Source organism: Paenibacillus sp. 10L310, assembly GCF_056395745.1.
The window spans coordinates 173,014-230,684 of the sequence record NZ_JBFTKC010000009.1; the positions used below are offsets into that span (position 1 = coordinate 173,014).

45 protein-coding genes (1 of these 45 running past the window's edge) are annotated in these 57,671 nt (G+C 43.2%); 10 read left to right on the plus strand and 35 right to left on the minus strand.

Annotated features, from left to right (window positions below):
- The 10 genes from AC1DE7_RS19660 to AC1DE7_RS19705 all read right to left on the minus strand — a co-directional run.
- On the minus strand, nt 1-143 hold the beginning of the coding sequence (locus AC1DE7_RS19660) for a golvesin C-terminal-like domain-containing protein (protein ID WP_477535012.1). 4,921 nt of this gene lie to the left of the window's left edge; 143 of the gene's 5,064 nt are visible here — the first part of the coding sequence; its start codon is at nt 141-143; the stop codon falls past the left edge of the window.
- Nucleotides 144-412: 269 nt separating this feature from the next.
- Entirely contained in the window at nt 413-1,621 is a 1,209-nt protein-coding gene (locus tag AC1DE7_RS19665; protein WP_477535047.1) for an SGNH/GDSL hydrolase family protein, read from the minus strand.
- A gap of 17 nt (nt 1,622-1,638) precedes the next feature.
- Nucleotides 1,639-3,870 (minus strand): FAD-dependent oxidoreductase, encoded by a 2,232-nt coding sequence (locus tag AC1DE7_RS19670; RefSeq protein ID WP_477535013.1) that lies wholly within the window; start codon nt 3,868-3,870, stop codon nt 1,639-1,641.
- 97 nt (nt 3,871-3,967) lie between these two features.
- On the minus strand, nt 3,968-5,578 hold the full coding sequence (locus AC1DE7_RS19675) for a response regulator (RefSeq protein WP_477535014.1): 1,611 nt from the start codon (nt 5,576-5,578) through the stop codon (nt 3,968-3,970).
- On the minus strand, nt 5,578-7,095 hold the full coding sequence (locus AC1DE7_RS19680; protein ID WP_477535015.1) for a sensor histidine kinase: 1,518 nt from the start codon (nt 7,093-7,095) through the stop codon (nt 5,578-5,580). Before AC1DE7_RS19680 ends, AC1DE7_RS19675 begins: the two co-directional genes overlap by 1 nt.
- Before the next feature lie 313 nt (nt 7,096-7,408).
- Nucleotides 7,409-8,986 carry an extracellular solute-binding protein gene (locus AC1DE7_RS19685; protein WP_477535016.1) on the minus strand — a complete coding sequence of 526 codons (1,578 nt, stop codon included), beginning with the start codon at nt 8,984-8,986 and terminating at the stop codon, nt 7,409-7,411.
- Nucleotides 8,987-9,051: 65 nt separating this feature from the next.
- Entirely contained in the window at nt 9,052-9,921 is an 870-nt protein-coding gene (locus AC1DE7_RS19690; protein ID WP_036615551.1) for a carbohydrate ABC transporter permease, read from the minus strand.
- A 13-nt stretch (nt 9,922-9,934) separates the two neighbouring features.
- Nucleotides 9,935-10,882: an ABC transporter permease gene (locus tag AC1DE7_RS19695; RefSeq protein ID WP_036615554.1), complete on the minus strand. Its 948-nt coding sequence runs from the start codon at nt 10,880-10,882 to the stop codon at nt 9,935-9,937.
- Nucleotides 10,883-11,158: 276 nt separating this feature from the next.
- Nucleotides 11,159-13,444: a preprotein translocase subunit SecA gene (locus AC1DE7_RS19700; RefSeq protein ID WP_477535017.1), complete on the minus strand. Its 2,286-nt coding sequence runs from the start codon at nt 13,442-13,444 to the stop codon at nt 11,159-11,161.
- A gap of 117 nt (nt 13,445-13,561) precedes the next feature.
- Nucleotides 13,562-15,862 carry a copper amine oxidase N-terminal domain-containing protein gene (locus tag AC1DE7_RS19705; protein WP_477535018.1) on the minus strand — a complete coding sequence of 767 codons (2,301 nt, stop codon included), beginning with the start codon at nt 15,860-15,862 and terminating at the stop codon, nt 13,562-13,564.
- 232 nt (nt 15,863-16,094) lie between these two features.
- Between AC1DE7_RS19705 and AC1DE7_RS19710 the strand changes: the two genes are divergently transcribed.
- The 3 genes from AC1DE7_RS19710 to AC1DE7_RS19720 are packed head-to-tail and all read left to right on the plus strand — an operon-like array spanning nt 16,095 to nt 19,757.
- Nucleotides 16,095-17,558, plus strand: coding sequence for a spore germination protein (locus tag AC1DE7_RS19710; RefSeq protein WP_477535019.1), 1,464 nt, complete (start codon nt 16,095-16,097; stop codon nt 17,556-17,558).
- On the plus strand, nt 17,551-18,639 hold the full coding sequence (locus tag AC1DE7_RS19715; RefSeq protein WP_339287025.1) for a GerAB/ArcD/ProY family transporter: 1,089 nt from the start codon (nt 17,551-17,553) through the stop codon (nt 18,637-18,639). Before AC1DE7_RS19710 ends, AC1DE7_RS19715 begins: the two co-directional genes overlap by 8 nt.
- Nucleotides 18,636-19,757: a Ger(x)C family spore germination protein gene (locus AC1DE7_RS19720; protein ID WP_339287023.1), complete on the plus strand. Its 1,122-nt coding sequence runs from the start codon at nt 18,636-18,638 to the stop codon at nt 19,755-19,757. The genes AC1DE7_RS19715 and AC1DE7_RS19720 overlap by 4 nt, the downstream gene beginning before the upstream one ends.
- A gap of 164 nt (nt 19,758-19,921) precedes the next feature.
- Here AC1DE7_RS19720 and cls read toward each other — a convergent pair whose 3' ends face one another.
- Nucleotides 19,922-21,361 carry a cardiolipin synthase gene (cls, locus tag AC1DE7_RS19725; protein ID WP_477535020.1) on the minus strand — a complete coding sequence of 480 codons (1,440 nt, stop codon included), beginning with the start codon at nt 21,359-21,361 and terminating at the stop codon, nt 19,922-19,924.
- A gap of 215 nt (nt 21,362-21,576) precedes the next feature.
- A complete protein-coding gene (locus AC1DE7_RS19730) occupies nt 21,577-22,056 on the minus strand; it encodes a GyrI-like domain-containing protein (protein ID WP_477535021.1) in 480 nt (159 codons plus the stop codon).
- Nucleotides 22,057-22,161: 105 nt separating this feature from the next.
- Here AC1DE7_RS19730 and AC1DE7_RS19735 point away from each other — a divergent pair, with 105 nt between their 5' ends.
- A complete protein-coding gene (locus tag AC1DE7_RS19735; RefSeq protein ID WP_477535022.1) occupies nt 22,162-23,136 on the plus strand; it encodes a helix-turn-helix transcriptional regulator in 975 nt (324 codons plus the stop codon).
- Between the two features lie 165 nt (nt 23,137-23,301).
- On the opposite strand, the gene AC1DE7_RS19740 is transcribed toward AC1DE7_RS19735, so the two are convergent.
- The 7 genes from AC1DE7_RS19740 to AC1DE7_RS19770 all read right to left on the minus strand — a co-directional run bounded on the left by AC1DE7_RS19740 (nt 23,302) and on the right by AC1DE7_RS19770 (nt 29,901).
- Nucleotides 23,302-24,531, minus strand: coding sequence for a multidrug effflux MFS transporter (locus AC1DE7_RS19740; RefSeq protein ID WP_076253136.1), 1,230 nt, complete (start codon nt 24,529-24,531; stop codon nt 23,302-23,304).
- 138 nt (nt 24,532-24,669) lie between these two features.
- Complete coding sequence (locus AC1DE7_RS19745) at nt 24,670-25,893, minus strand: macrolide family glycosyltransferase (RefSeq protein ID WP_477535023.1); 1,224 nt, start codon at nt 25,891-25,893, stop codon at nt 24,670-24,672.
- A 70-nt stretch (nt 25,894-25,963) separates the two neighbouring features.
- A complete protein-coding gene (locus AC1DE7_RS19750) occupies nt 25,964-27,403 on the minus strand; it encodes an MFS transporter (RefSeq protein ID WP_477535024.1) in 1,440 nt (479 codons plus the stop codon).
- A gap of 121 nt (nt 27,404-27,524) precedes the next feature.
- Nucleotides 27,525-27,812 (minus strand): HesB/YadR/YfhF family protein, encoded by a 288-nt coding sequence (locus AC1DE7_RS19755; protein ID WP_477535025.1) that lies wholly within the window; start codon nt 27,810-27,812, stop codon nt 27,525-27,527.
- A gap of 21 nt (nt 27,813-27,833) precedes the next feature.
- Entirely contained in the window at nt 27,834-28,193 is a 360-nt protein-coding gene (locus tag AC1DE7_RS19760; protein WP_017688344.1) for a HesB/IscA family protein, read from the minus strand.
- Nucleotides 28,183-28,530, minus strand: a complete 348-nt coding sequence (locus AC1DE7_RS19765; protein WP_354437414.1) for a winged helix-turn-helix transcriptional regulator — start codon at nt 28,528-28,530, stop codon at nt 28,183-28,185. Before AC1DE7_RS19765 ends, AC1DE7_RS19760 begins: the two co-directional genes overlap by 11 nt.
- Nucleotides 28,531-28,542: 12 nt before the next feature.
- A complete protein-coding gene (locus AC1DE7_RS19770) occupies nt 28,543-29,901 on the minus strand; it encodes an MFS transporter (protein WP_036671330.1) in 1,359 nt (452 codons plus the stop codon).
- A 166-nt stretch (nt 29,902-30,067) separates the two neighbouring features.
- On the opposite strand from AC1DE7_RS19770, the gene AC1DE7_RS19775 reads away from it, so the two are divergent.
- Together AC1DE7_RS19775 and AC1DE7_RS19780 are read left to right on the plus strand one after the other, a co-directional pair.
- Entirely contained in the window at nt 30,068-30,727 is a 660-nt protein-coding gene (locus AC1DE7_RS19775; RefSeq protein WP_036671328.1) for a helix-turn-helix transcriptional regulator, read from the plus strand.
- A gap of 199 nt (nt 30,728-30,926) precedes the next feature.
- Nucleotides 30,927-31,079, plus strand: coding sequence for a hypothetical protein (locus AC1DE7_RS19780; protein ID WP_477535026.1), 153 nt, complete (start codon nt 30,927-30,929; stop codon nt 31,077-31,079).
- Between the two features lie 31 nt (nt 31,080-31,110).
- On the opposite strand, the gene AC1DE7_RS19785 is transcribed toward AC1DE7_RS19780, so the two are convergent.
- The gene (locus tag AC1DE7_RS19785) at nt 31,111-31,791 is read right to left on the minus strand and encodes a TetR/AcrR family transcriptional regulator C-terminal domain-containing protein (protein ID WP_477535027.1); all 681 of its coding nucleotides are present in this window, start codon (nt 31,789-31,791) and stop codon (nt 31,111-31,113) included.
- 136 nt (nt 31,792-31,927) lie between these two features.
- Between AC1DE7_RS19785 and AC1DE7_RS19790 the strand changes: the two genes are divergently transcribed.
- Nucleotides 31,928-33,280, plus strand: coding sequence for an MATE family efflux transporter (locus AC1DE7_RS19790; protein ID WP_036615611.1), 1,353 nt, complete (start codon nt 31,928-31,930; stop codon nt 33,278-33,280).
- 110 nt (nt 33,281-33,390) lie between these two features.
- On the opposite strand, the gene AC1DE7_RS19795 is transcribed toward AC1DE7_RS19790, so the two are convergent.
- From AC1DE7_RS19795 to AC1DE7_RS19820, 6 genes are all read right to left on the minus strand, one after another.
- Complete coding sequence (locus tag AC1DE7_RS19795) at nt 33,391-34,407, minus strand: alpha/beta hydrolase family protein (RefSeq protein ID WP_477535028.1); 1,017 nt, start codon at nt 34,405-34,407, stop codon at nt 33,391-33,393.
- On the minus strand, nt 34,400-35,044 hold the full coding sequence (locus AC1DE7_RS19800; protein WP_339287002.1) for a GNAT family N-acetyltransferase: 645 nt from the start codon (nt 35,042-35,044) through the stop codon (nt 34,400-34,402). The genes AC1DE7_RS19795 and AC1DE7_RS19800 overlap by 8 nt, the downstream gene beginning before the upstream one ends.
- A 13-nt stretch (nt 35,045-35,057) precedes the next feature.
- Complete coding sequence (locus AC1DE7_RS19805; RefSeq protein ID WP_477535029.1) at nt 35,058-35,825, minus strand: MerR family transcriptional regulator; 768 nt, start codon at nt 35,823-35,825, stop codon at nt 35,058-35,060.
- 141 nt (nt 35,826-35,966) lie between these two features.
- Nucleotides 35,967-36,944 carry an alpha/beta hydrolase gene (locus AC1DE7_RS19810; protein WP_477535030.1) on the minus strand — a complete coding sequence of 326 codons (978 nt, stop codon included), beginning with the start codon at nt 36,942-36,944 and terminating at the stop codon, nt 35,967-35,969.
- 164 nt (nt 36,945-37,108) lie between these two features.
- Nucleotides 37,109-38,407: an NCS2 family permease gene (locus AC1DE7_RS19815; RefSeq protein ID WP_221821210.1), complete on the minus strand. Its 1,299-nt coding sequence runs from the start codon at nt 38,405-38,407 to the stop codon at nt 37,109-37,111.
- Nucleotides 38,408-38,770: 363 nt separating this feature from the next.
- A complete protein-coding gene (locus AC1DE7_RS19820) occupies nt 38,771-38,899 on the minus strand; it encodes a DUF6254 family protein (protein WP_219845137.1) in 129 nt (42 codons plus the stop codon).
- Between the two features lie 181 nt (nt 38,900-39,080).
- Between AC1DE7_RS19820 and AC1DE7_RS19825 the strand changes: the two genes are divergently transcribed.
- On the plus strand, nt 39,081-39,932 hold the full coding sequence (locus AC1DE7_RS19825; protein WP_477535031.1) for an aldo/keto reductase: 852 nt from the start codon (nt 39,081-39,083) through the stop codon (nt 39,930-39,932).
- Between the two features lie 122 nt (nt 39,933-40,054).
- Here the strand turns inward: AC1DE7_RS19825 and AC1DE7_RS19830 are convergent, their stop codons facing one another.
- The 3 genes from AC1DE7_RS19830 to AC1DE7_RS19840 are packed head-to-tail and all read right to left on the minus strand — an operon-like array spanning nt 40,055 to nt 46,400.
- Entirely contained in the window at nt 40,055-44,512 is a 4,458-nt protein-coding gene (locus AC1DE7_RS19830; RefSeq protein WP_477535032.1) for a carbohydrate binding domain-containing protein, read from the minus strand.
- Between the two features lie 43 nt (nt 44,513-44,555).
- Entirely contained in the window at nt 44,556-45,434 is an 879-nt protein-coding gene (locus AC1DE7_RS19835; protein ID WP_017688354.1) for a carbohydrate ABC transporter permease, read from the minus strand.
- A gap of 15 nt (nt 45,435-45,449) precedes the next feature.
- Nucleotides 45,450-46,400 (minus strand): ABC transporter permease, encoded by a 951-nt coding sequence (locus AC1DE7_RS19840; protein ID WP_017688355.1) that lies wholly within the window; start codon nt 46,398-46,400, stop codon nt 45,450-45,452.
- 146 nt (nt 46,401-46,546) lie between these two features.
- Here AC1DE7_RS19840 and AC1DE7_RS19845 point away from each other — a divergent pair, with 146 nt between their 5' ends.
- Nucleotides 46,547-48,256 carry a sensor histidine kinase gene (locus tag AC1DE7_RS19845; RefSeq protein ID WP_036671308.1) on the plus strand — a complete coding sequence of 570 codons (1,710 nt, stop codon included), beginning with the start codon at nt 46,547-46,549 and terminating at the stop codon, nt 48,254-48,256.
- A gap of 11 nt (nt 48,257-48,267) precedes the next feature.
- Entirely contained in the window at nt 48,268-49,908 is a 1,641-nt protein-coding gene (locus AC1DE7_RS19850) for a response regulator (protein WP_036615627.1), read from the plus strand.
- 153 nt (nt 49,909-50,061) lie between these two features.
- Here the strand turns inward: AC1DE7_RS19850 and AC1DE7_RS19855 are convergent, their stop codons facing one another.
- From AC1DE7_RS19855 to AC1DE7_RS19880, 6 genes are all read right to left on the minus strand, one after another.
- Nucleotides 50,062-51,708, minus strand: coding sequence for an extracellular solute-binding protein (locus AC1DE7_RS19855; RefSeq protein WP_051447411.1), 1,647 nt, complete (start codon nt 51,706-51,708; stop codon nt 50,062-50,064).
- A gap of 227 nt (nt 51,709-51,935) precedes the next feature.
- On the minus strand, nt 51,936-52,649 hold the full coding sequence (gene bglS, locus AC1DE7_RS19860) for a beta-glucanase (RefSeq protein ID WP_036615630.1): 714 nt from the start codon (nt 52,647-52,649) through the stop codon (nt 51,936-51,938).
- Nucleotides 52,650-52,961: 312 nt separating this feature from the next.
- Entirely contained in the window at nt 52,962-53,666 is a 705-nt protein-coding gene (locus AC1DE7_RS19865; protein ID WP_282321356.1) for an ankyrin repeat domain-containing protein, read from the minus strand.
- A gap of 10 nt (nt 53,667-53,676) precedes the next feature.
- Complete coding sequence (locus tag AC1DE7_RS19870; protein ID WP_282321357.1) at nt 53,677-55,185, minus strand: S-layer homology domain-containing protein; 1,509 nt, start codon at nt 55,183-55,185, stop codon at nt 53,677-53,679.
- 119 nt (nt 55,186-55,304) lie between these two features.
- Nucleotides 55,305-55,997, minus strand: a complete 693-nt coding sequence (locus AC1DE7_RS19875) for a response regulator transcription factor (protein WP_047843050.1) — start codon at nt 55,995-55,997, stop codon at nt 55,305-55,307.
- A gap of 6 nt (nt 55,998-56,003) precedes the next feature.
- Nucleotides 56,004-57,473: a sensor histidine kinase gene (locus AC1DE7_RS19880; RefSeq protein WP_127548674.1), complete on the minus strand. Its 1,470-nt coding sequence runs from the start codon at nt 57,471-57,473 to the stop codon at nt 56,004-56,006.
- Nucleotides 57,474-57,671 lie beyond the last annotated feature (198 nt).

Sequence of the window (57,671 nt, forward strand, 5' to 3'; positions counted from 1 at the left end):
TTGATCTTGATACTCCCGTCATCGATGATAATCGTCTGATAAGGTAAGGTCTCCGCATAAGCGGTCCTTATTCCGATCAGGCTGGAAGGAACTACGACCGTCAACATGAAAACGATGAAGAAAAACAGCTTCCTTTTGACCATACAATTCACAGCCTCTCCTCATAATGATAACGCTTCCAAAAATGAGTTACCTTTTGCTCTAATGATCGTAAAAAAGCACTTAACCTTCCCTTCTGCCTAATCCCGCTCTGTCGTTTTTATCTTAGCATGTTAGATTACGGTGATATTTCTTTCATTTTAAGAATTTCTTATACGATTTTAAGTAAAAAAGAAACCTACATCCTAATTGATTGCTCAGTAGCAGTCAGATAGAATATAGGTCTTCCAAGTGTTGCAAGAGGACTTATCAATTATAAAGGCGGCTGCACCAATAACAACTTTCCAAGCTGAATGACGGTTTGATCATACCAAGCTGGATGTTGCCGAACATGTTCCATACCTCGTTCATTGCCACTTGCCTCAAACACGGCCGCTTTGTCAGTTTTCTCGTGATCGATCTCGAAGAGAACTGTATGTTTCCCATTTGTTAGCTCCGGCAAGAAAATATATTGATTTCTATTATGATCGTTGTAGAGCGTGAATCGATCAATAAGGAAGGGTTCTCCTCCATCCACCGACACCTTCAATCGGCCAGAATCCGGCCCCCCGATATCAAATAAGCCGATGTGGGTTCCCTCAAACTCCACTGTGATCGCCTCTCCGGCATCAACTGCTCGCCATAATCCGGGGAACAACCAATCATACTCACGTACTAAAGGAAAATCATCAGAGGTCATGTAAGACCACCCTGCGGAAAAATGAGTAAGACGATCCAGTGGCAACATGGTTGCATACTCCCAAGGATTGGCCGGGACCAAGGGGTCCTGCGGCAAGTGATGTTCGACTTTTCCCACGTGATCTCGAAGTTCTCTGATTTTCTCAAACGACCGGGTGATTGTATCGGTGTAAATCTGATGTCCTTTGGGGATCGTTGGATGGATCGAATCATGCGTGAAAATAACTGCTCCGGGGATGGATACGTCTGCCCTTGAAGTAAAAATAAGCTTTCCATCCGAAACCAATTGACTGACCGCTACGCCCAGATGAATCGAAGGAATGCCGTAATAGTCGGCGACTTCCTCTTGCATAAGAGCGCCCTTCTGGTATTCGCCGGATTGAAATGAGGTCAAATCCCGCTCCTTGATCGTATATACAAACAGGATATCGATAAACCGGCTGCGCTTGCGAATCTGTCGGACAATGCCTTCGATCCGCGCCTTGGATTCGGGAACTCCGCCATCGTTGCCAACGAATTCAACAAATACGAGATCAGGCTGATGACGAAGCACATCTGTCTCTAAACGGGCGCAGCCGAGGTCCGATCCTGTCCCATCAATGCCTGCGTTCACAGCGTGGATATCGGCATGGGGATATTGCCCTTGCAACCAATCCGCCGTCATGACCCTATATCCTTTCGAACGTGTATTACTACCGCCGAAATAAACGATGGTCACGGTTTCTCCATTTTCCAACTTCTGAATGACATTAGGTAGCCCTCTTCGTGGGAAAAATTCCTTCATCACGACTTCACCCGCCCTCACTTAGCGTTATTAGGAGCATAAAGTTTTACAGCAAACACTTCATAATAAGGCGAACCATACGTTGCACAGAAATCAAACCGGATGTGGGTTACACCTTGTGCAAACACCTGATGTTTGTTCAACGAAAGATAATTCCCACGGACTTTAATTTCACTCTCGGTTCCGTCTTCCAAAGTTAAAGTCACATCATAATCTTGAATCAACGACTCGATTGGATCGTCGAAATGCTCCAAATTCAGCTGCGAATTAAAAACAAGATGGATTTCATCCAGATTCTTGGGGCTTGCAAAACCAAATTCCAACCATTCCTGTCCTTCCGTACGTTCAGAAATCCAGCCGTTAGGCAGACCATAAGGTCTGGAGAAGCCGTTGACGACATTCGCGGGATTATACATATCCTGGGATGGTTTTAGATCCTTGAAGCAAATGCTCTTGTTAAGCTTCTTCAGTCTGGACGGCTCTTCCGGCTTATAAAGGAAGCTCACCGCTCCTGTCATTTTCTCCTCATTGCTCTGTACAGTAAGGCCCGTCGTACCTTCCAATACGATGTAGATTTTGTCGTCTGCTGGCTTCTTGCAGTTGAGGTCCAGTGTAATCCAGTCATCGTGACCCGCTGAAATCACCAAGTTGTAGCCCTTCAGCTCGCTGGTGGGAATATAGTTTTCCTTTCGATCCCCGCCAAACAGCTTCACTTGCAACGTTTCCGAATGCTCGGAACTATTTTTAATTTTGATCTGCACGCTTTCTGCTACGGATGTCTGGATCGGCAAGACCAAACATAACGCTTTTTCCAAGGAGATCTCTTCGGTTGGATGAAGTTGTTCATAGCTTCGCTGAGACGATGCACGTATCGTTAATTCGTCAGCAAAATAAGGATCTAACGGCTCTTGGAAGCCTACAATTGTTTGCCCGTCTCGAAGCAACTGCGCCTGAAGCTCACCCATATGCGCTTTGACGATGGCCGCAGGGTCTGTATCATATTTTACGCTTAACGCAGCAGCCGTTCCTACCGCCTGCCCCATACAACCACAAGTTGCCATCACCCTTGTAGACCCAAAAGCCACATGAGTAGCGCTTATATTACGGCCAGCGAACATGAGATTAGGAATATTGCGTGAAAATAAGCTGCGAAAAGGGATATTATACAATCCCGGAACAAAGTTCCACGCGGTAGCCGGCCCTTCATCGTAGATGCCTTTATTTGCATGCAGATCCATATACCAACCTCCGACGGATACCGCATCTTCGAAATGAGTCTTTGCTGTAAGATCGTTCTGAGACAGCATGTGTTCCCCTATAAAACGTCTCGACTCCCGCTTTCCCGGAATCGGGCATACATAATCCAGGATAAGGTTGTCTACATCATCAAACTCACCGCTATTTTTGATATAATCCCATATCCCGTATACCAATTTCCGCAGTTCCAATGCGATGTCTTCATTATTCTTGATAATATCCATATGTCCGCCGTATTCCAGCCACCACAATCCGCCAAGCCCGTTGATTTTCCTTGGAAAAGATCGATGGTTTAATCCTTTTTTGATACTATCAAAAAACTCCAGCTTCGTAATATCATACGCAAAGCCTGGCCTTTTGTAAGGAACGGAATAGTTTACGTCACGGGCTTGAAACAGAATCGTATCACCCATCGTGTAATGATCTGCCACTTCTGGAGCGAGCTCCTCCTGGTATTCATGCTTCGCCTCTCTTCCCCATCGGAAGTGAGCACCTGCTTGGTATCCAACAATTCCATCACCGGAGCAATCGATATAGGTTGGGCTTTCAAAACGAAATTTTCTTTCGGAAGCCAATTGAAGGCCCTCCACCCATTGAATTCTGCCGTTCTCCATGCCCGTTTCATGCACACATGTATTCAGAAATAGAGAAATGTTGGGCTCATCATACACCATGTCAAGCAAGACCGTATCCGAAAGTGAAAGCATAAGTTTTTTGTTGTATAACGGATTATAATGAAAGATCTTCAGTTTGAGTTCTTCCACCAACCCGCCTTCGCGAGCATAATAGGATGGACTATTTCCGAGATATGCAGACCCGTTAATGTGAACTCTGACCTCGCTGCTCGCATTTCCCCCCAGAACCGGTCGATCATTAATAAGTGAAACGTGCAGACCTTGGCGTGCGGCAGCAATGGCAGCACATATCCCGGCAATTCCTCCACCTATGACGGTTACATCTGATTTCATAAGCTCCATTTTGATAACCTCCATGATTAGATGCTCCTATCATGGTAATGGTTTTGACCCCTTTTTTTTTACAGGATTTCGCGAAAAAATCATACATTTTTTTGTATCCTTATTTGAATTCCTACCGTGTCATTTTTATCCGATATTGCTTAGGTGTATCCCCCGTATATTCTTTAAAAAGTTTGCAAAAGTACCCTTCATTGACGATACCTACCTCCTCGCACAATTCCAATAAAGAATAATCCCGGACATTTAACAACTCTAGAGCGAGGTTGATTTTTTTACGGTTAATGTAGCTAATCACGCCTTCGTTCATTGTTTTTTTGAATAAACTGCTAAAATACGATGGCGCTAAATTCACTTCCTCCGCAATTGCCTCCAGCGTTAAGCGTTGTTTCAGGTTTGTCTCTATATAATGCATAGCACTCATAATTTCTGCACGATGTAACAGTTGGCCCGCATGCACGTATTCGAATGTGAAGTCGCCAATATAGGCGAGTTGCTCCTGAAAAGCCATAAATTCCATGGGGAAGTCTGGAACTTCCGTGGCCATCTTATTCCCTGATTTAAACTTCACGGTAATGTCTCTGTACAAGTCTCTAATCATTGGCGCCATGATAGACTTGTGAATTTTATGGTCCGTAACAAATTGCGACAGATCGGCAAGTGCATTATCCAGCTCTTCCTTGGAAATCTTCCTCTTCAGCCGTATAAGAAAATCAGCCAGCTTCTGTTGAAAATCTGCTTTTTTGTCATTATGGTATTGGAACCGATGCATCGGTGTTTTTACGACTTTTTCGGTATGATAATAGAAATCCTCACTCACATTTTTAGCTTCCGTGTACGCCTGTTTGATCGATTCCCAACCTCGGTGTGGACTTCCAAAAGCGACAGATACCCTTTTATTCAAATATTGATGCAAATGAGAGATGATCTGCCCTCCCAAGGATAAACAAGCATATTCCGTTTCCATATCACTGCGGTTATTTTCCCAAGATAAAAAGCCAATAAAACGATTATCGGAGAGATCCGCAGCTACGCCACTGCTACCATTCATCACCGTTTCTTCGATGATATTTGTTATCGCATACTTCAAGATGTTTTGATCTGCGGCCGCGTATTCATTTCGGAAACTTTCATACGTATTCATCTCAACGATGAAGCAGCAATAGTTGGCTTGAAAGAAATGAAACTGCATGCGATTGGCAAAATCCGATGCCCGATGAGAAGGAATTTCACCTCGGATCAATTCGTTAAAAAATTGCTTGCGGACTCTGTATTTATTTTCAAGCACGGATACGTTTAATGAGTGAAACTCCGCCTCTTTTTTCTCAAACTCATTTAAAATTCCGGCTGCCTTATCCAACGCTCGATTCAAATCGGCTTCCCGCAGCGGAACCTTTACAATGTACTCTAATACGTTGGCTTGAATCGCTCGCTGAGCGTATTCGAAGGATGAATAGGCGGTCAGCAGTATGTATTGGGTATGGGGGAGCTCCGCCTTGAGCTGCTCAATCATGGAGATTCCGTCCATTCGCGGCATTACAATATCGGATATGACGATATCCGGTTTAAGTTTTATGATCTCCTCGATCCCATTCAGCCCATTATTCGCTTTTCCCACCAGAACAAAACGTCTATCCCTATGAGAGAGCTCATTAAAAAACAATTCCAATCGTTGAATGATCAGGTCTTCATCGTCAACAATGAAGCAGGTATAGTCTCTCCCCATTATGCATCTCCTTTTGGCAATTCTGCCGGGAATACAGCGCGTATACGGGTTATTTCCTTAGGTATGCTAATGATATCCAACCCGAATTGATTTCCGTAGTGGAGTCTTATTCGCCCATGAATATTGTTCAGCCCGATTCTTTTTCTTTTTACTTCCTCTTCACTCGGTTCTGAGATTAAAATATGCTTTATTTTATCAGCTGGAATTCCCTCACCTTGATCAACAACTTCGATGATGACGATGCCTTCCTCCCTGTATGCATGAATCGTAATTGGCCCCTCAATTCCCCCTCCGTTATAACCATGGAAGATACTATTCTCGACAAGGGGCTGCAGTAGCATCCGGAAAACTGGGAAATCCATCAGTCCTGCTTCGATAATTTCAATCAAGTTGAAGTTTCGGTTATACCGAATGTTCTGGATCTCGATATAGTCCGCAACATTGCGTAATTCCTGGCGTAGGGAAACCTTCTCAGATGCATCGTCTATCCCATACTCCAATAATGAAATGAGCGACCCGATCACCACATCTACTTTCTCTATTTGTCCGAGACGTATCACATTGCTGATTGAACCAAGTGTGTTATACAGAAAATGAGGGTTAATTTGAGACTGTAACACCTGAATTTCCAGCTTCCGCTCAAGTTCATTATGAAGTTCAGCTCGGCGAATCAGTTCAACAATTTGCTGAAGCATACGATCGAATGCTCGTGAAAGATCGCCAAACTCATCGTTTCGATTAATCGTAACTGTTGTTGTAAGGATGCCTTGTTCCACCTGCTTCATTTTTGTTTTGAGYGTATAAAGTGGTTTTCTTATATATTTGGCAACCAAAAAAGAAATGAACAAACTTAAAATAAGACCTGCAGCGAGAAGCTCGAGGTAATAGGTTTCCAATCTGGACAACGCTGCTTTTAAGCGTGATTCATCGTTGATCGAAATGATGGTCCAGTTGAATTTCTCCGTTGGTTTTTTCAAAAGGGAGACCGGAATACCATCGTTGGTATACAGTTGAAGGTTTGTTTCTGTTGTATCCAGAATTTCTTCCGCTGACGTCTCTCCGATCGAAAAAGAATGATCTTGAATATTCAGAGGTCCTTTATTTTCAGAAAATCCGGCAATGATCTTACCTGACGCAGTGATCAGAGCCAGATTCATTTGTTCCTGTTTATTAATCTTGAACAAGGTTTCCTCAATGGCATTTAGATCCAAATCAACCGCAATGGCCATAGGAAACGGAGCACCGTTCAGATATCGAACCATCGTAACGGTCCAGCCGGAATACTTCGATTTGTAAGGTTCACTCACAAAGGTAGTCCTTCTATTCTTGTCAGCCGCATCAAATAAAGGTGCTCTTTCAGATAAAGGTTCATCGAATATTCGAGTAGGTGTACTTCCACCCAGAATGGATAAATCACTTTTGATCAAATAAATATTACTGACATAAATACTGTTGAGTTCATACAGCTCCCTTAATTGCTTTTTAATCACTTCGGTATTGTTAATGTTGGCTTTCACTGATGTTTCAACTGAGAAGAGAATTGTCTGGAAGGAGGAAAAATTAACGGTAAAATACTGGTCAACCTTGTCTAATATTTGATTGGTGTAAAAAATGTCATTGGTTCTTATTTCCTTTTGGACATAGCGATAAGACAATTGGCTTATCAAGATGATGCAGCCTAATACAAAGGCAAACACGATAAAAAATAATTTTAAAGGCAAGCTGATTCTTCTTCGCATCCATCATCTTCCTTTTAGTTCCGTTTTAAACTAAGAATAGCATATGCTAATAAAGAGAGGGGCTACGAATAGCCACTCTCTTCGTTTATTTTTACTTGATAAGGCCGGCTTCTTTAAATTGCTGGATTGCTGTTTCCTTATATTTCTGCATGTCAAACTTGGTATCCAGCGTCTGGAGGAAATTGTCCCAGTTGGAAAGAGGCTCTTTGCCCGTCATAAATTTAACCAAGCTTTCATTAATGAAACGTGTGCGGTCAGCATCCAAGGTATCGCTAGGGTCAGGGGTCAATAAATTTCCGGGCAGCGTTGGCCCCACATATTGCTGATTGTCCTTGAAAGCTTCCGCCGTCTTCGGATTCTGGAAGCTGAAGTACTCTGCATCATCACCACGGCGTGGCATTCTATAATGATCGACCCACAGGTACTTCTCTTTCATTTCCTTTGATAATTCGGAGGTTTTATTTTTGATCTTGCCGTCTACAACATCCCAATGGATGCCTTTGATTCCGTATGCAAAGTTTGGATAAGCTTCTTCATCCGTAAAGAGATAATTCAGCATGGACAAGATCCGAATGATTTTATCCTCGTCCGCTTTTGCGGATATGGCCCATGAATTACCTTGGAATGATTTTCTCTCTACAATTTGATCACCGTAAGGACCTTTCATCGGAGGAATAACGATCCATTCCGGCACCTCGCCACTAATTTCTTTCATTTTCTGCTGATAGTCCGGCTCCAGTCTGCGAGCATCTCTAATCATGAAGCCAACTCTACCCTTAAACATCTTTTGGTCCAACAGATCAGGCGAATTCATCGTCACCCAGTCCGGGTCAACCACCTTGGCTGCCATCATTTTATTAATGTAAGCAAGCGCCTCTTTCATTTTGGGATCGATAAACAGAAATACCGGTTCATTATCTTTTATCTCAACGGCTGAAGGAGGATTGACGCCAAACATCCACATCAAGCTATCAAAGCCATAGGTTTGCAGATTGCCTTCTTTATTCATACCACCGATGAATCCGTACGTATCGTTTTTTCMATTCCCATCCGGATCTTTCTCTGTAAAGGCTTTCATAACTTCGAACAACTCATCAGGTGTCGTTGGTACCTCCATATTCAGCTTTTTCAGCCAATCGTTGCGGATGAAGAAGCTTCGACTGATACCGTTTACATTATCATAGCCTGGAACTCCAATGATCTTCCCTTGATAGGACATTGCCTCCCATGAGTCGGTGCCAAATCGTTTCTGTAGTTCAGGGAATTGGTCCAAATACGGTGTTAAATCCGCAAGAACTCCTTGGTCGTAATATTGCGCAAGATCAGCACGACTTTTCAAAAAGATCAAGTCTGGAATATCCCCGCCTGCAATGAGTGTATTCAGTTTGGTTGTTGCTTGACCAGCCTGAGGAATCATCATCTCCAAGTCGATGTTCATCTCTTCTTCCAACATTTGGCGTTGAATATCTTCATCACGTGGAGGTACCGGAGCAGCAGCATTAAAAGTGCCTTGGTTAAACATTGAGATTTTCATTTTGGTTGCAAACTGCCCTTGCGAATTACTCGAAGTTGTCGATGTAACTTCTTCATTCCCCCCACATCCTGACAAAAGCGTTCCAAGTCCTAAGATTGCCGACAGAATAGCAAATGAAATCTTTTTACGCTGCATATTGACCTCTCCTTTGCTTGTATATTATCACGGTTTCCCCGTAATAAGTTAGGTTGGAACACCTTTTATCCTTTAACGGATCCCAGGAGTACACCTTTGGTAAAATGCTTTTGCAAAAATGGATAAACGATCAATATCGGGACTGTAGTTACAACTACTGTAGCCATCTGCACAGCGAACGTACTGACAGCCCCGGAATTGGCGAGCGAATCAGCGCTTTGAGTTGCAACGTTAAGCAGAATGTTGCGCAAAATCACTTGAAGTGGCATGTAGTTGGAATCATTGATATATACAATAGCATCAAAATAACTGTTCCAATGCCCGACTGCGTAAAATAAGGAAATGGTGGACAGGACGGGTAAGGACAGGGGTAAAATGATCCGCCATAACGTCTGAAGTTCACTGGCACCGTCTACCCTCGCTGATTCCTCAATTTCACCAGGTAATTGTTCAAAAAAACCTTTGATGATCACCAGATTAAATGCACTAATGAGATTTGGAATAATCAATACCCAAGGACTGTTTAACAATCCCAGAGAGCGGATTAGTAAATAAGTCGGAATTAATCCCCCACTGAACATCATGGTAAACACAATGAAGAGTAAAAACGGACTTCTTCCGGGCAAATATTTTTTGGATAACGGGTAGGCCGCGATTACCGTAAAAAACACATTTAACGCAGTCCCTACAATCGTTCGAAATAACGTAATTTTATACGCCTGCCAGATCCCATGAGAAATGAATACTTCTTTATAGGCCAGAAAGGTAAAGGACTCTGGTATAATCACAATCCCTCTTCTTAATACTTCCGATTCTGGTGTTACGGAGACAGCAACCACATATAGAAAGGGTAGCACGCACAGTAGGGATAATATAATAAGAACTACATAAACGACGGTTTGCCAGACTTTTTCCCCGATTGTCATATGGATCATTCTAAAGACCACCTCACCAGATTTGCCCATCGAATTTTTTGGCGAGCTTATTCGCTGCCAACACTAAAGCAAATCCGATGACAGCTTTAAACAATCCTACAGCCGTAGCCAAGCCAATCTTAAGACGTTCCAACCCTTCGCGGTATACCCATGTGTCGATAATATCGATCTTCTCCTGGTTAAAGGTGTTGGCAAACATGAATATTTGGTCAAAACCCGCATCCAGGATATGGCTTAATTTAAGAATCAGCATCAGAATAATGACTCCTCGAATACCGGGTAACGTGATATGCCAGAGCTGTCTCCATTTGGATGCACCATCCATTCGAGCCGCTTCATACAAGCTTGGATCGATTCCTGCCAAGGCGGCAAGGTACAAAATCGCCCCCCATCCAATATCCTTCCATACTTCAGATAAGATGATCAGCATTCTGCCCCAGGCAGGTTCCGTTAGAAACGAGATGGGTTCAACACCTAAATCCTTCAAAATCATGTTAAAGAGACCATCGCCTGGGGCTAGTAATGCTACCATAATTCCATACACAATGACCCATGATAGAAAATGAGGTAAATAAGTGATCGTCTGTACGATTTTCTTAAACCATTGGCTATACACTTCATTGAGGAGTAAAGCAAGCACGATGGGCGCGGAGAAACCAAACAATAGCTTATACAGCGATATGACGATCGTATTTTTCATGATGTCCCAGAAATAAACGCCGTTCATAAAATCGGTAAAATTTTTGAATCCCACCCATGGGCTATCCCATAGTCCCAAAGCCAGGTTGTAGTTTTTAAAAGCAATCATAATTCCCGCCATAGGAATGTATTTGAATACCGCAAAGTAAATTAAAGCTGGTAATAAGAGAGCATACATCACTTTGTGCTTTTGTATCGTCCTTATCCATGTCTTTCGCTTTTTGGAGATGGGAATGGCGTCCGCTGCCAACTTTGCTTGCATTTCATCACCTCGTCTTTGTTTGTATTTGTATAATAGCACCCACCTATCGGATAAATTTCTGAAATATCAAGAATTTCTTATAAGATTTTAAGGAAGTGTGCCTGGCTCGTTCCAACAGCTAATCCCGGCAGGTGAGACAAGAACTGTTCTACTAAAATAAAAAAAAGCCGCTATAATAGCGACTTTCAAATGCCGTATTTATACTTCTCCCCAAAAAATCTCAGTTTCATAATCGAATTCAACAATTATTGTTCATCGATCGTCACGCTCCCATCACTATTTTGACATCCTATATACTGGCTTCAGTAATAGCTTCAAAATCTTACTGCCCCAAAAAGCAAATACCGTCGTTCCGGTCCATGAGCTGCGCTTATCTTGGCTGTATTGATCGTTGATCATATAGGTTCGAGTCGAAATAGGACTCTTCAGACCGAACTGTTCCCATTTCTCGGGATCATTCGAACCTCCAAGTTTTCTAAGCATATTTGCCGACTCATGATCTATTTTAGCTGGAATTTGCTCGAATGCTTGGGTGATTTGCGTATGAAACTCGTCGATTGGGTTACGACTGGTAATGCTCTCGAGATGAATGCTTTCACGAATGTAAGAAACAAATGCCAGATGGTCAGCCCAGAACTCGTCGATATAAAAAAGCCGTACACGCCGCTCCGATGGACTCATCAGTCTCTCAGCTTTCAAAATTCCGAACCGTTCTTCATATAGAATTCGCCTCTGATCCTCCACCATATCCGAATAACAGTTCAATTCCCGCTGAATATCGAAGTTTTGACCTATAATAACGTGCTGGATATGCTCGATTTTGCTGTGGAGCGCCGGATCATCAAGAACCTCGTCCTGATTTGGAGCGCGAAACAGTTTATGAATGCCAAAGCGAAGCATCAACTCGTCCTCCAGGCTAATATAAAATACGGAAGACCCAGGGTCACCTTGGCGGCCGCAACGTCCGCGCAACTGGTCGTCAATCCGCATGCTTTCGTTCACATATGTACCTATCACGTATAATCCGCCCTGTTTGGCAACCACTTCTGCCTGTGCGGGATTACCGCCACCGAGACGAATGTCGACGCCGCGCCCTGCCATATTCGTAGATACCGTTACCGCGCCTATTTCTCCCGCTTTAGCGATGATTTCGGCTTCTTTTGCATCGTTTTTGGCATTCAGAACCTGGCAAGGTACGCCAGCAGTGGCAAGCGCCTCCGCCAGCATATCAGATTCCTCGACGCTTGACGTACCAATAAGAATGGGGCGTCCCATCCTGTGGACGGAAGAGATTTCTTGTACAAGCGCCTTATATTTGGCTTCTTTATGGGTGTAAATTCGGTGTTTGTGGTCAATCCGTATGTTTGGCTGGTTTGGCGGTATTTGCACGACTTGCAACGCATAGATATCCTCAAATTCCATTGCTGAAGCATGCGCCGTAGCCGTCATTCCGCAAATTCCCGAATACAGGCTAATAAAGTGCTGAATGGTGATCGTGCCGAGAATTCTCCCGCCGGCCTTCCACTGTAACCCTTCTTTGGCCACCAGCGCAGCTTGCAGCCCGTCCGGCAAATATCTGTTCTCGGCCACACGGCCGGTGTGTTCTTCGATTAGCTCAATTACACCGTCCCGGACGATGTAATCGACGTCTTTTTTTAATAATGATTCCACATGTAGCGCACAATTCAATGACGTTAACCAATGGCTGTTATGGCTATCGTACAAATTGCCACAACCCAGCAGCAACTCTGCTTTTGCAGCACCCGCTTCATTCAAGTAAACGTTCCGCTGGAACTCGTCAAAATCGTAATGCTCTCCTGGCTGCAGCTGCCGGGCCACTTCTGCGAAAAGAACGCCATCACTTTTGGAAGCACTCGAATCGCCACTAATGACTAACGGCACTCGTGCTTCATCAAGAAGCAATGAATCTGCTTCGTCAACGATGACGTAATGGAAAGGACGATGCACGGTATCAGCCTCATTAAATGCGATTGTGTCGCGCAAATAATCGAACCCTGCTTCTTTAGCTGTAACATAGGTTATGTCCTTGGCGTAAGCTTCCCGTTTCTCGAACAGGCTCATGCCCGCTTGAACCGAGCTTACCGTTAACCCGAGGAAGCGATAGATCGGTCCCATCCACGCTGCATCTCGATTTGCCAAGTAGTCGTTAAAAGTAAGCACATGAACGCCTTTGCCTGTCAAAGCGTTGAGATAAACAGGCATAACAGCAGAGAGTGTTTTTCCTTCACCGGTATGCTGCTCGATCAAAAATCTTTCGTGCAAAGCGATAGCAGCCATAATCTGGACATCATAAGGCTGTAATCCGAGTGTTCTCTTCGCAACCTCGCAAACTAGAGCATAAGCATCAACAAGCAGATCATCCAAAGGCTTGCCTGATCTTGCTTCTTCTTGCAGCCGAAGAGATTCCGCTTGCAGGTGCTGATCGTCCCAAGTTTCCAAATTCCGTTTCCTTATAAGCTCCACTCTGTCTCGATAATCTTTCAACAAACGCCGGGTATCGCGCTCTTTGAATTCACGTATCAACTTGACGACTACATTCATCGGATTCTGATTCCTCCATAGTAGAAATAAGTTGTGAAAAGAAAAGACTCCATATGGAGTCTTTTCTGTCGATGATTAACGTGCCACTCAAACTATTCGTTATAAGAGAAACCTACATTACTTCTCCGATGGGAGTGGTGTGAAGAGCAGATTGACCGGCAGGTTGCTTCCTGGTGCGGCAGAGAATAGAATGGTTACGCTCTCTCCAGTTGAACCGGTGCGGTAAAGCACGCTTTGTTCACTTGAATTGGCAACCGCAACGTTACCATCGGCAATCGATACCAACTGATTGTTCACCAGAGCTACTCCGGAGTACTTCCCTCCACGAGGGTTAAAGGAGATAAGTGTACGCGGTGCAACATTGGTCAGCGTGATTTTGTACAATACGCCGAAATTACCCGCATTGGATGCGTCTGTGTATGCCATTGGATCTGTTCCTACCAGATTGGGATCGCTTGAATTGTCACCAAGTGGCAGACGGGCAGGTTTGATTCCCACGTGCTCATCGTACTTTATAATACGAGTCGCATTCGGGTACGTACCACGGTTGTGCACTCCATCACGATCAAGCACAGGTAGCAATGACAAAGCCTCGAAAGGATCTTTATTTTCTTCCACCAGGATAACGTTATAGTCTAAGGAATAATCACTATAAGCGTCCGAATAGAGGGAGATTACTTGTCCTTCTTTCATCGGCGTTTTATTAAGTTCTGTCAAAATCAGTTTGCTTTCCCCAGGTTGAAGGTACTCTTTCTTTTGATCCGCTCCAGTCTGAATCGACTTGAACCATTTATCAATAGACAATTTCCCAGCTACGGTAGCATACGGTGTAGGTCCGGCAAAGCCCATATTCTGTTGTTCAAATACGGCTGGATTTGGATTGTTATTGGTTGCAATCACATACATTTTTACTCTTTTGCCTGTATTGTTCACGTGGTGAATCATGAAACGGGTCTGCCCCAAAGATGATTCTTTATATACAATGCCTTCCGTATTCACAGTTTCCGGACTGTTACTGCGGATCAGCAAACTTGGCTCATCCATGTACGTATAAGGCACTTTCTCCATCGTAGTCACTTCGCCGCCGTTAAAGGTGAATTTCTGTCCTACCGGCGTGAAGAGTAAATTAAAATCGGTAAATGAATATAAGGTCTCATTCGTTATGGTGATGACTTTGGAGTACGTGTTCGTAGCACCGTGATTGTCAGTTACCGTAAGAGTCACCGTTTTTGGCCCCGGTTCAAAGAACGCAAGTGAATTGTTCTCCCACGCCGCTTTAACAATATTATTTTCATCATCTGTACTTTGGTCTGTGTATGTTATTTTTTCGCCCATTTTATACTCTTCTTTATCCGTGGCGAACATGGCTACAGGAGGAAGATTAGGAGCCAAAACTTCAATCGTAGTTGAATAGGGATCGCTCCATTGACCATTGGAATCCTGTACTTGATATGAAATCGTATATGTACCTGCTTGATCAAATGAATCCTGGCGACCAGTCCAGCGTTCGTCAACGATATCCATTCCATTAGGTGAACTGGAAGAAGTCACGTAGTCTACTTGATCACCCGCAAAAATTTCCTTTTGGGAAATGGTAAAGCTTGCAACAGGTTTTGTATTAAGATTCAACACAACCGTTTTAGCCGACTGATTCACTTTATAGGTGATGTTCAGAGCTTGAGTAATGGAAGTTAACGGCACCATGAATGTACTTTTTTGCTGATAAGCAGGGCCTTTCATCGTTCTGGTCTCTCCATTTACCGTATAGTCCTTGCTGTTCGTTTTGAATCGGAGTTCATCTTCACCACTAATAATGATGGTTTCCTTGGTTTTGTTATCATATTTGACGCCATATCCCACACGGTCAACCAGCGCACGGATTGCAACATAGGATACACCGTTTTTTACAGCCATTGGCTGTCCAGCAAGATACGTTTTTCCATCCTGCTCCATTTTGTTGCTATTCATGTACAACGTCAGATTTCCACCTGCTACTGCAGGAGACGTCCCATCAACGGATGGTTGCTCTATCTGAGCAGGCGTAGCTGGCGTTTCAACCTTCTCAGGGGTTTCCTCTTGAACTACAGGTTTTGCATCCGTTTCGTTTGTAGTCGACTCTTCCCCATCCAATGCAGGTTTCTCGCTGTCTGTTTTAGGTGTTGCCTCAGTGCCGGTTGAGGTTTGAGTGTCCTTGGTTTCAGTGGGCGGAGTATTGATAGATTTGTTATTGCTCTCCGTCTTCACTTCACGCTCTGCAATCGGCTGCTCTTGCTGTAACACCTCAACTGATTCTACATTGGCTGTGTTTACTGACGCGGTGTCACCTTGCGGTGCTGATTGCGCACTCACAGAACCGACTGCAAATGCTTGAAAAACGGCTAAAGCGGTAAAAATGGATAATTTCTTCTTCATATTCATGTGTTGTCTTTGGCTCCTTCTACTCTCTAGTAATGTATAACCCCTCAAAAAGTCATAATATTAGACGCTAGATTTAGGAAAAAGTTTCTAATTGAATTGTAAATTATGGATTTTTGTGCAACTATTTTTTCAATGTTTGATTATAAGTTCTTTGAATAAGAAGCGCCTATTGCATAATAGTCTTGATTTTGCACAAGATAATCCATGTCGCATTTTATAAAGAGGTGGATCAATGACCCCAACCAATCAGGCTTTCTCTGAATTAAAAATGAATATTTCTTATGTGGAACAGTCCCTCTACTGTACAGACGATTTGAAACAACAACAGCTTCTGCTCAATGGTGTACAGAGTATGCTTTTCTATATCGATTCACTTGTAGATCAGGAGATCATTCAAACACATGTCTTAACAGCATTGAATGGCCAAGCTCATTCGGAAATCTACCCATCGTTCACCACTTTAGAAAGTCGAAAAGATACGGATCTGCAACGTGGAATAGATTCACTTATTCAAGGGAAATGTCTTTACATAATCGATGGGTACCCGGAGTTTTACATTCTCTCTACCGAGAAAATGTATGTCCGAAGCACAACCGAACCGGAGAATGAAGGCGTTATTCGAGGGCCGCACAATGGATTCGTAGAGCAGCTTTCGGTTAATTTGAATCTGATCCGTAGACAAATTATTAGTCCATCCTTAATCGTTCGATATTTTAACGTCGGCGAGAAGACACATACCAAAATTGCAGTTGTATATCTTCAGGACTTGGCCAATCCGGAGTTAGTGAACGAAGTAAAAGAGCGAATCACGTCCATATCTTCAGATATGGTGCTCGCTCCAGGTTTTATTGAAGAGTTTATGGAGGATAATCCCTTCTCTCTGTTTCCCCAGCAGCTCAATACAGAAAGACCTGACCGGGTTATTGCCAACTTGATGGAAGGACGTGTGGCCATACTTGCGGAAGGAAGTCCTTCAGCTCTTATCGCTCCAGTTACGTTTTTTGCTTTTTATCAAAGTCCGGATGATTACCATGGTCGCTGGATTGTCAGTTCCTTTTTACGGTTAATTCGCATGATGAGTTTTGTCATTGCTTTTACATTACCTGCTGTTTATATTGCAACCATCTCTTTTCACTCTGCTATTTTACCGATCGAACTGGCACACACAATCAAGAAATCATTGCAGAACATCCCCTTTCCTGCACTTGTAGAGGCAATGTTGCTTGAACTGATCTTTGAAGTATTAAGAGAAGCCGGGGTCCGACTTCCCAGCCGAGTGGGCCAGACCATCGGCATCGTTGGCGGTTTGGTTATCGGAGATGCTATCGTTCGTGCGGGGCTTGTATCCTATACAATGATTATTGTGGTTTCACTAACAGCTATCTCGTCGTTTTTGGTGCCTTCGCATGAGATGAGTTCGGCAGTCCGTATTCTCCGCTTTCCAATGATGATTGGAGCGGCGCTTTTTGGATATATCGGCATCGCATTTGGTCTGGTGATTCTAACCATTCACCTCTGTAAGATGGAAAACTTCGGATCGCCTTATTTTGCTCCAGTAGCCCCTTTCAGATTAGCTGACATGAAGGATGTATGGATTCGATTTCCCATCTGGGCGCTTCGCGGGCGTCCTCATGATGCCCGCCCGCAGCGGCTGAATCAGCAGAAGTTCTCTAGGAGTTGGAAAAAACGTGAATAAGGAAACAACAATCACTCGGGGACAATTATTCTTGCTCATTTTGAAATTTGAGATCGGTGTAGATATTCTGTCCCTCCCTTACCGTATACACCTTATCTCTAAAGGCGGTGGATGGATTTCTGTTTTTCTTGGAGGGTTCCTGATCCAACTTGTCATACTGTTGTGCTGGCTTTTGATGCGAAGATTCCCGAGTTCATCCATTTATGACATTGTAACGCTGATTACGGGTAAATGGATTGGCAAGTTGCTGATCATTTCCTACGTTGGATATTTCCTGTTAATGGGTACTTCTGTTCTGGTGAACGCCTACGGTGTGATTAACCGCTGGATGCTGCAGGATACGCCTCGGTGGGCTATATTAGCCCTCTTCTTGTTCAGCAGTATCTATTTGGTTCGGCAAAAATTACGAATCATTGCGCGAGTACTTGTACTCATCTCCTTTTTGGTCTTGCCCATGATGGTATTGATCAGTTATGGACTCAAGGAAGTTAATCTGTTATATCTTTTGCCTTTAACCGAAGCAGGATGGCCCAATATCATTAGTGGATCAACGGAAACATTAATGGCTATGTTCGGATTCGAGTTTTTTCTCGTTGTGTTTCCTATGGTTGAAGGTAGCAGCGGTGGCAAACTCAAGTCTGTTGCTTTAGCAAGTGCTGTAGTCGTGTTGTTGTATGCATTCACCGTGTTCATTTGTTCGACGGCGTTCAGCCCCCAGCAACTTGACTTGATGCCTGAACCAGTCATATATCTGCTCCGCTCTATCCCACTCGGAACAATGGATCGGGCCGATTTTCTGTTCCTCCCTATCTGGTTAATTTCAATTTTCGGGGCCATATGTGGCTATTACTATACGGCCTCCTATGGTATAAGTTATCTCTTCAAACAAAAACACCATAAAAAAGCGGTGCCTTATGTGGTTCTTGCTTCTTGCATAATTGCGTATCTGCCACAACAGAAGGAAAAACTTGAGTTAATTAGTACGATAGCCAACAGATCGGCATACTTTTTTCTCATGATCCTGCCTCTGCTCCTGTTGGTTCTATCTTATATAATGAAACGAAAAGAGAAGATGATATGAGTAAACGGGGGAAAATCCTCATCCTGCTGACCCTGCTCATGGTGATAACGGGATGTTGGGATCAGGATAGTTTAAAAGATGCAAGACTTGCTAATGCTTCGGCGTTTGACATCACCTCAGAGGGTGAAATTAAACAGACGCTTGAAATTGTCGATGATTCTGAGAGTCAACAAGGGAGTAGCGGTAATGAAGTCCACTCAGGCACCGGGAGATCCGTCCGTCAAAGTACAGATAGAATTCGCGCTAAAGTGACTGGTGATATCCGGTTTTTCAAATATGGGATGATCTTATACGGCAACAAACTCGCACAAAATGATATCTACCCTTACCTGGACGTCTTATATCGGGAACCCGATTACCCAACCTCACATGTGAAAATTGCGATTGTGGATGGCGATGCCGGAGATCTGTTACACCAAAAAAAAGTTGGCAGCATATTGATTGGTGATTTTATTACGAAAAAAATTAAGAGTCTGGAGGAATTATGTATTTTTCCGGAAATGACGTTAGAGACCCTTCTCCCTCCCATGCTGGATCCGGGACAGGATTTTACACTGCCTTATCTATATAAGGATGGAGAGGAGATTGATGCTCGGGGAATCGCCCTGTTTCATGGGCAAAGATTCAATGGGAGTCTTACGACCGAACAGGCTCCTCTATACATTATTATGAGTGGGGAATGGAATAAAACAGCGCGTTTTGTTAAAAAGGTCCACCCAGGGCCTTCCAACAACCCGCGGAACTATGTCACTTATGAAGCAAATATCGCACAAATTAAGCGCAAACTTGCGGTAAAGGTGGCAAGTGATAGCCAAATTGATGTGAACCTCCGTATCGAACTTCCAGTAACGATCGTTGAGTATGCAATGAATCATCTTCAGGAAAAAGACACAATTGAACGTCTGAACCGCAAGTTATCCGATGACATGACTCAGGACGCAGAACAAATTATCAAGACACTTCAGCAAAGTGGTTGTGATTCCTTCGGTATTGGCAGACATTTAATTGCCCATTACCCGGACTTATGGAAAAGCCTAAACTGGAATAAAGAATATGCCCAAGTTCGTTTTCACCCGGAAGTAAAGGTTACAATAGTCGGCAGCGGCGTTTTAAATTAATAACATGCTGTCGTGCAATTGGGAAAGCTCTCTTCCATTTGGAAGAGAGCTTTTGACTGTTGACTTAAAAAGAAGGATTTGCTAATACCTCTAGTCGTTAAGAAGCACTTCAGTGGAAAGTTTTATCGTGCCTGGTTGAGTATAACTTCGGCAGTGAAGCTGAGCTATAAAATAGGTGAAAGAAGACGTGATATTCCTTCTTTAAATTTGATAATAAGGGACCTATTTCTATAACGATCAGAAGTAAGTTCTGTACTTAACTGGCTATCTTGATGAAACAATTCTTGAAGTTGTTTCGCAACTCGCTCGTCATATACAATTGCATTCACCTCAAAATTCAACCTAAAGCTCCGGGAATCAATATTCATCGTCCCTACTGAAGCGACTTCTTCGTCTACTACAATGGTCTTTGCGTGTAAGAATCCATTATCATATAACAGAATCTTGGCTCCATAGTCCAATAATTCACCAGCATACGCCCAAGTCGCCCAATATACAAACGGGTGATCGGGCTTATTGGGAATCATAATGCGCAGATCCACCCCGGATAGCAGTGCGATTTTACATGCATCCATAAAAGTGCTGTCAGGAATAAAGTAAGGCGTTTGAATATACACACTCTTTTTGGCATTTACTATAAGCTTGATGTACATATTCTTCAGGTGTTCCACCTGTGAGTTAGGACCACTAGACACAATCTGAACTGGACTTGAACCATCAAGCCTTGCTGTGTTGAAGGAGAATTGTTCGTAACTTACTTGATGGGATTTGCTGGCGTGTTTCCAATCCAAAATAAACCTGCCTTGAATATGATTAACGGCATCTCCGTGCATTTTAAAATGTGTATCACGCCAGTATCCAAACTTTTTATCCATGCCTAGATACTCATTTCCCAGATTAAATCCGCCAATATAAGCAATCTCCCCATCAATAATACAAAGTTTTCGATGATTTCGATTATTCATACGGAAATTTAATGGCCTAATCAGTGACGGGAAAAAGACCTCTACTTCTCCACCGGCAGAGATCAGTTCTCTGAAAAACTTCAATGAAAGTTTCTTTGAACCAATTTCGTCATAGAGAACTCGCACTTTTACGCCTTCTTTAGCTTTTATAGTTAATTCATCTCGTAATTTCTTCCCTAAGGAATCCGGTTGAATAATGTAATATTGGATGTTAATCTCTTTCTTGGCTTCCTTGATATCAGCAAATAAAGAATCAAATTTCTCTTGTCCATCATCGAAGATGAATATCTCATTGTCATTGGTTAGGATTGCATTGGATGAAGTCAGATTCAATTGAATCAGGTCAGCATATTTCATGAGCAGGGGGTTGTTTTCCTTACGTTGCTCCTTCAATGTCACTAACTGGTTCTCGACAATTAACTTTAGGGAGTTTCTCTCTTCAGCTGAAAGTCCGTAGAAATTTTTCTTTTTGAGGTTACGTCCCAGAAAGAGATAAACGATAAAACCTAAAATAGGAATGAAGTAAAATATCATGAGCCAGGCCCAAGTATAACCAATGTCTCTCCTTTCAAAAAACAAAAATACCGCTGAGAGTAATATGTTTATAATCATAACGAGCGAAAGTATCAGCGTGACCATACTGCTATATCTCCTGCCTTCCATTAACTTTATGTAAATAATAAAAAATGCTTATTACTTAGCTGTTCTCGAATGAAGCCGTCATCACAAAGAATATGATAACATACTTGAGGAATACTAAATCTATTAAATGATAATCACTAGACATTGAACTAAAAAAGAATCCACTTCCTATAAAAGAAGGGATTCTTTTGCATTTAATATTTATGCTTTAGTTAATTCCTTACAACAGGAACCCACATTTCACCATATACCACGCCGTTTCTCTCTCCCATTTCAACCGTTGTGTTTGGGCCACCAACATAGGCATAATCCTTTTCCGTCGGTAGAGCTTGACCAAAGGCAATGCCAGTAAGCATATTGCTGAGCGCATCAGCCGTTTCAGCTTCGCCCTTCACAACCAGGTATTCTCCCTTAGGAAATTGGATTACTCTCGTTGCTTCTGGCAGAGATTGTTCTGTCATGACACCAGCATAATGCATCATCTGGTTATTCACTGCTTCGTTTACGGCAAAAATGTAGTCGTTTGTTGCCAGAGACTTTAGTTTGTCCAGGCTTCCATCCTCTTTCACCGTGGACCAAAAATCCGCCTTCTCCTTGCTGATGCCAACATAGTCTGTATAGTCGCTCTTAAGATCCGTTCCAATACCTAACACGATAAAGCTCTCTTTTTCTTCAAAATGATAATTACTCATGGTTTACACCGTCCTCTTTAAATTTTCAATTGATTTGTGTTTTCACTTGATAGGTTTATAATAACCTTAAATCATGTCAGAATATGATACTGTTTAGGGGGCACAATGAAAAAAGTTGAACGCATAAATATCATCACGCGGTATATCAATAACCGTGCACACTTTACCATCTCTGAAATCATGCGAGAATTTAACATTTCTCGTTCAACAGCCATTCGAGATATCAGAGAAATTGAAGCCATGGGAATGCCACTTGTCGCTGAAGTTGGGCGGGACGGGGGTTATTTTGTCATGAACAACTCCCTCCTGCCCACGGTACGGTTTACCGATAATGAAATCAAAGCGTTATTCATTGCTTTTATGGCAACAAGAAATCAACAGCTTCCTTATCTGAAGAGTCGTCAATCTTTGGCTGAAAAATTATTGGGCCTTATCTCAGAAAATCAGCAAGATGACCTAGTGCATTTGAATCAAATATTGCTTTTTGAAGGGACCAATCCCCATAATCCAGACTTGCTTGATCTATCAGACCTGCCTCACCCTACCTTGGAAAAACTCATCCAAATTCTTCTTATAGAACGTTATCTGTTAATTACTGTCCAAGAAGAGAAGAAAACAAAGTCCTATCCCATCGTTCTCTTGCACCTTCATCATCAAAAAGGCCATTGGATCATTGAAGGTTTTGATCTGGAGGAAGAAAAGAGACAAATCGTATCCGTTGACAACCTCATCCATGTCGAAGCATACCCGGCGAAAAAAAGACGGAGTACAAAAAAGATTGTAGAACAACTCAAACGAAACACGCAGGAAGAAGTTATCAACCTTGTCCTGGAACTTGGTCCAAAGGCGATTGCGCAATTCAAAAAATACCATCCTTTAAAGTTTTCAATTGCCTATACAAATCCATACCAGACTACGGCTCTCCTAAAGGCATTTATGAATGTTCATAACTCGGAAGAGTTAACCGAAATCACCAATTGGTTGCTCTTTCTAGGTGAAGACATCAAGGTTAAGGAAATTCCGGCAGAAGTCCTAGATGCTGTACAAGAGAGATTAAACTTATACCAAATGAAGCAGTGAACAGCCCCTCCTACCTAGTCTCTCCATTATCTAACCATGTCTTACCTGAATTCAGGCTGAGGATTCAGTACGGAAAACCAAAAAAAGCCGCTGTGTTAGCGACTTGTAATGGAATCATATTCATTCATGTCTCACGCCAATGCTTGGCGAGCTGTTCCTTCTATACTAAAAGTCAGCATTAGACTGGGCATGATTAGGTGTATGCTGCGGGACGTTTTTAACGAGTAGGAAATAAGTAACAATCGCAATGATACTGGTCATTAATAACGTGAGTCCTAACGGGACGGCAGTGTCCTCACCCGCGATGCCGACCAGAGGAGCAACCAGTGCACCCAGAAGAAAAGGAACAACGCCGAGTAGTGCTGCTGCACTTCCGGCCATCTTAGCTTGACTCTCCATGGCAAGTGGGAATGCCGCTGTAGACGTAATGCCGATCGAGCATACGAAGAAGAACAATGGAATCACCAATGCGAAAAGTGGACCATGAGCCAGGGTTACGACCAAAGCAGCCACACTTGCTATTATAGCAAGCCATAGTCCCGATAATAGCAGCGTCTGCTCAGGGATACGTTTAGCTAGTCGACCCACGATTTGAGATCCGATGATCAAGCTGATGCCGTTCGAAGCAAATAATATAGCAAATACAGTGGGTGTGACGCCATATATATTTTGGTAAATAAATGGTGTTCCCGCCACATAAGCAAAGACCCCTGCTGTCATAATTCCCTGTGCCAGCATGTAGCCTACAAACTTACGGTCACGCAGAAGCATTCTGTAATTACCCAATTGCTGTTTGAAGTCAGGAACTATACGTCTTTCGATAGGGTGTGTTTCTTTTAAGCTCCACTTTGTCATGATTAATAAGAAAATTCCCAAGAATGAAAGGCAGATAAACACGCCAATCCAGGTTGTGAATGAAAGAACCCCACTTCCCGCGATGGGTGCTGCCAGAGGCCCCAAATTCCCTACAAGCAACAGCAAAGAGAAAAATTTAGTGAGTTCATGTCCACTGTACAGATCTCTGGCTATCGCACGGGAAATGACAATTCCAGCTGAAGCTGCAAATCCTTGCGTGAAACGAAACAAAATTAATAGTCCGATATTCGGAGCAAAAGCACATGCCAAGGAACAAATAATATAGGCTGCCATACAGATCAACAATGGTCTACGTCTACCGTACGCGTCACTCAAAGGACCCATAACAAGTTGTCCTACACCGAGTCCTAATAAACAAGCAGTAAGGCTAAATTGTACAAGTGATGCCGTTGTATTCATATTTTGTGCAATCTCCGGAAAAGCCGGTAAATACATATCAATCGTAAATGGACCTAATGTAGAAAATAAACCTAGTAGTATTGCCAGTCCAAAAACATTCCAATTCGTGCTCTTCGCCATAATAAATAAAATCTCCAATTCCTTATATAATTTGCAAGCCTAATCGAGTATAAGACATAGAGTTAACTGTAGGTCAAGTCTTAAGACTATTAAAACCAAAAAAAGCCGCTTATTAAGCGACTTTGAATGGAAAACCATTTAAATTGTGTAACTCCCCCGGCCTGAACCCATATGACTCATGATCATTTCGGCAGCTCGCTTGTAACCGCCTGCCTCCCTTAGAGATTCACCAATGAGGTAAGCCTGCCGTCTATAAAGTGAATTGTGTAGTACTTCTGTTAATGCCTCTCTCAAATTAGTTGCACTGAGATTATGTTTATTTAAAGTAATACCCGCGCCCAACTCCTGTACCCGATTGGCGACAAGAGGCTGATCCGATGTTAATGGAATCATCACCATCGGAACATTGTAATATAACGCCTCACTTGTGCTGTTCATTCCAGCATGTGTAATAAACACATCGGTATGCTGCAGCATGTCCAACTGGGCAATGTATGGCTTGACGATAAAATTAGGAGGAACTTGATTCGCCAGCGGCGTCATGTCCGTGTACTTTCCTGAAGATAAAACAACATTCACGGGTAAATCCCCTAATGCTTCAAAGCAAAGCTGATAGAAATCCAAATTTTTATTTAAAATTGTACCCATAGCAATGTACACGGTTTGCGGGTACCGTTCACGAAGCAACTCAAACGAGAAGGTCGGAGCATCTTGACGTGTTATGATCGAAGGACCCGTGAAAATAAAACGATCGTCCAGCTTTTCTGCCTGCGGCTGAAAATAACGGCTGGTGTACACAAGCTTTAACTGACCTGCATGTGCCGGAATCTCTTCCATGGCTGGAATACTCACTTGAAACGCTTCGGCTAACTCCGTTGTGATCTTCATCGTAGCCTCATATAACTCCTTCGTCTCCGTCTCATTCAGAACTGAGCTAGACCCCAGAGGCTCCACAAAAGCAAAGGACGCAATCGAGCATACCGCAGGAATTCCCAGTTTTTCTGCAAGAATAGTCCCTCCCCATCCCATCAGGGAATCAAAGATCATATAATCGAACTTTTGATCCTCGATCACCTGCAGTACATTGGGGATGATTCTCCGGATAATACCGCTTACCATCATATAAATGAACTGATAAGAATGCTTGTATTCCTGGGGTTTCAACACCGGATCATGAGAGAAGGCATCTTGTGGAAACGGATAGGTAATGATCTGGGCACCGGTTTGTTCAATTCGGGAACGATACTCCTCCGTGCACACATAGATGACTTCCTCACCATTGTCTATCAACTGAGTAACTAATCCTAACGATGGATTCACATGTCCTTCAGCTGGAGTAATGACTACTAATACACGTGCCATCTTATCCACCTCCCAATGCAATTAGTCCCCCCGTTCTTCATGATGTATTTAACGACGCGGTCGTCATCCGTTACATGGAGATGTTATCCTTCACTTGGTTGATTGGATGATGTTCTTGATGAACGAGTTTGGTAATTCGTAGTGATGCCAAGAAACTTAACAAGACCCATAATAATTGCAGTGTTAACACGATCAAAACACCTGTCGATATGCCCCACTGTAACGTTTCGGACAAGGCAATCAGAGCGCCACCAACGCCAATGCTTACACCCATATAGAAGGAATCCACAAATTGTAGATTCGCGGACATTTCGCCCTCTTTCCTGGGCAAGGCATGTTGTAAAGCAATGGCTGCCGTTGTAGGGTTGGCCAATCCAACACCGAACCCTGTAATCATTTGTGAGAGAAGGATGAGTATAATCCCGCCGTCCGTCAAAATAAGAGCCAGGATCACAAGTACAGTTCCAACGATCATAATCCCAATGCCCGTCATGACCCTACCCTTTCGGGCACGACCTTGATCTCGTGCATCAAGCTTGGCTTGTAACCACGCTGCGGCGGACCAGCTCAGAGAACCTGCTGCTACGATGAGGCCAGCAAGGTCAGCTGATAACCCCTTCACTTCGGTTAGCGCCAAGATCACAAAACTTTCCGTTGTAAAATAACAAGCAACATATAGCCCTCTCGATACCAAAGTAGCAGGCAATCCTTTTTTTACCGAAAAAGTCCCTACTGGCAGCAATTTACGCATTGGTGTGATCATGACGACTAATCCAGCCAAAGTGAGTACTATGCCTTTCCATTCGGTTATCATACCAAGTCCTGTGAGTAACAGCCCCGTTCCAACCGCAAGCAGAATCGCATACATAATCTTTGAGTCAGTTGCTCGCGCTGGACCGGACAGATCTTGCTGAAGCTGCAAATTACGGAAAGAACGGAATGTGAGACTGAGCGCTATTCCAATCAAGGGTAAAACGATCCAGAAAACATATCGCCACGAGATGTAGGAAGCAATAAGGCCTGCTGCATAAGGTCCGATTAAGGTTGGTAGGACAAATGCCATAGAGAATGCGGCCAGGATTTGAGTACGAAGTGTATCTGGATAATGTAACGTCACACAGGTATAAACACATGTGATCAGGGCCCCCGCTCCAAAACCTTGAAGGGCTCTTCCGGCAATAAGCATGTGCATATCGAAAGAAATAGCGGAGACCACAGTTCCTAACACAAAAACACTAAAAGATATCAGCATGGATGTAAAAACGCCGCGCTTGTCAATCTGCTGACCCATAACCAAAGTTCCAATAAGCTGAGATAACAAAAATGCGCTGAAGATCCAACCGTATAAATGAATGCCCTCTAAACTTTGTGCCATTTTCGCGGCAATCGTTGTGATAGCCAGTCCTTCAAAAGCTACGGTTGCCAAAACCAGCATAATCCCAATTGTAGGCGCCCTGTACTGAGCATCAAAAATCCCAATCTGATTGTTGTTTGTCTTCCACACCTCCATAATTTGATGGATATTATGGTAAAATAAACCTTTTCACTCCCTGAATATACATGAATTGTTATACTTTGTAAAGTTAAATGTTTAAAAAGTAAGATCATGATTTAGAATAGGGTTCCCATGTTCAATAGGAGATTTTGCTTGAAAATATGCCATGTTCATTACAGTCAATTTGGAGAAGTTCATCCTGCAGGATCCAGGCATCTGTTTTTTCAATAAAGAAATGAAATCCTCCAATGGATTGAACCAATGCGGGATCGACCGGTGTAGCACTCGCATTGATGCCAATTGTAAAAGCATCGGAGCCTCCTCCGACATATTTTGCGTAAATCCTTACATATTGGTCCTTTTCCAATTCCCATTCATTCTTAAATGAATCGATTGCTTGTTCAGATACTACAAATGAAATCATTGCTCTGCACTCCTTCCTACATTAATCACATTTTTTCACTTCGCCACGATAATTGGCCATTCTGAAACTGGCTCCGCATCCACACGAAACTTTGGCATTTGGATTATTCATGGTGAATCCACCTAACATTCCGCTCTCTTCATAGTCAATCTCAAGACCATCAATATATGGAATACTGTTTGCGTGAACCAATATTTTAAATTGCTTTTTATTTAACACAATGTCTTCTTCTGCCTGCTGTTCATCCACGATAAGGGTATAAGACAAACCACTGCATCCCCCTTCATCAACGCCTACTCTAAGAAAGGCATTTTGGATATCCGCACTTGATAAGATCTCAACGATTTTGTCCGATGCTGTATCACTGACCTCAATGATCATCTTTATTCCTCCCGGTGGTATCATTTTGAAATTTGGTATCCCAGTCCATTAGACAGGGTATGAATGCTGCAAGAGCAGCTCCTTTTGGCGTAAGTTCATAAATAATTTGTGTAGGGCGTGTCCGTATTGTTCTTTTGACCAAATGATCATCTTGAAGACCCTTTAAACGTCTGGAGAGGATCATTTCGGAAATGGAAGGAATGTTATCGAATATTTCACCAAATCTCTTCGGGCCTTGAGACAGAGCACATAAAATATGGATCGTCCATTTCGTTCCGATGATGCGATAAGCTGTAAATAGTTTATTCGGATCCTCAGTGAGCAATGGTCTGTACACCCACTTTCTTATTCATCTGCGTGGTGAGATCCGAGTGCTGGCAATGATACTCGTGACGATCAACAAGAGATGGAAACCCATGGCTACAATTAAGCCGGATTGAAGTGACATACCGCCAGCCTGACACACGACAAGAATGGAACCACCAATGCCGATCACTACACCAGGTGTAAAAGAATCTGCAAATTGCAGATTTGCCGAGGTTTGGCCCACGCCTTCTTCCCCCGTTTGGGAAAATGCGACAACACCACTAATCGGATGCGCCAATCCAATACCAACTCCTGCAATGATCTGACCAATAACTGCAATGGTAACGGTCACAACAGGTACCCAAAATACGATGGCAATCCCTATGGCAAGTAACAATACGCCAAGAATAATTCTCATATGACGTCCACTGCCCTGATCTGCCGCATCCCACCGTCCTTGCAGATACGCAATGATACACCAACTTAATGCAGCACTCGCCACAATTAATCCGGCCTGAGAAGGTGTAATTCCTTTCACATCGATTAGAGCCAATACCAGGAAATTCTGTGTACTAGTATAGGCAGCGAAGAACAATCCACGTGTTGCCAAAATAGCTGGCATTCCTCTGCGCAACGTAAGTGTTCCCTTCGGTAGCAATTTACGCAGAGGAAATATCATCAATACTAGGCCAATCACGACTAAAACAAATCCCATAATGCTCGGAAGCCTACTTAGACCAACCAGGAAAATCCCTGTACCTAACGTTAAGAGTAACGCCATCCAAGTGGATGAAGATCCGCTATCCCCTCCTGTCTTCTGCACTTTCAATTTCCTAAAGGCAGGTAAACTAAGCAATGCTGAAACCACCAGCACAGGTAAGATCCCCCAGAAAACAAAGCGCCAGGACCACTGATCTGCGATAACTCCTGCTACATATGGACCGAGCATGGACGGAAGAACATAGGCAGTACCAAATGCTCCAAGAATTTTGGCACGCAACTCATCCGGGTAACTTAACGATATAGCTGTATACACACAAGTCATCATAGCTCCGGCACCCAAACCCTGTAGAGCCCGTGATCCTATCATGGTATACATGTCGCCTGCGGTTGCGGCAGCGATCAGCCCTACGATAAATAACAGAAGTGCAAAAGTGAACGGTGTTGCAGGTCCTCTTTTATCAATGATTCGACCGACGACCAGCGTTCCGATAATCTGCGCAAGCAGATAGGTACTGAATATCCATCCGAACAGGCTAAGGCCGTTCAAGTCTCCAGCAATCGAAGGAGCAATGGTGGTTACGGATAGACCTTCGAATCCAACGGCCATCACTGATAAAATAATTCCTATGGTTAGTGCAAAATAACGTGGGCTGAAAATACTTTGATGATTAGACGACATGAAATGTGACCTCCAAGAAAATTGGTATGTATACATCGTATCCGGATACTTAGTAAACATTTTTGTTTATAATGTCTAAGCTACAGTCCGGCTTTGACTTTGTCAACATTTTTGTTTAAAATGTAGTTAGTCATGTAGACTCAGTTGCGTCACAAGGAGGTGCACCATGAGCGGAAATCAAACTAAAAAGGATGTCTCGACCAGTACCCGGAGAGCAATTATTAATCTGTTAAAAGAGCGCGGGGGAATGGATGTTGTCACTCTCTCCTCTCAGTTTTCGTTATCCGGAATGGCTATTCGTCAACATCTGAATGCGCTAAAAGGAGAAGGATTGGTCACCACTGTGGAAGAGGCCCGTCCCATGGGTCGTCCCACCAAGTTATGGATATTAACTCCCGCGGCTAATCGTTTTTTTCCAAGTGGATATTCGGATCTATCCGTCAGCCTCATCAATTCGATGAAAGAGGCTTTTGGTACTGAAGGGCTGGACAAGCTGCTGGATGTTCGAAATAAAAATATGCAAGAACAATATCTTCAGCATCTTGGCGATTCATCAGGAGTTAGAGAGAGATTGGAGAAATTGGCCGAAATTCGTACGAATGAAGGTTATATGGCCGAGGTTAAGGAGCAGGATGATGGCAGTCTCCTATTCATTGAGAAGCATTGTCCGATCTGTGAAGCGGCCGCAGTATGTACCGGGTTATGCAAGAATGAGTTACATTTATTCAAAACAGTTCTAGGCGATAATGTTCATATTGAACGGGGAGAATACATTCTAGCCGGAGGAAGAAACTGCGTATACACCGTTAGGCATAATAAGCCATGACCAAAAGAGCAACCTCATTGGAGATTGCTCTTTTGGTTTGGTTTTGAACTGATTAGAACGATTCGGATTTCTCTAAATCATCCTTAATTATACCGGTTATTTCTAACATTTTCATAATCGTATGTACCCGATTATGTAATTTTGAATTGAGGTAGAGTATAGTAAGAGTGTCGAAAATATACTCTAGGAGGCTACTGCCATGTCACAAAAAATTTGGATGAACCTGCCGGTGAAAGATGTTGTGCAATCCACTACCTTCAACAACAATAATGATAACAACAATCTGTCTATAATAATGGCTAGTTTTGTTATCATTATTTGTTATTTTACATATTCATTCACCACCCGGTAATCCTCCTTACTTTCTCCGTTTCTTCACACCTCTACTTCTCTTGTTCCTTTATCACTTGTTCAATCCCCAACAAAATCAGTTTCAAGCCGAACTCGAAAGCTCCGTCGGTTCCCATCACCTCAAACAGACCGTTCTTATACATCCTGCTGAAAAGTCCCGCTTCCTTCTCACTCATAGAGTCCAGAAGGTGGATCATCTCTTCACCCTGAAGTGCTTCCTGGTCCTTAATAACAGCAGAGATATTGCGCTGATGCTGATAATCGTCGAGTACGAAATAGAATACATAGTTGACCATTGTAAGAACGGCCTGTAATTTCTGTTCTTGCTCTAATGGCGTTGATTCCATGCAGAGCAACATGCGGTTGGTGAAGCGGATCATGTCCGGTTCATGGGGCAGCGTCATCATCATGAGCTGTGTGGAGCACGGGTATCTACTAAGCACACTCCGTACCGTCACCGCAAGCCCCTCCATCTGCTCTTTCCATTCTCCTTCAGTATGAAACTCGTCCAGAATAATTTTCGATATCTGGTTGGCCAGACGCTGGTAGAGCGTCTGCTTGCTCTTGAAGTACCAGTATAGAGATGGAGCCTGAATCCCCAACTTGTCTGCCAAGCGTCTCATGCTGAATTTTTCGATGCCCTCTTCTCCAAGAAGTTCCCACGAAGTTTCCAAAATCTTATCTTCCGAAATCTGAGGCTGTTGTTTTTTCATTAGTATCCGCCCTTTTATCTAACAGTGTAAGTTTATGCTTTACAGGTTCATAAGTTCATGATAACATCTAACACTGTAAGGTTCAATCTAACGGTGTTAGATTAGATCAATATTAACGAAGAAAGTAGTGACCCACATGGATGCAGAAAACCTCCATTACTTTGAAAAAGCACCAATCGCCAAAGCCGTAGCTCATTTTGCTGTCCCAATGATGCTAGGCACGTCAATGAGTGTTATTTACTCCATCTTGAATGCCTATTTCCTTGGCACACTGGGTAATACGGCAATGTTAACCGCACTCGCATTAACTTTACCTTTATTCGCGGTCATCATGGCCCTTGGTAATTTAATTGGTATAGGCAGCGGCACATTCATCTCCCGTTTGCTGGGAGAGAAAAAAGTAGATGATCTGAAGCATGTATCTTCATTTGCCTTTTACAGCAGTTTAGTTCTCGGAATTATTGTGATGGCCGTTGGGCTCCCGCTGATTGAACCAATCGTTCATGGGCTGGGGGCAACGCCAGAGTCCTTCGGATTTACGAAAGAGTATGTCACGATTATGCTTATGGGTTCACCCTTCGTCATCTTATTCTTCACCCTGGAGAATATCGTGCGCTCAGAAGGTTCAGCAATGACTTCTATGACCGGTATGATTCTCAGTGTTGTTATAAATATTATCCTTGATGCACTATTCATTTTTGTCTTCCATTGGGGCGTGATTGGCGTTGCATCTGCTACCGTCATCTCCAACTTGGTTGCGAGTGCATTTTACGCTTACCATATGAGTTATAAGAGTCAATTCTTAACCGTCTCCCTGAAATGGTTCAAGGTTACGAAGGACATCCTGAGCAATGTGTTCAAAATCGGTGTTCCCGTCTTTGTTATGAGTGTCTTCTTGGGTGCAATGTCGCTTATTCTTAACCTTTTTCTTGTCGAATATGGGGATCAGGCCGTTGCGGGGTATGGAATCTCATCACGTTTATTGCAATTTCCTGAGTTTATTCTGATGGGCTTGTGCGAGGGAGTTGTGCCGTTGATTGCCTTCTCATTCACAGCGAACAAATTACGCATGAAACAAACGATTGGATTCACGATCAAAGCTATTTTGGGCTTAGCCGTCCTGTTTGGTGTTATCGTTTATCTAATCTCTGACCACTTGATTGGTTTATTTACGACTGACCCGCAATTAATTGAAATGGGTAGCTACATTCTGCATGTAACCTTCTTATCCTTGTTTATTACAGGAATGACTTCTTTGTTTATGGGGATCTTCCAAGCAACAGCCCAAGGAACCGCCGCGTTTGTTATGTCCATAATTCAAGGGATTACACTAATTCCTATATTGTATATCGCTAATCAAATGAATGGCTTTCATGGAGTGATCTGGTCGCTCGTTATTGCGGATGCCGTGGCTTTCCTAGTTGGGGCCATTATGTTATATGTTTTGCGGACCAAATTGCAGCCTGATCTGGAACATTTGGCACAGTAGTTAACATATAACACGCAAAAAGGCAGGATAAGGGCGCTCCCTGACCCTGCTCTTTCATTTCGAAATGACAATTATCTATCTGGTGATACGAAGTGATCGTAAACCCTCTGTTATAAGGAAAAAGCGGTCAACATATGTTCTATTTCATCCATATACCCATCCACTGTAATGCTTCTCGGAGCAAACAGAAATCGTAGTGATTGTTTCCATTCCGAGCCTGCAATAGAGGTTGGTAACATCGAATGTTCTGTATTAGAGAAGATTTTCACATGAAGCAAGGAAGATGGCTGAATTCCTTTACGGTATGCTTGCTCTGTATCAACAATGTCCACATTCACATCATCTTCTCCAAGCAGAAGGAGTACAGGGGTTTTGAAATGATGTAAATCCGCAGTGGCATCTGAAGCAAAATTTTTCTTTATGAAGTTCCAGCGTTCTTTGGAAATCAGATCATGCTCTCGAGCAATCTTGGTGTACTCTTCATATGTGCCATGTTTCTGTAAAATCTCTTTAATCTGGTTTTCATAATCGACCTGATTTTGAATCTCCTCCGTGGAATGACCGTCTTTCGCCATTTGGCTACGTGTGTTGTATTCTCCCTGTTCCAACCAGTTTATCGCTGGTGATACCAAGATACTGAAGGCGAGATGTTCTTTCCCAGCAAGCTTAGGAATCACCCAGCCTGCTTGGCTGGCACCCCATACGCCTATTTTGGAATCATCAATGATGGATTGTTCTTTCGCCCATGCAATTGCTTGTTGTGCCTCCACAACACGATCATCCATGCTTTGATCTAGCCAGTTTCCCTCTGAACCCCCGATTCCCCGTTTATCTAGTGATAAGGATGCATACCCGATCGATGCCAGTCGCTCCCATAACGGTTTGTATCCCTCACCATGAGTAGAGTCTATCGGACCGTCACCGTGAATAAACAGCACTAGACCTAGCTTGCCTGAATGGTTTCTGGGTAACGTGAGCGTACCTGTCAACTTACCCTGTGAAGATTGAATTTCAATGGTTTGTTCCTCCATGTCAAAATCACTTTGATCGACTATGTACAGTCCTGCACCAACCATCAGTAAGATTGCCACAATAACTGAGATGTATCGTTTTTTCCAATTAAACATAACTATCTCCTTTGTAAATCATGTAATGCCATTGGTTTTCGCCTAAGAGCAGGCCGGTCAGAAAGCTGTTTGTGCTATACTGCTTGCGAAATTGATAGCGTTCATATAACTGTATCGCTTGATGATTCTGACTTGCCACATGCAAGCTAAGAGATGACATTGATTTGGATTGCAACATATATTTCTGTGCCCATTGAAGCAACTGCGTACCAATTCCCTTGCCTTGGTGCTGTGGATGTACAACCAGATCTTCCACATAACATTCGCCTAATGTAGGAGTATGCTTCAGCAGATGTAAACCAGTTATTAACTGAAGCAGTTTCCACATGCCAACTCTATTGCACTGGCTCCACCAATGAGGATTGGCACGAACGCTTGTTATTGCTACTCTGTTATCTGCTTCCTTCCATTTCAAGCACATGGTGCCAACAATCTCCTCATTTTCACGAGCAATGACTCGAAGAGTACTCTGTTCTATGGGCGGATGATTGAGCAACTGTTCAAATACATAAGCCAGATCAGTTATGGACAATGAAGTGATCTTTTGAAATTTGTGTCCAAAACCATAAGCCATGAGTTCAGCAACAGCTTGATGAAACTGGGGACAAACGGGTTCTATCTGAATGGAAGTTGTCACTGTGTGCCTCCCCCTACTCGATCATTTGTAACAATAGCTCATAATGAAGCTTTTCTGGTGTGAATAAAGATAAATAAGATTTTTCTACCATAATAAGTGGACCGTGATACGGATAGCCCTGGTGTTCTGCATAAGCATAAAATTCGTTGATATGTTCTTTGAGTTCAGCTTCAGTTTGTACATATACATGACGAGAAAGATATTTTCCTCTAGGCAAAACTAAATCGTTCGCTCCCTCCTTTTGTGTATAAATTCCTAGGGTGTCCGTCTCATCGTACGCATAAAGGATGTCGGCTTCAAATAAATCGGGAATATTTCCGTTGTGTTGGATCAGTCTCCTTGCATGCAAATATCCTTGCGCTTCCATATGGAACCACAGGGATAAGTGAACCTCCTCACGAGTAACAATAGAATAAGTTACTTGTTCTTCATCACGTGGAATATGATCTTTCTCCTGCAGCAACTTGCTGATAAGGTGCTTTGTTTGCTGAAGCTGAGTGATGGCTGCTTCCGTGTCTGCTAACGCTTGGCGAAATAATGATGTGATTTGAATGGTTGTCAGATTACTCAAACATTCCTTGATCATTTGAACAGACAGTCCCATTTTGCGAAGCAACAAAATATGAGATAGACGGTAAATTTCATCTACCCCATACATCCTGTATTGGTTTTCTGCTATATAAGCAGGGTGTAACACCCCTTTTTCTTCGAAGTATCGAATTTGATGTACAGAGACTTTCATCAGCTTTGCCAGATCACTAATCGTAATTTCATCACTCAACCAATTCACCACCTTTGCTGTTTTTCATATTACAAACATAAACCTTAGGTCTGACCTAAGGTCAAGTCTTTATTTTAGCCTCTCCTGATAACAAAAAACCACGGCACCAGATTCGGTACCGCAGTTTATTAATCAATCATCCTATTGGATTTGTTTCATGTAAGATTTGAATTCCTCGGCAATTTCTTTGTATTTCGTATGATGCAGGTAATGTGAACCTTCCATTGGGATCATTTTGCCCTGCGCGGATTGTTTGGCTTGTGCTTCATGTAACGGAATCCACTGCGGGTTTTTCTCGTTATTGGATTGAACAAAGAGAAGCACTGGCAGATCACTAGGATACGTGAGTTTTTCTCCATTTTTGAAATTGGAACCCAGATGTTTAAGCTCATTTACTAATGTCGGATTTGTCGAGACTTGATTCGAAATCAACTTCATCTGTTCTTTGGTATGTTCATCATAGTCAAGTGATGCATATGAATCACCACTCACTTTATTGAGTACTCTCATTAAGCCTGATTTTTGAAAGAATTTCATTAAGTTCAAAGGTAATTTAACATCCATGCCAGGTTGATTCGGAACACTGCTATCGATCCCGACAAAAGCAGAGACTTCATCCGGATACGTGTTCACATAAGTCGCCGCGTACAGTCCCGTGATGGAATGCCCCATCAGAATATAACGATCTATACCGAGCTGTTGTACAGCTTCATGAATCTCACTAACAATATTCTCGGTGGTTCTCTCCGTTTCGATTTGGTCACTTAACCCATAACCGAAAGGCTCAATCGCCACAACTTTGTAATCAGAAGTTAATTCATCGATTAACAATTTGAAATCAAGTACTGGTGACGGTGTTCCTTGTCCGGGAAGTAACACGATGGTTTGTTCGCCGCTACCTTGAATGGATACATTCATATTCTTCCCATCAACATTGACATATTGGCCGTACGATTCGATTTTCTTTTTCTCGGACCCATTACTTATCGTATGAACGACAAACGTGATGCCCATGAACAGCACCAGCGCGCCGACAATACCACCTATTATTTTCAACCATAAGTACCGTTTTTTACGGCCCTTAGTCCCCGTTGTTGTTACATCCACTGCTTCTGCCATTTCCATCTTCTCCTGTCCTTTATATCTGTAGAGCCGCTCTTGCGACATAGGTATAGTGTAACCATGGAAGATGTCCCCTTCGTGACGGGAATATGAACGGAGTATGAACTACAAAAAAAAGAGAACTGCTTGTTGAGAGCAGTTCTCCATAGGATAAGACAGTTTTAGTGGTCCAGGAACACAAGCTGAATGAAGAACAATACCGCAAAAATGTAGAAGATTGGATGAACATCTTTACCTTTTCCACGAAGCAGCTTGAGTACCGGATAAAAGATGAAACCTACGCCGATGCCTGTCGCAATACTATGCGTCAATGGAGTAAGGATGATAATCAGGAAGGCAGGAAATGCTTCTTCGAGATCATCCCATTTGATTTTGCTGATAACGTTAATCATAAAGTATCCAACAATAATCAGTGCCGGAGAAGTAATCGCCGGAATGCTTGATATTACACTTACGATCGGTGTGAAGAACAAAGTCAGCGCAAGCAGCACACTTACCGTTACAGCGGTCAGTCCCGTTCTTCCTCCGGCGGCTACCCCTGTGCTGGACTCGATATAAGCTGATGTTGGGCTTGTTCCGAGCAAAGCACCTGAGGTTGTTCCTACGGCATCTGCCAATAATGCGCCACGCGAGCGTGGAAATTTACCATCCTTAAGCAATCCTGCTTGTTCAGCAACGCCGAGCATCGTGCCCGTCGTATCAAACAGCGTGATCAGCAGGAATGTAAATATGATTGTATATAAACCATTCGAGAATACCCCTGCCAGATCCAGTTGCAAAGCCGTTGAAGTGAGGCCTTGTGGCATGGATACAATCGATTCCGGCATTTGGAATAGTCCCATGATCCAGGCAAGTATCGCTGTTACCACCATTCCGATGAAAAGGTAACCTTTCACATTATAAGCCATCAGCACAACGGTAATAATCAATCCGATAATGGTCAGATAAGCCATCGGCTCAGCCAAGTTCCCGATCGTAATCAAATTCGATTCTGAATCGGCAATAATCCCGGCATTTTGCAAACCTACCGTTGTAATAAACAATCCGATCCCTGCGGTTATGGCATGTTTTAAGCTAGCAGGAATTGCATCTAGCAACATGTAACGGAATGAAGTCAGTGATAAAATAATAAACAAAATCCCTGCTATAAATACGGCTCCCAGTGCAACCTGCCAAGATACGCCATATCCGGCAACTACGCTATAGGCAAAGAATGCATTCAGGCCCATACCCGGCGCGATGACGATTGGATAATTGGACCATATTCCCATAATCAGAGTTCCCACAATACTTGCCAGTACCGTTGCTATGAATACTCCGTTAAAGTCCATGCCTGTGCTACTGAGTATTCCTGGGTTTACGATAACTATGTATACCATTGTGAAAAATGTTGTAACCCCTGCGATAATTTCTGTGGGGATAGTCGTGCCTCGTTCTTTAAGTTTGAACCATTTGTCCATGGTAAAGCCAGCCTCCAACTTTCAAATTATACTCCAAAGCTAAAAACAAAAAATCCTAATCTTCATATAGGATTGTAATATTGTCGCTCCTATATTCGTTGTTAGGATTTAAAGATTCAACAGCTAAGCTCTAAACTAAACATAAAGATACTCATATCTGTTATCAACCTGAAGTCCATTTCGTATTCTAATTAAAATCACATGCAATGTCAATGAATTAACGATTTGTTCACAGTTATTTACGAACTATTCAGACATTATCTCTTGTGTTCATTCGTTTTTAGAATAGAGTATGTACGTATTGCTCAATGTCTGCAATGTATGAAGAAAGACTGCCAGCAAAGTTCACTGACAGTCTTTTGCTTAATTCGTAGTAGGTTTCTCTTCATATTCGCTGGATAATTCTTTAAGCGATTTGATTTTGCCATGGGGATGCTGTTCTTGCTTTCGTGACTTCCAGGCAGCTTCTTTTCTTTTCTTCTGGTCAGCCATACAAGATATCCTCCTCTGGAAACTGAGATGTTTACTACTTCTTTATGATGTCATTCCTGGACAACTTTATTCTGCATGCATAGGTAATAAGAGAATTAGGCAAGCATATAAGACAAATGAGATATCGGTTTTTAGAGCAGGAATGCAATAATATAGGCATGCCACAACTGGAGGTTAATATATGCAAAAAGTAATTTTAAATAATGGTGTTGAGATGCCTATTCTCGGCTTTGGTGTGTTTCAGATTGCAGATGCAAACGAATGTGAACAAAGTGTTATGGATGCCATATCGGCTGGGTATCGTCTCATTGATACAGCTGCCTCTTATCTAAACGAGGAAGCTGTGGGCAGAGCGATCAAACGTAGTGGTGTGGCCAGAGAAGAATTATTTGTCACAACAAAACTTTGGGTTCAGGATACGGGTTATGAACGTACCAAACATGCATTTGAAAAATCCTTGGAACGATTGCAATTGGACTATTTGGATTTATATTTAATTCATCAACCTTTTGGAGACGTACATGGTTCTTGGCGCGCAATGGAGGAGTTGTATCGTGAAGGAAAAGTACGTGCAATCGGAGTGAGTAACTTCCAACCGGATCGTCTGATGGATTTGATTCTGCAAAACGAAGTAACCCCTGCTGTAAACCAGGTCGAAACACATCCCTTCAACCAGCAGATCTTAACTGGACAATTCATGGAGGAAAATAATGTTCAGATCGAGTCTTGGGCACCATTTGCTGAAGGGAAAAATGACTTGTTCCAAAATGAGGTATTGGTATCTATAGGTGAAAAGTACAACAAATCGGTTGCTCAAGTGGTTTTGCGTTGGTTGACACAACGTGAAGTCGTTGTTATTCCAAAATCGGTGCGTAAAGAAAGAATTATTGAGAACTTCAATATTTTTGATTTTGAATTAAGCCAAGCAGATATTGAGTCGATTACTGCGCTAGATACCAAACAGAGCCTTTTCTTCTCCCATAATGATCCTGAAATGGTCAAATGGATTAGTACTCGCAAACTAGATATTTAATCCCATCTATCCGATAACAATCTAATCCTTCTCTTCACGGAGAGATAAAAAAATCCGATTCCGGCATCACGGAATCGGATTCTTCATTTATTGTAGCCTCAATAATATAGAGAATTCAGAAGTTAATTGGCAGGACCCAGATTAATCAAGCTGACCTCGGATAATGAGACGGTTGTGTTGCCATCTTGCTCACCATCAATGTTACCCAGATCAAATGAAATTCGAGTATTCGCATAGCTGTCTTCTGTTGCATCAAATGTATACGTGAACTCCTGTTCTTCTGGAGTCAAATCAACTCGTGCCCCAAAGAAACCATGCCATTCATAGTTGGCAGCTGCATCGACCCATCCAATCCCCAATCCCAATTTCCTGGACTTCTCCGCTTTGGCTTTAAACGTTAATTTATATTTAAAACCTTGCTGTATGCCAAATCCTTCATTGATGACTTGACGATCCCATGGATGCTGGCCTGCATGACCAATCTTGGCTTGAAGCTGTTGATTGCTAACTTGGATCTCAAGGTCCGCTGCATTACCGTCCGCATGGGTAAACCAACCTTCCTTACCTTTGGAGAAGTCTCCATTAGGAATAAGATTAACATGAGCAGGCTGCCCTCCTTGATCTGCATTCGGATTCACTTCATATAATTGGACGTTATTGATGTGAATCGAGTGTTCACCTGTAGAGAGCGGATATCCTAATCCAAATGCAAGCATAGCTGCCGAATCGGAGCTATCCCCCATAGTGAAGGTGTAAGTATATGACTTTTGATCTGCGGTTAATTCCACTTCTTCTTCAAAATACTTCACAAAATCGCCTGCATTCTGAGAAAGAACCGCTTGCATGGATTTAGGACTTGAAGCAGATGCCTCGAAGGTAAGTCGGTACGTTTTGTTTGCATCCAGTTTGATCTGACCTTGTTGCAACAAAGTGTCCCACCAATGTTCACTTGTACCAGGCAATTTAATCGTTAATCCTGTGCCCTCGTCATGTGAGGTTGTCAGATCATTAGGAATTAGCTCCCAATGATTCAGATCAGCTGTTAGCTCACTGTTCTGAATTTTGTTTTGTGAAATATCCACCCAACGTGTATTATAATCTGCCCCTTCAAAATTCACATAATAGGGTTTACCTGCTACCAAGTTGACCCCTGGAAAATACACCGTTTGATATGCTTGCCATCCACCCGTGTCTCCAAGACTCAGGTCTGATTGTGCAACGGTTGTACCTTGTTCATCCTGAATGCTGAACTGAACCTTGGAATCACTTTTTCCACTGGCCATTCGGGCAGACAGAACATATACTCCGTCGTGAGCTACATCGATTTTATATTGCAGCAGATCTCCCTGATCCATGTAACTGACATGTTTTCCTCCTTCTACGGAGTCCTCCAGTTGTAAGCCCTGCATCATCCAGGCTTCGGTTGCAGGAACATGTGCGTAGCCATTCACTGACAGAGGTTTGCCGCGTTTCGTCAGACGAACATTGTCCACATATACCTTACCTTCAGAACTGCCGAATAACAGTCTTAACTCGGATTGTGCGATTGGTGCTCCATCTCCAATGATGATTTCTCCAGTGAATGTTTTCATTTCTTGGTTCAAGGAGAGGTTTTGCCCTTGATGAACCTGTACCGTATGCCCATTACTGCTGACAACATCAATGTCGATGCTTCGCGGTGTGTCTGCCTTGGCATCTAAGGAGAAACCATACGTTGTATTCGCTTCCAACTTCAAATCCGGTTGGTTCACCGAAACTTGTTGTGGGTCATTATTCGTTTGAGTAACATCAACAACCAGTTGACGCTCCATAATTGGGAATTTCGAAAAGTTATTTACACTTATATTGGCTACCGCACTGTCCTGAATGCTGCTTGACCAGAATCCCAGACGCTCCTTGCCTTGATCGAATGTGCCATTGTAAATAAAGTTGCCATCAGGTAGCGCGTTTCGTTCGACAGTTAACGGATCAGCTTCACCCACCTCGATCAGCCTGACATTGGCAAACCAAACGGTTGTATCATCCAAGCCCAGATTAAATTCGAATCTGGCATTGTTATCCGTGCCATCCCGCATATTGAAGGTATAGTCATAGGATTGCCAATCTGTCGTGAGTGCAAAGGTGTTATCACCCGAATAATTGGTCCAGCTTTTTTCGAATTGATTCAGTTTGGACATGATTGTACGGTTAGCAGATGCTTTCGCATCAAATTGTATCTTGTACTTTTTGTTTTTCTTGATGTACATCGGCATCTGAGTGAGTTGAACCGAGTAGTTTTCAGTACCCGATGCATCAATGGTAACTTCTGCTGCTTTCCCTTTCTGCTCATCCGTTACAACTTTGACACTGCCAGCTCCATCAGCATTTGTGATGAATTTCCACTGAAGAGGCACTCCATTGTCTTCAGACCCTTCCGCAAAACGATCATTGTAGATTTGATTGCCATCGGCTTGTGGGTCACGCTGTTGCACAGGCTCGATGGGATTTGTTGTTACATCAGGCCATGTGTCTAGATTTTTGTAAGAATATACTCGCACAAAGTCAACATTCATCTTTTCGGAAGTGAAGTTGCTTTCAGGTGCCCCCGGCCAGTCTCCTCCAACTGCCAGATTCAGAATCAGATAGAATGGACGATCAAATGGTGCAGGGAACGTATAATACTCGGGTTGGCCGGCGGCCTTCGTTTGCCAGTTGGTCACTTCATGATGCAGCTTTCCATCCACATAGAAACGAATCATACCCGGTAACCATTCCACCTGGAAATCATGATAATCGTCAGCGAAAGTTTCTCCCTTTGGAAGAGTAAGACTTCCCTGATCATGTCCATGGGAGCCGTCAGGCTTCACACTGTCATAATGCAATGTGCTATATACCTTGTTATTACTCTCTTTGCCACCAATTAGCTCCATAATATCGATTTCTCCAGAGGCAGGCCATCCACCATAATGTGCTTCATCTGTTGGCATCATCCATATGGCAGGCCACATGCCTTTATCAATAGGAAGCTTCGCACGTACAACTACTTTACCGTAGGTCCAGTCGCCTTTTCCCATGGAGATCAGTTTGCCAGAGCTGTAATCCTTTCCGTTTTTCGGACCCTTTTTTGCTTCAATCTGCAACACGCTTCGATTCTGATCTTTTGTAATGCGAGTGTTATCGGGGCTGTAATATTGCATTTCATTGTTATAAACGAGTCCTGTATCCTGCACGGTCCATTTGGAAGAATCAATCGAAGGCCCGTTAAACTCATCATTCCAGACCAGCTCCCATTGATCATGCGGAATCGTTGTTGCTGGAACCGGTTTTTCGCCAGCCGGATTGCTTGGTGTCGATGGTGTGGACGGTGATTGCCCGTCTGGAGAAGATGGTGTGGGTGTACTTGTCACACTTGTTGAACCACCAGGCTGCGATGAAGCAGGTTGGTGGGCTTCACCCACCATGGATGTGCGCAATCCTTGTTTTACTTTCTCTCCGTTGATCACAACATCATCGGCATCTACACTCAATTTTTGGATCGTACCTTTGGTATCCATTCGAGTCTGACTCGCTTCTGCATGAATATTCATGGAATCAATCAGGCTGTTTGAAGAGATCTCCAGAATGGATTTCTGCTTTACATGCATCTCCTGAATGTTGCTTTCTTCCGTAATGGCAATTCTGACGGGTTCCCCACGTTTGTCAACGACTACTCGCTTCAGCTTGGAGTTGTTAATGTTGATGGAATGACTGCCTCCGCCTTTAATGATGACACTTCCTGTAACCGTTACGCCCTGAAGAACAACAGATCCCTCGCCTATGCCTTCTGCCAGCAGTAGATTTCCATTAACAACCATATTTTTCAACGTGATATCCGTTGATTTAATAATCAAGTTGCCATCTACCCGGGACTCATATGTTCCAGGAGTGCTTTTTACATCTGCAACCATCGCCGACAACATTGTTGCCGTTTCTGCTCGTGTAATCGGTGCTTTGGGATTTAATTTGCCTTGGAAACCTTTAAGAATATTTTCGTTCACCAGATAGGTAAGCGCTTTCTTTGAATAACTAGAAATATCATCTGCATCCTGAAATTTCAATTGTTCACTTTCTTCATTTGTAGCCGCTGAAAGTTGAAAAGCTCGATCTACCATAACCGCTGCATCTTGGCGTGTAATCGGTTGTTGTGGTGACAGATGTTCACGGTCTGTCCCTTCGATGATGCCAGAACCATTCGCTCGTACCATCACGTCATAGTACCAATCGTCTGAAGTCATATCCGCATATGAACCAGTCGCCGCATTACCGGTGAAACCAAAGGCCCGATCCAGAATCATGACGAATTCAGCTCGGCTAATGACCTGACTGGGCTTGAACGTACCGTCCGTATAACCTTTCAATAAATTCAAGTCTTGCAAACGTGTAACTGCAGATTGTGACCAATGCCCGGTCAGGTCTGTATAGGGAACAGAGAAGTGCAGGCTTTTCGCCTGCACATTTCCCACCTCCGCTTGACCCTGTACACTTTCTGCTCCAGCAGTTGCTGGATAAACGAGAGAAGCCATTAAACTCCATGCCACCATACATGCCAGTCCTTTTCTCATCCTTCTTCCTCCCTCAGCTCAGTTATCCTTGCATTTGCATAGCCTATTCCTTAACTGCTCCAATAACGATCCCCTTAACGAAGAAACGTTGTAAAAACGGGTACACCATCAGGATCGGAAGCGCGCCGATAAAGATCTGTGCTGCGCGTACGGTTCGCTGCGAGATATTCTCCAACATGGAAGGATCGACGTTGATTTTGCTGAGATCTTGCTGAACAATAATGGTCTGTAATAGAGAAGCAAGTGGATAATTTTTAATATCGGACATATAGATCATGCCGTCGAACCAGGAGTTCCACTGATACACCATCGTAAATAAGGACAAGGTTGCGATAGCTGGAAGTGAAAGCGGTACGTAGACCAGAATCAACGTTTTGATATGACCTGCTCCATCCAAATAAGCTGCTTCCTCAAGTTCTTTTGGCAGACCGCGGAAGAAGTTCATCATGAGAATAACGTTCCACACGGACAGTGCGCCAGGCAGAATAAGCGCCCAGATTGTATTCATCAAGCCAAGCTTCTGGATCAGAATGTAACTTGGAATCAAACCGCCGCTGAACAAAATGGTAAATACGAAAAACCACGTATATAAGGAGCGACCTTTAAAACTGATGTCTTCCTTCGACAACGGAAATGCGGTTAAGAGCATGATGACCATACCAATGATCGTTGCAATTACAGTCCGTTTAAGTGATACGATCAAGGAGTTGATGAAGTTTGAATTCCCGAATGTTTTCACATATGCGTCGGTTGTGAACCCGATGGGCCAGAAGGTAACCAGGTTTGATGATGCTGGCGCCATACTGCTGAATGAAACAGCCAATATATGAATAATTGGTAAAATGCAGAGTATTGATAATATCCCAAGAAAAGTATAGTTAGCGATGCTGAATATGCGGTATCCTTTTGTTTTATAATACAAGCCCTTTTCTCCTCTCTAGAAAACTCGATAATTAGCTAGTTTGTAAGCCATTCTGTAAGATATAACAATCAAAATGGTAGCAACCACAGATTTGAACAACCCTACTGCTGTGGCAAAACTCATCTTCCCGTTCAGAATCCCGAGTCGATATACAAAGGTGTCAATGATGTCGCCTTTGTCATACACAAGCGGATTGTACAAGTTGAACACCTGATCAAAACCGGCGTTCAGGATATTGCCGATAGAGAGTGTCATCAGTACGATTGTAATCGGCATTAATGCCGGAATCGTAATGTGCAGCGTCTGTTTAAATCGGTTGGCCCCATCCACCTCGGCAGCCTCGTAGAGCGCAGGATTAATTCCTGAGAGAGAAGCCAGAAATACGATCGTACCAAAACCAAATTCTTTCCACACATCACTGAGGATCAGCGTTATCCGGAACCATGTACCGTCTCCCAGGAAGAAGATCGGTTCTCCTCCAAAGGCTACGACAAGCTGGTTGACCATGCCGCCCTGAGGAGACAGGATATCGAGCAGAATACCACCGAGAATAACCCATGATAGGAAATGCGGTAGATACACAAGCGTTTGACTTACTCTCTTGAATGCCGTCAAGCGCACTTCATTGAGCAAAATGGCAAACAGGAATGGAGCGAATAGTCCTGCGATGATTTTGAAAAATGCAATGACCAGCGTATTCCAGATCACCTGACCTACGTCCGGATATAAGAATAAATATCGGAAATTGTCCCAACCCACCCATTTGGATTCAGAAAATCCCAAGTATGGTTTGAAATCCTGAAAAGCAATTACAATGCCGCCCATCGGTATGTACTGAAACACCAGTGCCAGCAATACAGCTGGAATGAGCATCATATGCAAGGTCCAGTTCCGTTGCATATTCCAGCGCTGTTTAACCCTGGTGGAGCGCCGTTTATGCGGCGTTTCTAACGTATGTTCCTTCACTCCTGCATCCCCCATGTTCTAAATTTTGTATTTTACAAGTCATCGTGAACTTGTATATTAAAATTATAGCAATGGAAATTTGTGATCTATATCCTAATATTGCAACAACGATATCAATATTTTAATAAGATTAAGGAGGTTGGACTTTGTTCACACGCTTGAATGTCTTTACCAAAATTACACTGTTGTTTGTGATGCTGCTTATTCTGGTGCTGTTTCTCTATACATACTCGAACCGGGAAAGCGTGCGTGTTATCGAACACGAGATTCAAAACAATACGATGAATCATCTCTCAACATTTGCTGATTCAGTAGAATCCAATATTTACCAACTGTCATTGTATGGGATGTCTATTGGGCAAGATTCGAGTATTCAGGAATATCAACGTCCCGACTACAAGGACATTCCCTATGAACGTGTGAAAGTTGGAAGCGCCATTCTGGAGAAAATGAATCTGTACAACGCAGCAAGCAAATGGCATTCGACCATCACACTATACTTCCCAAGGATGCAAAAAGTGATATCAACGGATTATTATGCTTACATTCCGTACATGGATGATGAATTTAAGGAGCCTCTCTCGCAATCCTGGACCTATGCCGACAATCAGTTTATCTGGTACACCACCGATCCAACGACAGCGATGGCGAGACCTGGCAAAGCCAGATTGATTACCAAAATCAGTTTTCCAGTTCATCACTTAACTGCACTTCTTAATCAAAACAAGTTAAATAATAAAGGTGACCCGTTCATGTTCCATCCCGATTATGGATTAATCAGCAATAGTTCTGGAAAGGAAACCTTGAACGCAATCCTGCCTTCCCTGAAAGAAGCAAAACTGCAGGCCAGCGGTGGATTCAGTACAACGTTGAACAAAACGGAATATTACGTCTCTTATATTCAATCCAAGAGCCTCGGCTGGTATTATGTTGACTATGTGCCTATGCAGCAAATTTTGAAACCGATTACGAGCAGCCGGAATCTCTTTTACGCTTCAATTGCTGTTCTGATCGTGATGAGCGTTGTTGTATTATATACACTCTACCGAAGTGTGCAGCTTCCACTTTTACAGTTGGTTAAGGGGACAAATCGCTTGTCCACCGGGGACTTTTCCGTTCGGCTTCATCATTCTGCACGCAATGAGTTCAGCTTGTTATTTGCACGTTTCAACATCATGGCTCAACGAATTCAAGAATTAATCGAGAATGTATATGAGGAGAAATTAAGAAGTCGGGAAGCCACGCTCAAACAGTTGCAATCGCAGATTAATCCGCATTTTCTATATAACTGTCTGTTCTATATCAAGAACATGGCCCGAATGAAAAATGAAAAGGCCGTAGTAGCCATGGCACTGAATCTGGGAGAGTATTACCGATACATAACCAGGTCCGAAAAGGATCAAGCCACGCTTCGTGAAGAGCTGACAATGGTCAAAAATTATTTGGAAATCCAGTCACTTCGTCTGGAACGAATGCATTTTACAATCGACGTGCCCCATGATATTTTAGATAAAACAGTTCCCAGACTAACCCTCCAGCCTATTATTGAGAACGCTATTATTCATGGTCTGGAGCCCAAATCGGTAGATGGTGAGATTAAAATCTATGCGGACTGCGAGGATGATGTGTACACAATTATCGTGGAGGACAGCGGGCTTGGCATGTCTGAGAAACAACTTGATCATCTGAGAGATAATCTTCTTAAACCGCTGGATGAGAATATGGGATGTGGTACATGGAATGTCCATCAGCGTTTATCTTTTCTGTACGGTGAAGGATCTGGACTATCTTATGATCATTCTTCAATGGGTGGGATTAAAGTTAACATCACGTGGCACGACAATACAGACAAGTAGGTGAACGACCCATGCTGCAAATATTATTAGTTGACGATGAACGTTCCGTCGTGGAAACGCTGGCAGAGACCATTCCGTGGGAAAGCTGCGGGATCGGTACAGTTCATGAAGCATTATCCGGTGCAGTAGCGCTGGAAATTATGGACAACCACGACATTGACATTGTAATTACGGATATACGTATGCCCGAAATGTCAGGCATTGCACTGATTACAGCGATTCATGAAAAGTGGCCTCATGTGCAGACGATTCTGTTATCAGGTCACGCCGACTTTGAATATGCGAAACAGGCCATTGCGCAGGAAAGCTTTGATTACTTACTGAAACCCGTTAGTGATGAAGATCTGATCGAATCCGTGCAACGTCTTGTTCATCGAATTAAAGAAAAGTGGGAAACCGCAGCATCTCATCAAAGAGCCTTACACGCCTTTCAGGATCATCTGCCATTGCTTCAATCCACGATGCTGCATGAGTTGCTGACTGGAAAAGTCTATGATCAGAAGACGCTGGCAGACAAGCTTGATCTGCTGGAGCTTCCCTACTCCGTAGGAGAAGATCTCGGCATGTTGATTATCCGTATGGAGAAACATCTATCCGATATGGCGCACGGCGACCTGGCCCTAATGGAATATGCGATATGTAATATCATAAGTGAAGTGATGCATAATCATTTTCATATCTGGCACACACGAGACGTTCATGATTACATTGTTGTTCTGGTAAGCATGAAACATTCCACAACGATGAGTTATAGCAGGAGTGAGACGCCTCAGACATTGCTTGAGCAGTATGCTGCCCAGATTCAAACCAATGTTCAGTTATACCTGAAAGGTGCAATCTCCATTTCCGTCTCCAGTTGGGGCAAGTTTCCCCATGAAATTGGAGAACTCTATGAGCGAACGGTTATGTCCATGCGTAAACGGATGGGTCAGGTGCAAGGTTTGTTTGTCACCGCTTCCGATGAAACGGATGCCAACCCTCTACATACGATCAGGTCGCTGTATCAGCCACCAACGTTGATTAGCCTGCTCGAAGCTGGTCGCTTTGAGGATGTGGAACAGAAAATCGAACACATTTTTGCGGAACTGCTGCATTCCAATGAACATCATGATATTGCCGAGTCAACCTTTGAGGTGTATTTTGCTATAGCGGGCGCGTTTGCGTACATCATTCATAAAAATGGCAAACAAATCTCTTCTTTGATTCCAGCAGAGTCCTATCGTTACTTTCAAGCTCCCAGCTATTCCACTGCACAGCAGCTACAGGACTGGTCCGTGCGTACACTTCATTACATACGAGATGATGCTGAACAAGAGCTTAGAGACAATCACAGCACCATTGTGCGCAGCGTCAAAAGTTTTGTCGACCTTCATCTGGCTGGTGATGTATCACTGCCTGCAATTGCTGACCATGTGCATCTGCATCCAGTGTACTTGTCCAAGGTATACAAGGCGGAGACAGGTGAAGCACTTACTGCCTATGTGTACCGGTTAAGAATGGAGAAAGCAGCCTATCATTTGCGAACATCAACTGCCAAAGTGTTTGAGATTGCAGAACTTGTCGGTTACAACAATACCGCATATTTCATTCGAGTTTTCAAGAAATTTTATGATCTTACACCGCAAGAATATCGGGAAAATCTGCCGGTTTAAGATACTCAGGCCAGACTTGACGTTCTAGTAATCTCTCCGGTTTCCCCTTCTCCATATCAAATACAAAAAGGCATTGCCGGAGATCTTCTCCTGCAATGCCTTTTTGGTGCTTATGTGGCCGGGATGAATCATTTCAGCCAGCCCTTTGTCATCCTATTTTCCGCTTTTCACGGAATCATACCACTCGTTAACTTCTTTCGTAATCTGATCTCCACCTGAAGACTTCCACTTCTCAACAAATGAGTCGAACGCGTCCACAGAGGTTTTGCCATACACAATTTGAGAGAAGGTGTCTTTCTCCATCTTTGTCAAAATGTCATTGTTCATCTGCATCGTCATTGAAGGTGCACCGGTAAACATTTGATTGAACACGATATCCTTTTGATCCAAAACAATCTTGGCTGCATCAAGCATAGGTACTGGTACACCTGATTTGATTTTTTTCTCAAATGGTGTAGTTGCTTCTTCACCGCTTGCCAGCTTGGCAAGTGTTGTCATACTTAGATTGGGAATACGCGCTCCATCAAAAGTCAACGTGTACTTCTCGGGAGCATAACCCCCCGTAAGACTTGCATCGGTTGATGGTTTCCCATCTACCATAACCCAATCGTATCCTTCCGCAAATCCATGCTCAAACTCATCGCCCTCTTTAGGATTTGCATAGTGATCAAAGAGATAGTTCTGATAGGTGAAAAAGGCTTCCGGATTTTTCATGTCTTTGTTAATTAGAACTACGCCATTTCCGTTTGACGTACCATGTCTGCCTGCTTGACCATTTGGACCAGAAGGAATTGGATACGCCTTGTATTCAGCCTCAGGATTGTTTTTCTTCACATCCTCCAGCGGCCAGGATGGCATCCAGTGAGGACCAACCACAATACCTGCTTTTCCGGCAGTAAATTCTTCAGCTGCTTTTGTCTCGTCATACACGCCGGCTTCTTCCGGGATATACCCTTTGCTCATCCAGCTCTGTAATTTGGCCAAAGCCTGTTTTGCACCAGGTGTAACGGAACCGTATTCAAGTTTTCCGTCTGCCGTCAGATTCCATTGGTTTGGCATTGTACCATAAGCGCCAAATACCCACCCAGCTTCAGACATCCATGTGTTCAGCCAGTTCTTGAAGCCAATGGTGAGTCCGTAAGTGTCCTGCTTCCCATTGCCATCCGGATCTTGATTCGTAAACGTTTCCATAATGACTTCAAGATCATCTATCGTTTTAGGTGCTTCCAGATTGAATTTCTTCATCCAGTCTTCACGGATCCACATGACAGGATCACCATTATAGGAATAGTCCAGAATCGGAATACCGATCTTTTTGCCATCTTGCATGTATGGATACCATACGGAAGGATCTTCGTTTACGGCTGCTTTCCATGTGTCGCTGGCATATTTGTCAAACAACTCGCCCGCATCGACAAATTTTCCGGACTCAATCAATTCTCGCACCAGATTGAATTCGCCGCGATACGAAATAATGTCCGGCATGTCCGCATTGGAAGCAAGCGATAGACGCAGTTTTGTCTCAAATGCATTATTGGTGGATGGAGATATCCACTGGTTTTTCAACTCAATTCCGAGTTTCTCCTTGGCCCATTTTGTATGGACGTTGTTATCCTGATCCTCGCCTGACTTAAACTTCACGTCTGGACCCCATGGTCTTAAATACGTAATGGATACTGGTGGATCATACTTCCCATTTTTGAGCTCCAACGTTGTCGCTGGTGTACTCGATTCTGTTTTCTTATCGCTCCCGTTACTACACCCACTCAAGGCTGCAGATAGGGCCAATACACCGATCATGACCAAACTGCCTACTCGTCTCTTTTTACTTGTGTCCAACTTCGTTCCCCCAGTCTATGTAATGTTGCTTACAGGTTAATCATAATGAATTTTTGATATTTATGCCCATACTAATATTGCAACATTTATTGCATTAATTTAGGATATTGGATATTGAATACATATATTGAATAAATACAATGCCAGAATATAGAAAAAAGCAGCCGCTAACGGCTGCTTCAGTCTGCTTAATTACTCGTATATTTGACCCAATCGTACTCTGCATAGAGCGGATTGGCCCCATTATAAGGACCGAGCCAGCTATCTACTCCTGTTCCATTCCACAGGTTCATCATGATTTTTCCCGGTGTTTTAGGAATATTGCTGGTTGCCGTATGTTTCAATACACCATCAACATACCATTTGATATGTCCCGGCTGCCAGTCAAATGCGTAAGTATGGAAGCCCTGGGATGCATCAAACCCTAGATTGATAATCTTCTCATGATTACCAACCCCATTGGTATAATAATTAAACTGAACTTTGGTTGTGTCTTTTCCTAAAAATTCGATATCAATCTCATCCCATTGGGTGCCATGTGCAGGACCTGTGTATGTGAAAAATGAGGAAACTACACCTGTGTTCTTGGCAGGTTTCATACTGACTTCATACAAGCCGTACCCATACGTATTCGTGGTACGATACTCTCCGCAATCAAACTTGTTCTGTGCAGAGCTGGTCAAACCAAGCTTAAGCTTGCCGTCACTTGTAAAATTAACATTGTTAGCCCTCCACGTACAGTTAAACATGTTCCCATTGGAATACCCATCCGCTTTTTGCCACGTACTTGCGTTAAAATAGGTTAGAGGTTCCCAGAACACATAACCCGCGAAAGCGCTTACCGAAAAAAACAAAGAGATGACACCAGTTACCGCCAAAGTATACCAAGACTTCCTCTTCATCATACACCTCCATGAATGATTCCAACATGTATAATCAGCGCAATAATAGATAGCGCTTACATGGTTGGTATTTCCATTTTATCCGGAAGCATGGTGGTAAACTATAGCAAACTTTAAAGCAGAGATATTCAATTTTTAAGATCTTCGTTCTTGTATCTAATCATGTTATGTTAAGACTATGCCAGTTTCATACACGTAAGATGGATTGAATGAAGCGCCTGCCCTTCAGCATAGAAGGAATCAGGCGCTCCATGAAAACCATTTTTACATATATCTCAACATGTTTGTTTCTTTATTCACCCTAAAAGGGTTCTATTTCGCACCAGCTCGTACCAAAATGTCTTCAATTTCTTTGAAGCCATTATTCTTCGCATGACTGAGTGGTGACACCCCATCACGGTCCGATATGTTTACGTCTGCTCCGTGGTCAATGAGTAATTGTATCGTCTCCTGCTGCCGAGCATTGCCATCGTTAAGAATGATCGCTTCGAGTAGTGCTGTCCATCCCAATTGATTCACATGGTCCACATCCATCGAAGTTTGAGTCAGTAGTTCTTGCACTACATCCACATATCCATGCTCCGAAGCTGGAATAAGTGCTGTCCCTCCATATCGATTCGTTATCGCTGGGTCCGCTCCCGCCTCGATTGTCAGCTTCAAAATATCCAAGTATCCTTCAGCACCAGCATACAGAAACGGGGTATTTTTCATATCGTCCTGTATATTCACATCTGCCCCCGCTTCAATTAACACTTTAGCCGATGTTAGATCATTATTGTAAGTTGCAATCATTGTAGCGGTTCGTCCACTCTGATCTTGAGCATTGATATTGGCACCTGCTTGAATCATTTGTTCGATGCGTTCAGTATCGCTGTCCTCTACTGCCTTGAACAGCTGTTCATCTGCTGAAGTCATGGCCTTTTCCTCCACGTTGGAGTCGTTTCTCATTTCAGGCACGCAACCTTGAACGATTAACATACTGCTTATCAGGACAACGATAATCAGCGTTTTACTCATACTGCCTCCTTTACTCCAGTGTCAAGGTGACCGAAGAAGCGATACTCCAATCCCCAACTGGGTTTATTGTATACGTAGTACCCGGAGTCAACTTTCCATCATTTGTTAGGTCGAATACACCCGTCGCACCTTTTCGACTTGAATATTTATAAGTGGCCGTCAGAACATCCCCGCTAGGTGAAGTTAACGTTACACTTCGACCAGAGAACAGTTCATCCCCAGGGTCCTGGTCAAGTGTAACTTCAATGGAGGTTTCGCTCACTGCTTGAGCACTTGCAACCACTAGTGGATCAAACGATTTCGCCGTAAATGAAGCATTTTCGATGTTGGCCCAATCCGAAGAAACCGTATATGTGACGCCTGATTTCAGCGTTTGTCCCTCAGGCAAACGGAACTTCGGTTCTTGTTTACCGTCTGTGGATTGCGTGAACGGAACATATCTGGCAACGATAGGCTCGCCACCTTCTGGCGTAATTACAACTTGTCTTGCCTGCATGGAAGAGATGATTTGATACGTTTTGCCTCCTGCTTGCTCTTGATCATTCAGCACAAATGCATTAGCTCCTCGACCACCGCTGTAAGCCGAAATGATGTAACCATAATCCACGACACTGTTCACTTGCAATGCTTCAATCTCGAATGTATCATTCGTTACTTGACTAACCGTTGTCATGTTTATTTTCGTACCACTGCCTTCAAAGGAACCAGCGTCTTGGCCTTTGTAAGTCAGGTTGTACACTTCACTAGCATCTTGTACGGACGTTGGAACGATGTAAGTCGTGATTGACCCTGTTTTCAAACGGGGCATATTGGTTAACGTCAACCCGCCACTAAACGCAAAGTCCGTTTGTGCCTTGGCAAAAGCTTCATTCGCTGCTGTCAGCGGCTTGTCAAAAGTTACAATTAACGTAATGGCATTCAGTGATCTAACGCTCTTGATTTGAGCTTGCTCCGAAGGAATAGCTTGGTGTGCAGTTTGCAACAGCACTGCTGTTTCGCCGCGCGTTGCTGTACCGTTCTCGGAGTAGAACTCGCTCATCCAATGGTGAACGGACTTTACATCACGTTGCATCGCTTTGGATACGACCTGTTCGAGTTCAGCATCCGACACTTGAGTTTGCGGATTGAATTGTCCATCGTTAGCCTGCATGATGCCAAGTTCAACAAGCTTTGACGCATATGGCGCATACCATGCATTCGGATTCACATCCGTCAATTCTACGGTTTCTCCCGTCTTGCTCTCCAAATTAAACGTTTTGAAAACCAATGAAGCTAACTCCGCACGGGTAATTGCTCGATGTTCACCCATAGATTGATCTGCATACCCGTTCATGATCCCCAAGCTATTGAGATCCTTGATAGCAGCTTCAATCTGTTGTTGATTAAGCTGTGTGGTTGTTGCCGCAATGTTAGTAACGTATGTAGCTGCATGTACTTGATTCGCAGTTAACGGGAACACTGCTGTACCTAATGCAGTTATGGTTAGAAATGTAGCGATTTTGCGGGTTGTAGAATTCATGGTTGAATTCCTCCTCTATAGGTTGTAGTTGCCTGTATCTATAGAATAGAGGACAAAAAGAAACTCCCAAGGCTAAAGTTATTAACAAAATATAAACTGGCTCTAAATTTTCACGAAACTTATGCAGTAAACCGGTAACCTGCACCCCAGACGGTTTCAATATACTCCGGATTTTTTGGGTCTGTCTCCAGCTTCCCCCGCAGTTTGCGAATATGGACGGTAACCGTTGCAATGTCTCCGGTGGAATCCATGCCCCATATCCGCTCGAACAGATCTGATTTGCTGAATACACGGTTGGGATGACTCGCAAGAAATACAAGTAACTCGAATTCCTTGGTTGTAATCGCCACCTCTTCTCCATTAACAAAAACGCGGCGTGATCCTTTGTCAATGTGAAGCCCGCGAATGTGGATTTCATCCTGCTCAGCTGGTTTGTTTTTGCCAAGTAGTCTCTCGTATCGGGTCAAATGAGCCTTTGCTCGTGCAACCAACTCACTTGGGCTAAACGGTTTTGTAATAAAATCATCCACTCCCAGATTAAATGTCCGGATCTTATCGATTTCTTCCTTTTTCGCGGAAACGACAAGGATGGGCACCTCTTTTACCTCGCGAATGCGCCTGCAACATTCGAATCCGTCAAGTCCCGGAAGCATCAGATCAACAATGATCAGATTATAGTCCCCCTCCAGTGCCTGCTTCAGACCTTCATCTCCAGTATGGCAGAGATCCACGGAAAATCCGTTGAGCTCAAAATAATCCCGTTCCAGTTCTGCAATCGTTGTTTCATCTTCAATGATCAAAATGTTTGCCATTACTTATTAATCCCTCTCTTCATTCAGCCGTTTCAGTTTGATATATATACTCGTGCCATCATTGAGCTGGCTTTCAGCCCAGATGAAGCCCCCATGTCCATCAATAATTTGGCGGGCAATTGCTAACCCGAGCCCACTTCCGCCCGTTGAGGAATTGCGGGATTGTTCTGCACGATAGAAGCGTTCAAATATATAAGGCAGTGCCTCTTCAGGTATTCCCCTGCCATTATCTTTAAACGCCATCGTAATCCATTTCTCATCAGCTTGAAGTGTAATCTCGAATCGTTTGTGTTCATTCTCCATGTATTTGAGTGCATTATCCACCACATTAACAACGGTACGTTTTAGCTTCTCCGGATCCACAGCAGCCATAGCGGGACCAGACACCTGGTTATTCCAATCCAGGGCAACACCTTTATCCTCCAGATCATATCTCAGCTCTTCAATGCTATCTTCAAGGAAATCAGCGAGATCAACTGTTTTAAACAGGAACGGCTCTTGGTTCAAGTCGAGCTTGGAATACAAAAACAGTTCATCCACCAACTTATCCATGCTAACTGCTTTGGAGTGAATGATATTAACATAACTCTCCATTTTCTCCGGAGTATTAGCCACTCCGTCACGAATACCCTCAATGTAACCTTTGATATTGGTAATCGGCGTACGGAGATCATGCGAAATGTTGGAGATAAGCTCTTTGCGGTTCACTTCGTCCTGCTGACGTAACGCATAGGAGAGCTGTAATTGATTCCGCATGCTCTCAAACGCTTCGCTAAGTTGACCAACCTCGTCATTGGAGTTTAGCTGAAGTTTAAAGGATAGATTGCCATCTTTAATATGTTCGGCTGAACTTCGTAGTTGATTCAATGGTTTAATGAAGCTGCGCGTGATCCAGCGGAACAAGAGCAGATTTGCAATGATGAGAACGCCAATAAGCAGAAATGACATCACAGGCAGCAACTTGCGAGTAAGCTCCGCAAAGGGGCTTCTCTCACGAATGACAAAGATACTCCCCCGTTCCCCATCTGAATATTGAAAATCAAATTTTGCATACGCGTAAAATCGCTCACCAATATTGAAGGTGCTCCGAATCTGATAATTGTTAAGATCATAGGCAGGCAGTGCTTGCTTCAGTTCTGGCTGGTTGAAGGTCAGTGATTCGAAGATCTGACTATTCTCTCGTCTGATGTAGAGCCCTGACTTCTCAGCTCGAAGCTTCATATCATATTCACGCAGCAAAACCTTGTTCTGCAGGTCATCAGGGTCATTTTTGGCCAGAAACTTCATCTCTTGAAAGATCGATTCTCCCTGTTCAGTCAGGGGGTTGATCTGATAATGTACCTTGTATATATCACGGAAACTCTGTAGATCCCCTGTGGCCGCAATCGTATACAGACTTGCCGTAAGCAGGATGAACAGTAGACTTATAACAAGCATGCCCGTAAAGGACAGCAGCATTTTTATTCGAATTGACATGGGTTCCCCTTCTCAAGCAAACAATTGGATTAGTTAGTGCACATGTTAACACAAGATGGATTCTATTGCCCATATGTAAAAAAGAGCTTTCTTTTTCATTATATATGTTGACAGTGATAATCGTTATCAATAATGTTGGAGTAAGGTGCACAACGATTTATCTTAGAATGACTGGCAAACACTTTTGAAATGAGGTAC

Bases quoted from the DNA above. Each gene is read 5' to 3' on its own strand.
- AC1DE7_RS19665 (WP_477535047.1), bottom strand. From the start codon at position 1,621: ATGAAGGAATTTTTCCCACGAAGAGGGCTACCTAATGTCATTCAGAAG.
- AC1DE7_RS19670 (WP_477535013.1), bottom strand. From the start codon at position 3,870: ATGGAGGTTATCAAAATGGAGCTTATGAAATCAGATGTAACCGTCATA.
- AC1DE7_RS19675 (WP_477535014.1), bottom strand. From the start codon at position 5,578: ATGGGGAGAGACTATACCTGCTTCATTGTTGACGATGAAGACCTGATC.
- AC1DE7_RS19690 (WP_036615551.1), bottom strand. From the start codon at position 9,921: ATGATCCATATGACAATCGGGGAAAAAGTCTGGCAAACCGTCGTTTAT.
- AC1DE7_RS19695 (WP_036615554.1), bottom strand. From the start codon at position 10,882: ATGCAAGCAAAGTTGGCAGCGGACGCCATTCCCATCTCCAAAAAGCGA.
- AC1DE7_RS19700 (WP_477535017.1), bottom strand. From the start codon at position 13,444: ATGAATGTAGTCGTCAAGTTGATACGTGAATTCAAAGAGCGCGATACC.
- AC1DE7_RS19705 (WP_477535018.1), bottom strand. From the start codon at position 15,862: ATGAATATGAAGAAGAAATTATCCATTTTTACCGCTTTAGCCGTTTTT.
- AC1DE7_RS19710 (WP_477535019.1), top strand. From the start codon at position 16,095: ATGACCCCAACCAATCAGGCTTTCTCTGAATTAAAAATGAATATTTCT.
- AC1DE7_RS19720 (WP_339287023.1), top strand. From the start codon at position 18,636: ATGAGTAAACGGGGGAAAATCCTCATCCTGCTGACCCTGCTCATGGTG.
- cls (WP_477535020.1), bottom strand. From the start codon at position 21,361: ATGGTCACGCTGATACTTTCGCTCGTTATGATTATAAACATATTACTC.
- AC1DE7_RS19730 (WP_477535021.1), bottom strand. From the start codon at position 22,056: ATGAGTAATTATCATTTTGAAGAAAAAGAGAGCTTTATCGTGTTAGGT.
- AC1DE7_RS19735 (WP_477535022.1), top strand. From the start codon at position 22,162: ATGAAAAAAGTTGAACGCATAAATATCATCACGCGGTATATCAATAAC.
- AC1DE7_RS19740 (WP_076253136.1), bottom strand. From the start codon at position 24,531: ATGGCGAAGAGCACGAATTGGAATGTTTTTGGACTGGCAATACTACTA.
- AC1DE7_RS19745 (WP_477535023.1), bottom strand. From the start codon at position 25,893: ATGGCACGTGTATTAGTAGTCATTACTCCAGCTGAAGGACATGTGAAT.
- AC1DE7_RS19750 (WP_477535024.1), bottom strand. From the start codon at position 27,403: ATGGAGGTGTGGAAGACAAACAACAATCAGATTGGGATTTTTGATGCT.
- AC1DE7_RS19755 (WP_477535025.1), bottom strand. From the start codon at position 27,812: ATGATTTCATTTGTAGTATCTGAACAAGCAATCGATTCATTTAAGAAT.
- AC1DE7_RS19760 (WP_017688344.1), bottom strand. From the start codon at position 28,193: ATGATCATTGAGGTCAGTGATACAGCATCGGACAAAATCGTTGAGATC.
- AC1DE7_RS19770 (WP_036671330.1), bottom strand. From the start codon at position 29,901: ATGTCGTCTAATCATCAAAGTATTTTCAGCCCACGTTATTTTGCACTA.
- AC1DE7_RS19775 (WP_036671328.1), top strand. From the start codon at position 30,068: ATGAGCGGAAATCAAACTAAAAAGGATGTCTCGACCAGTACCCGGAGA.
- AC1DE7_RS19780 (WP_477535026.1), top strand. From the start codon at position 30,927: ATGTCACAAAAAATTTGGATGAACCTGCCGGTGAAAGATGTTGTGCAA.
- AC1DE7_RS19785 (WP_477535027.1), bottom strand. From the start codon at position 31,791: ATGAAAAAACAACAGCCTCAGATTTCGGAAGATAAGATTTTGGAAACT.
- AC1DE7_RS19790 (WP_036615611.1), top strand. From the start codon at position 31,928: ATGGATGCAGAAAACCTCCATTACTTTGAAAAAGCACCAATCGCCAAA.
- AC1DE7_RS19795 (WP_477535028.1), bottom strand. From the start codon at position 34,407: ATGTTTAATTGGAAAAAACGATACATCTCAGTTATTGTGGCAATCTTA.
- AC1DE7_RS19810 (WP_477535030.1), bottom strand. From the start codon at position 36,944: ATGGCAGAAGCAGTGGATGTAACAACAACGGGGACTAAGGGCCGTAAA.
- AC1DE7_RS19815 (WP_221821210.1), bottom strand. From the start codon at position 38,407: ATGGACAAATGGTTCAAACTTAAAGAACGAGGCACGACTATCCCCACA.
- AC1DE7_RS19820 (WP_219845137.1), bottom strand. From the start codon at position 38,899: ATGGCTGACCAGAAGAAAAGAAAAGAAGCTGCCTGGAAGTCACGAAAG.
- AC1DE7_RS19825 (WP_477535031.1), top strand. From the start codon at position 39,081: ATGCAAAAAGTAATTTTAAATAATGGTGTTGAGATGCCTATTCTCGGC.
- AC1DE7_RS19830 (WP_477535032.1), bottom strand. From the start codon at position 44,512: ATGAGAAAAGGACTGGCATGTATGGTGGCATGGAGTTTAATGGCTTCT.
- AC1DE7_RS19850 (WP_036615627.1), top strand. From the start codon at position 48,268: ATGCTGCAAATATTATTAGTTGACGATGAACGTTCCGTCGTGGAAACG.
- AC1DE7_RS19855 (WP_051447411.1), bottom strand. From the start codon at position 51,708: ATGATCGGTGTATTGGCCCTATCTGCAGCCTTGAGTGGGTGTAGTAAC.
- bglS (WP_036615630.1), bottom strand. From the start codon at position 52,649: ATGAAGAGGAAGTCTTGGTATACTTTGGCGGTAACTGGTGTCATCTCT.
- AC1DE7_RS19865 (WP_282321356.1), bottom strand. From the start codon at position 53,666: ATGAGTAAAACGCTGATTATCGTTGTCCTGATAAGCAGTATGTTAATC.
- AC1DE7_RS19870 (WP_282321357.1), bottom strand. From the start codon at position 55,185: ATGAATTCTACAACCCGCAAAATCGCTACATTTCTAACCATAACTGCA.
- AC1DE7_RS19875 (WP_047843050.1), bottom strand. From the start codon at position 55,997: ATGGCAAACATTTTGATCATTGAAGATGAAACAACGATTGCAGAACTG.
- AC1DE7_RS19880 (WP_127548674.1), bottom strand. From the start codon at position 57,473: ATGTCAATTCGAATAAAAATGCTGCTGTCCTTTACGGGCATGCTTGTT.